Source organism: Thalassoglobus neptunius, assembly GCF_007859735.1.
Classification (GTDB): domain Bacteria; phylum Planctomycetota; class Planctomycetia; order Planctomycetales; family Planctomycetaceae; genus Thalassoglobus; species Thalassoglobus neptunius.
On sequence record NZ_SIHI01000001.1, the window covers coordinates 2,823,570 to 2,881,240 of the forward strand.

Consider the following 57,671-nt stretch of genomic DNA (forward strand, 5'->3'; position numbering starts at 1 on the left):
CGGACGAATTTTACATCGACTTATAGCTACAGTCAACAATCTTAATCCGACTCATAAAACATATCTTCGTAAAAAGCGGAATCCCGGTCGCCATCATACTGGTGTGGTGACCGAGGACAGACGCACTTGCTCTCCAAATTCTTGCACCCGTCACACTTACGATTAAACCTCTCCGACCCACTTGTGCAGAATTTACATATTCGGGACTTGTTTGGAGTGTCCCGCCCACAGAAATCACAGCAGTGTACCTGTTTTTTCATTGTGGCTCCGAATCAGAGTGCTGACAGAACTGCAATCCAAAGTGCCATCACCACAACTGCGACGGCGACCCAACCCGAACGACCGGCCCGAAACTTCTTCCTGCGAACGACTCGCACTCGCGGCGGAATCTTTCCAGTGTCGGTCATCAGCATGTGTCTCGTTTCCATGATCGGAACCCCGAAGTCCCGCATCGCCCGGAAGGTCATCGCACGATGCGTCTCCTCATCCGACTTCGCTTGAGCCACGTTTTCCATCGATCCAGGCGGAAGAAGAATCATCTGAGGAATCCCCAGACTCGCAGTGATCCCGTTGATGACGTAGCCATGCATCTCCTCACGACTGGTCTTCGAGTTCAGCATCTCTTTGGCGATCGGGGAGACTCCTCGCTTTGCTGGTTGCTCCTCTTCTCCGTCCTGTTCCCCGTCCCCGAAGACGTGCTCGACGACAACCTTCTCGATGTGTTCAGCCATCTTCCGCCCGAATTCCTGAGCACTCTCGATCGATCCGGACAGTTCCCTCGCGTTGAAGTACCCGCCTCCTTCGTATCTCTTCAGCAGCTCCTCACTCAGTCGCTCCGAGTTCCCTTCGAGTCCGTCCGCCGCTTTCTTCGCTGCCAGTTCTCCGGCCGTCTCCTCGGAATAGAAGGCATGCGTCGGTTCCGGGAAGATCTCACTCGCTTTCGGGTGACGCTTGCTCCTCGTCTGTTCTGACTCACTCTGCGAGCCCTCCATGAGCGTCTTCAAGACTTTCCGCTCCCACTCCAGTTGCTTTTGACCAAGGAACTCTCGCATCTCATTCACCCATTCCTGCCTTCTCTGTTCCCGTTCCTCTGGGCTTTTGCTGGGCTTGATGATGATTCCATACTCTCGATTCTCGGTCATGCCCGTTCTCCCTGCCGCATCGCGGCACCCCTTGGCCGCAGGCCAAACTAAACCGTACAAGTCAAAAAAAGTGAAAGACTGCGCGCACCCCTCCCCCCGGCCTTCCACCTGTTTTCCTTTTCTCTCACCGGTTTAGGACTTCTCTTAGGCTTGATTCACGTCCAGCGTTGCTTGCGCGCCAAACTTTCAAACTAAGTTGACCCGTTGTTAGCTTCGATCTTCTTAATCAACACACATGCGCGCGCAGAAAAGAGAATTTCGCCAAAAACGAATTGAAATTTTCCTAACCGTTTGAGCCGAATGAGGTTTCCAGTATGGTGCGAAGCCAAGGATTTATGACTCCGCAGGGCCACGGCGATTGTTGATTGAGGTTTCCTGACCCGTAGGCCCCCCAGACCAATCCGGGAACTTCCCCCGGTTGGTACTCAAACTCACCCGTGCCGCCTCGTTCTTGGCTTTCAACCGAGCAGAACCCACCACGGGAAGAGAACTGCGAACTATCAAGCAGGTTCAACCACTTGATGCTCCGGCCAGCTTGCGAAGACTGGATTGCGCATTCCGGAGAAGTGGTGCAATTGGCGGTGGGTTTCGCATTCGCACAGCAATGACTGATCAGTTTCGAATGCATGAAAGATCCCCAGCAGAACTCGGCGTCTGCACTGCCAAAACACGACGTTTCAATTATGGGTTCAACGTCGTGCGAATTTCAAGAGTCTTCGAGCCACAAAGCCAAACAGCGTAATTGAGATTCTTTCCGCCCCTGGGACGAAGCGATTTGGCCCCCATAATTCGGGGGAGAAGCCATTTGGCTCCCCATTTGGCTCCCCGTGCAGAACTCTTCGAAAACCTCGAAGAGTTGGAAAGTGTTCAAGAGTAACACTTTAGAAAGTCGGGATGACAGGATTTGAACCTGCGACCTCTTGACCCCCAGTCAAGCGCGCTACCAGGCTGCGCTACATCCCGATTCGAAGCTTTCGAACTTTGAGGAGTTTGGAAGCTTCGGTGGCGGATGATAGCGGGGAGTTTGTTCGGCTGTCAAACGGCTCTGGTTGATTGGTGGCATGTCTCGGATTTTGCGTTGAATCTCTCTTCGACTTGCGATTTGGCGGAGTCAGGAAGTTGTTGGATTTGCGTGGGTGACCAGGAGGCGAACCCTCTGGAGGACATCGACCGAGGAGTGTGAGATCGCTTGCCGGGGCCGAGCGAATTCTGTCTGACGGAGGCGATGGAGCGGAGGGTGGATCGCTGTGCAGAGTGGTGGCGGCGGCTGATGTTGCGCAACCTTGTCTGAGCACTTTGAATGCTTCTTTTTTGACACTTTCACGTTGCAGAGACTCAGCATGCCCATCGGTGAAATCACTTCAGTGACCGTTCCCCATCGCTCAACGGCAGGCCTCGCTGTTGACGGAGGCTTCATCGATCTTGAGATTGAGGGGTTTGATGAGGGGGTGGAGTGTGATCTCGGATCCGGATTCGGGAATCCGCTTCACGATGCCGACCTCTCCAATGCTTCGATCACGTTGCTCGTGACTTCAAGTGGTTACTCAACCGATGGGACGGCTGAGAACGTGTCGCGGACTTTGGTGGCGACACATGTTGCTCGGCGACCGTTTCCCAATCAGGCGGAGCAGGATCAGGCAGCGACTGCGTCGGGAGTGCGGATTCGCCTCTGGTTGGCGGCGAACATTTACGAAGGTGACACCGTCGTGGCCACCGTTCGGGCTGGGGCCTTTCGAAATCTGGCTGGCAACTCTGAAGACTCGCTGGGCGCCAGTGAAATTGCGGTCACGAACGAAGCGTCTCTCCCCTACCCTCGCGTGACGGCCAAGCTTGACGAATTCGCGGGAGTCGTTTCCGGAGATCGGGTCAATGATGATTTTCGGATTGCCGTCAACGCGGTTGCTGGCCACGGAATTTCTTCAGTGGTTGTTACTGCAACCGGGGGAACTTCTGGGCATCAGCAAACTGTGATCGTGACTTCGCCCACGGGCAGACAACGACCAGCATCTGGTCTTTCCGCAAGTGCCTATGAAGCTGCCGTTCCGATCAATGGGTTTCAGCAGGGTAAGTTGATCGATTGCGATTTCACTGTTTACCCGAAGGTGGGAGACGCGAACTCGATCGTCTCGACGGTTGGTCGCGCAATTTCGACTGACGAAATTCTGGGACGGAATCGTGTCACGCTTATTTGCGATAAGAACCGCCTGTTGGATGAGGTGCGCCACGTTCGTATCGGCGGAGACGATGGGAGTGGTGATGGTTCAGAAGCGGCCCCATTTGCGACGATCGGAAGAGCATTGCAGAGTGGCGCGAATGTCGTCGAACTTGGGGCGGGCGTTCATGCTCTTGGAAACCTCAATGCACGGATTGCGAGTCTCGAATGGGCCGTGATTCGCCCTGTTGATGGGGCTGACAAAGACTCGGTGATCGTGGAAATCAACGAGCTGAGGACCTACCGGCATCAACGGCTCCGGATTCAGGGGTGTCGAGTCACGCTGAAGAGTTCGTCAAGCTGGCTGGATGGCGAACATCAGGGCAACCACATTGAGTTTCGTGATTGTCACATGGACAGCCAATGGGGAGGACCTGTCTCGACGCCAACTGTTGGACCGGGATATCGATCGGACTCCTGTCGGTTCGTGAACTGCTCAGGTGACCTTGGTGCAGAGCATTGGGCGGTGCAGTCGTTTTCGTCATCGCGAATTGCCTACTCGTTTGATGGTTGCGAGTTGGTCGACTCGACGACTACACATTCGATGAACGCCTGGTTTCATGTTGTCGCTTGCAAAAGCATTGGCCAAAATTCATTCCGCGCTAACAGTGTGGCTTCTTTTGCGAGCAGCGTTCCGGAACAGGACGGTGTCTTCTTCGCATGGAACCAATTTACTGATTTCCGATCCTCCGGGCGAAAAATTCTAACTTTGGGAGAGACTGCAGGGCAGCCGAATCACAATGCGGCGATCGTTGGAAACGTCATTGAGAAGACTGCGGGAACCTCCCCTGCAATGGCGATTGCTGGAGACGGAACCGAAACGTCTTCGCAACCGACGAATGATATTAAGTTGATTGCAAACACCATTGCCGGTGAGCGGGTGAACCTCTCATACAATGATGGAGGACCGACGGGATGGGAGCGTTCGAACTGGTTTATGATTGGGAATTCCTTTCACCAGATGAACATTAAGGCGGACATGTTTAACGGGGGGAATGGTCAAAGAACGGGCGGATGGCCGCTTCTAAATGGAATTAACTGTCATCACAATCACTATCGTGACGGTGACCTCTTCGCGCAAGAAGGAAGAGGGCGGGATACCACTTACGGAACGCCGTCGAATCCATTGGAACCCGGATATGTTGACGATCGATCAGGTGTGGGCGGGGCAGGTGGCGGCGACTATACCCCGACAAATGATTCGATTCTCGTCGACCGGATTTTGCCCGGCGTTTTGAACTTCGGGATCGATCTCGCCGGAAGTCCGTATCAGCGGGACATCGGAGGATTGCAGCACAAGGTCTCTTCCGTTCCGAACGTCGAGAGCGTTTCAACGCTCAATCTTCGATTCCGCCCATAGCAAGTTGTCCGTGGTTTCTTAGCAATCGTCCCAGATCTTGAAGATCAGTTCGGCAAGAAATTGCGTACACACGTGAACCACGTCGTGTTGTTTGCAGCTTATCTCGGTAGTCGAGAATCTATCCACCAGTGATTGACTCCCGGCCTCGCTTCTCTTTGTTGACCTTCTGGAAAAGTGTTAATTATGTCGACTCACACAGGTACAGAGAAGATTGTCACATTTCGTACAGTGACAGCCTCCGACAATGTCCAGCTCAGCGAAGAGTTTGAGCCGAAGCGGGGGTGTCGGGTGATTAACAATTCTGCCAGCCCAGTTTCGTTAACTGTTTATGAGATCGACCCAGTCTCGAAAGCACGTGTGATTTGCGAAGACATTGGTGAGGTGACAATCAGTGCGCACGCATCGAAAGATTTGGGGTCTCAGGTCTTTGCGTGCTGGCGCATCGCGTTTCGTCAGTCGTCCGGAGTTGTGGACCTGGTGGTCGTCAGCGCGGAATAGCAGCTGATTGCCTCTTCGAGGTACTAATTCGTTCTGATGATCTCTAGAGTGTGGAGTCTGCCGACAACGGAACGTTCGGAATGGTGATTTCTTCACTTCCGCAGCTCGTCTCTTGAGAAAGAGGTGTAAAGCGGAGCTATGGAAGTTGCGTGCAGCCAAGGGCAGGAGGCGCGCCGTCGCAACATTTCCCAGCGGAGACTGGAACGCGATGGACTTTCCACTCCACCACGCACTTCTCGCATTCGTATTCGACTTTCTTCAGCTTTCGAACCATTTTGACGTCAGCACATCTGTTGCAGTAGCTGCCTCCATTGGCGGACATTGCATCACATTGGTCGCATTGGTCTTTTCGGAAGAAGTCGAACAGAGGGCATCTGACTCGAGGAACACAAATTGGTTCGCACTCGATCTCCCAACAGTGCTTCTTAACTTTCTCAGCTTTTGTTTCAGGGCAACAGACCAATTGACAAGGCGGACAGTTGACCGTCTCACAGCAACCCGTTGGCTTGCAAGCACCGAGGAAGTTTCCAGCAGTCGCTTGCGAAGATGCTGAAACGATTAATGCGAGTGCTAAGAACAGTTGTGTCTGGTTCATGTGTCTGCTCCAGTCGTGTGACGCGGGGGCATTCGTTGTAAGATGGTTGATGTGAATTCCGGAAGCCAATTGAAATTGTGGCGGATTGGCGTTTTCAGAATTCGAATTAATTATTCTCTGGGTTCTTCTCTACGGCTTCGAACTGGAACTCTTAGAATTCCACAGCGAATCGAGTTCCGAAGAAGAAGTAGTTGCCGGATGTGAATCCATCGACGGGACGATGGTTGTCGATTTCCCCATAGGACGCATCGAATTGAAGCTTCGAATACGGTGTCCAATGCCAGTTCAAGGCACTTGTCCAGGCCTCTCCCACACCTCCGAGAACGTTGTCGTCGGAAAGGTCGAGATAGTCATATCGAAGTGCGACGTTCCACGCTCCCCATCCAGTCCCGCAACCACCTGTACATTGATCAACCAGGAAGAAGTTCTCGAACGGTTTAACACGACCGATCGTTGAAGTCTTTCGATCGTACGGAATGTGTTCGCCGGTCAGGAAGTAGGAGATATAAGCATAAGCCCCGCCGAACTGAAGGTTCTCCTCTCCTTCTCGTTGGACCCAGTTGTGCTGGTACTCTGATACGAGTTGCAGTGGGCCGTAGTTGAAGATCGATTCGAGTCCGATGATTTCATAGTGATCCGCTGCGGCGATTCTCTCGGTATTTAACCACCGAGTGTCGGTTCGGGCTCCAACACGTGTTCGGAATCGGGCTTCGTTTTGATTCGTGTCGGAATCGTTGCGGTCACCATCCGTTCTGGCAGCCATCCCGGCGATGGCAAGATGCAGGTATCCGCGTCCGCCGGATGCTTCGTCATACCATGGTGCTGAGGAAAGGCGGCCATTCAAACTCATCTGGTTCGATTGGCCGATCACGCGACCGTCGGTGGCGATGTTTTCCAGGAAATAAGCTCCGTATCGCCAGGTGAAGAGTTCGTCGTCGGAGTATCCGTACATCGCGATACCGGGACGTCGGGCGTCTTCGTTGAATGCTTCGACAACAAAAGGTCGCTCCAGGAAGACGTTGTATCGGCTACTGTTGAGGTGGTCGAGACCCAACGGCCGTTTCTGGTTTCCGATCAAGAGTTGCTGGTTGAAAGGAAGCTCTTTGAACCCGAGATAGACGTCCTTCATCTCCGGAGTGCCTGGGTTATTGAAGTCGAGTTGGACTCGCCAGAGCATTGTTTCAAGGATGTCACCCTTCATTTCGAGACGAATTCGTCGGAAGAGAGCTCGGTCTTCCGGTGGGCGTCCATAGTTGTCGGACATGGGATCAGGATGCTCGAAATATCCGATCCCTTCTGAGTTGTGGACGAAGTCCCAGTAGTCGGCATGAATTCGACCGTTGATGCTCATCGTCGGCTTTTTGGCAGCGTCGAACTTTTTCTTCTGTTCCGCTTCGTGAAATTTCGTCCATGCGGAGTCGAGATCGTCCCAACCTTCTTCAAGCAGACTCAAGCGTTCTTCAAGTTCTGCGGGAATCGAGTCGGGGGCGTCTTCTCGGATTTCTTCGAAGGAGACCATTTCTCGGGCAACGCTGGGAATATCACGGAGTGAATCTTCCGCACCCGTTTCAGTAAACACTCCGTCGACCCCAATCGGAAGGCCAAGGTCATTCAAATCTTCAGTTGTCCCCTGAGCCTGGGGGAACGGTCGCGCCTTGGCCTGGGCCTCTTTGACCGTTTTCAACTCATTGGTGAGCGTTTGAATTTGCTTTTCGGCTGCTTCCAATCGCTCAAGCAGCAAGCGCACTTGAGGATCGAGTTTCACCTCGTCTTCGGCGAACGCTGCCGGTGCCAGAATGGCCCCGAAACAGAGAAATGCAAAGGTCCATCGATATTTTCTAAGCGTGGACATCCTTGTCCTCTTCTTGTGTCAAGAATGGAATCACCGATTGAGTAAGCTGCTCTTGCCTGTGCACTCGCTTGGGGTTCTCGAGAAGGATTTCATCCCGTGAGCACGTGCCAATCCGCCAGTTCACTTCGAAGAATGCTCTCGCGAGCGGAGAAAACGGCAGATTCGCTCCGCAGCCTTGTCATCGAATCAGGCGGTACGATGAGAACAACCGGAACAGGCAGAAATATCAAACGTCGGACAAACTGTGCCGGTTATTCCGGTTGCACTGACTGCAACGCCCGAGTGTTAAGAATGGGTTAGCAGAAGGTGGCGATGTCGTCGGACAGAAGTTTCGATCGGCAATCGAGCCGTTTTGAGCGATCCCCCGATCGAAGCGGGGGGAATTACATCGTCACACGCGGTTGAGCCAGCGGATTTGGTACGGGGAGAGCGAAATGTCTGCCGACGTATTCAACTCGCTGCCCTCGAGGACATCCTCAAAGAAGTGCCCAAATCCGGCAGTGCGGATCTGATTGCCGGAGATCTCCTGCGGTTCTTCGGAGAAGTTCGCGAGGACCACCATGCGGGCGCTGTCGTTCATTCGGACGTAGGCCAGCACGTGAGGATTGCGGAGATTGATCAACTCCATCTTCTGGCCTGCCAGAGCTGCCGACTCCTTTCTCATCGCAATCATACGTTTGACAGTCGTGAACAATCGTGTGCGAATCGATCCTCCGTTGCCGTTATGATGGTCGTCAAGTTCCTGAAGGTACTCCCACTTCATTCGCGGGCGATGCACCCAGCGAGTGTCTCCTGCTTTCGCGGGATCTTTCACGAAATCATAATCATTCAGTAAGCCCCACTCCTCACCCAGATACAGAAGTGGGATTCCGCCGACGCTGAGAATGATTCCCTGAAGCAAGGTGATGCGGCGAATCGCCAGTTCGATGAGGTCGCGGTCACCGGCGAGAAGTGCCTGCTCCAACCCTGCCAGAGAAGCAAGAGTCCCTGAAATTCTCATGTCACCCGTTTGAGGGTTGTGCTGAAAGGGAACTCCACGGGCAAACGAATTTGCGAACTGACCCGTATAAAATTCGTTCAGAAATTGTCGATGGTCATAGCCATTGATTCCGATCTCAGCCGCATCCTGATCGTCAAAAGTCCAGCCGATGTCATCGTGGCATCTCAGGTAATTGACCCATGATGTTCGCTGCGGCAATTGGTGACGATGAGTGAGAGATTTGAAGAGAAGCTTCGTCTCGCGAGTTGCCAGAGACTCCCACAACAAAGCCATCAGCGTCGGATTGTAGGAAATCTGGCACTGATCCGCCCCGATGTATTTCACAACATCATCGGGATGGACGATCGCTTCCGATTTGAAAACGAGACCCGGAGCAGCGATTCGAGCAAGTTCATTGTAAGCCCGAATAATTGTATGAGCTTGCGGCAAGTTCTCGCAGCTGGTCCCCATCTGTTTCCAGATGAACGCCACTGCGTCCAGCCTGAGAATGTCAACTCCCGTGTTTGCAATGAAGAGCATCTCTTCGAGCATCGAACGGAAGACCGACGGGTTCTGATAGTTCAAATCCCATTGAAAGCTGTTGAACGTCGTCCAGACCCACTGTTCCATTCCATCCTGCCAGGTGAAGTTTCCACGGCGGACGGTTGGGAAAATCTCTCGAAGCGTACGTTCGTATTGATCCGGAATCGTGCGGTCCGGAAAAATGTAATAGAACTGCTGGTACTCTTTGTTTCCAGACTGGGCTTGCTTGGCCCAAATGTGATCATCCGAGGTGTGATTGAAAACGAAGTCGAGAACGAGGCTGATGCCTGCCTCGCGCAAATCGTCTGCCAACCGGCAAAGGTCGTCAATCGTGCCGAGTCTCGGGTCAATCGACCGGTAGTTGCTGATCGCGTAACCCCCGTCGTTGTCACCGGGGCGGACGGCGAAAAGCGGCATCAGGTGAAGGTATGTCAGCCCAAGTTCTTTGAAGTAGCCGATATGTTCACGAAGCTTACCAAGGTTCTCGCTGAACAGATCGACATAAAGTGCTCCACCGACAACCCGCTCAGATTGAAACCAGTCGGGTTCGTGAATTCGTTGCTCGTCAAGATTTTTTAGGGGAGCAGAACGGTTTTTCCACGATCGCGCAGCGGTCTTGGCGATTTCTTCCAGGTGATAGAAGAAGTCGTATCGGTGTCCGTACAGTTCAAACAATAGACGGAAAAGAGTTGGCCAGTGCTGTTCGAGTCGGCGAACGAAACGTTGAACGTCGAGGTCGTGGACTTCATCCTCTGACCAGACGCTGAGAACTCTGGGAAGAATTCGTTTCAGGGACAGTTCCGCTTCGAAGCCGAGATCGGTGAACTGGAGGCTTTCATTCGGTTCGATCATTCGGAATTACTATGTGGTCCAGAAACTGGTAGTAGTTAATGCCTTCTAGGATGCCACGCGCGTGATTCGCTTCAGCAAAGTAGATTCGCGGGAGTCCGCGGAGTGACTCAAGTTCAGGGCTGTGGTTTCCGACGACGACGCCGAGAGTTCGTCCTTTCAACATTCCCTCATCGTTCCCGGAATCTCCGGCGACGAGGATATGTTCTGGCTGAAAACTCCATTTGTAGGCGACATGCCGCATCGTATTTCCGCTTCCCCCCCGAACGGGAATCACATCAAGATACATTTGATGTGAGAGGATCAGATTCGCACGAAGCTTGGCCTCGCGAATGAGCTTTCGCAACGATCCGAGCGTCGGAGCTTCTTTATCGTCGTAATTGTAGCTCAGTTTGAAGCGTGACTGATTGTCTTCTGGCTGTAAAAACAAACCGGGCTGGTCAGCGAGAAGTTCCTGAATTTTCCGTCGGTTCCAGTGATACCCGATTTCGCGTTCCCAGCTTGAATCGGAAGTGAGATTGCTGCCGTAGTGAAGTTCGGTCCCAACTCCCGATTCAATCAGATCCGGGAATGGCAGATTGAGTTCTTCAATGAGTTCACACGCACTACTGAGTGTTCGGCCGGTAGCGATTCCGAAACCGATGTGATCGTGCTCTTCAATCAGGCGGACAAATTCATCGAGCCCTTCTTGATCTCCTGTTAGGGTGTTATCCAGATCGGTGATAATGAGCCGATCAAACTCCGGGATTCGACGACGGGGAGTCTTCTTCGCCAGTGCCGGAGTCGCGGTCTGGGAGAGAATATCGTTCAGGTCCCGCAAGTAGCGTTCCCCATGATGCTTCCATGAGTAATGTTCGTGTGCTCCACTGACTCCCTGCTTCGACCATTGAGTCCACTCTTTCTCGTTGGTCAAAACGCGAAGCAAAGCTTGTTCAGTCAGTTCGATATCAAGTGGGTCGACCAGCAGTCCGTTGCGGCAATTGGAAACGATATCACGCGGTCCTCCATCGTTCGTCGCGACAATGGGCAAGCCACTGGCGGCAGCTTCCAGAAGCGTCAGTCCGAACGGTTCGGTCAAAGCCGGGTTGATGAAGACTCCGCGACTCTCTGCAGCGAGGCGAAACAATTCTGGCACATCGTCAGGAGTGTGTGTCTTGGGGTAGGCAATGTTTCCGTAAAGATCATGGACATCGATCAAGGTGAAAATTTGCTGGACGACCTTCCGTTGAGCCGGAGCAAGATCGCGCAAATCCTCTCGCGTTCCCATGACCAGAACGAGGTTGGCAAGACGTCGCAGTTCTTCGCTTTGACCGTAAGTTTCGACGAGCGTGTGCAGATTCTTGCGTTCGTCTGGCCTCGCCATTGTGAGGATCAGTGGCTTGTCCGGATCTTTGAGGAAGCGTGCGAGTTCGGACGCAATCGCAGGGCGTGAGTCATCGCCGGTCGGGGGGCGGAAGGAGGTCAGATTCACCCCGGGAGGAATCACTTCCATCCTGTCCGGGACATAATGTTCGTACATCGCATACTGAGACTCCACTTCTTGCGTCGTGCTCGTCACGACCATCGCAGCTGTCTCGAGTGCGTATTCCTCTGCTTCAATCCGACGAAAAATCTTGTACCGCTTCTCGATATCTTCCGGCTTCTTGTTGGCCGCAATCAGTCGTTCGCGCTTCACTCGACCGAGCGAATGCCCTGTGAAGACAAACGGGACATGCAAAAGCCTCGCAAGTTGAGCACCTGCGAAACCGGCGTCGGCATAGTGTCCGTGAATCACATCCGGCAGACCGGTTCGTTTGAAGTGAGCCAGTGTCTGGTCGATGAAGTCTTCAATGTGCGGCCACAACAGCTCTTTGCGAAGATATCTTTTCGGCCCAAACGGAATGCGAACAATCCTCGCGTTTTCAGAAATGGGCTCTTCCACTTGCGAATAGTCGTCGCTGACGCGTGGATCGAAAATCTGACGGGTGAGCAGTTCGACTTCACCGACATCAGGATGTTTTGCGAGTTCTGCAGCGAGTTCGAGAACGTACTTGACCTGCCCTCCGGTATCGACATCGCGACCGAGTTCGAGATCGGTCGCTCGAATCAAACCGTGCAGACTGATGAGGACGATTTTTTGTTGGGTTCGCTTTTTAAGGTTCATATGAGCAGAATACTTTGCCACGGTGGACGTCGACGAAACCCGAGTGCCCTCCCCTTGTTGGTGCGAAGGCGAGTAAGGTTGTCGACGGAACGTTTCATTTTCAGCGTAGCAGGTCGATATGAACAATCGAAGTCACGAGAGTGGAAAACAAATTCTCGCGACGGATCTCGACGGAACTCTCATTCCTCTCGATGGTCGAGCCGCCCACGTCGAAGATTTGCAAACTCTGGCAGAAGCACTTCGAGAGAATGGTGTTCCCATCTGTTTCGCGAGCGGTCGGCATTTCGAAATCATTCTGGATGCCATCGCAACGTATCGTCTTCCCACACCTGACTGGATTATCTGCGATGTCGGGACAACGATTCTCTCGCGTTCTGATGAACGCTATGCCGTCGAAGAAGCTTACCGACAGCATCTTCAGGACCTGATGGGAAACTCATCGTTTCATGACATACAGCAAAGCCTCAATGAATTGGGCGAACTGCGACTTCAGGAAGAAGAGAAACAGGGCGAGTTCAAGCTCAGCTTCTATACAGACGCAACTTCCCTTTCCGCGACAGTGGAAAAGGTTCGCGATCGACTCGGTGACACACCAGTCTCTCTGATTGATAGCGTCGATCCGTTCACCGGCGACGGACTGATCGACCTGCTGCCCGCAGGAACTTCGAAAGCTTACGCCCTCAATTGGTGGGCTGATGCTCAAGGAGTCGCTGCGGAAGAAATCGTTTATGCTGGCGACTCGGGAAATGACCTGGCAGCCTTTCAAGCGGGATTTCGCTCAATAGTCGTTCGCAACGCCCCAGACTGGCTTGCTGATGAGGTCGCCCGACACCACGCATCCAACAACTGGACCGACCGCTTCTATCGAGCAGAAAGCGACGCCACAAGCGGAGTCTTCGAAGGCTGCCGCCACTTTGGTTTGATTCGCCGATGACGCGCTCAAGGCTGTCGGTCAATCTTCAATACATCCGTATCGGCTCAGAACGCGTTGAGACGCAGGCGGACAAATTTTGGCAGACGCTCCGCCGCTCCTGAGGGGGGGCTGCCGTGCCTCTGACATTGACTATTGTTATGGGAGGTTCCTAATCTCGGTGCGAGTGGATCTTCAAGGACTTCCAACCGAGGGCTCAAACCGATGATGAATCGATTGCTGATTATCGCTTTCCTGATGAGTGTTTTCCCTGATGAGTGTTTTCCCTGATGAGTGTTTTCACTGATGAGTGTTTTCACTGATGAGTGTTTTCACTGATGAGTGTTTTCACTGATGAGTGTTTTCACTGATGAGTGTTTTCACTGATGAGTGTTTTCACTGATGAGTGTTTTCACTGATGAGTGTTTTCACTGATGAGTGTTTTCACTGATGAGTGTTTTCACTGATGAGTGTTTTCACTGATGAGTGTTTTCACTGACATAAGCACGTGTGTTGCCCAAGATACCGTTCCGGGAGCGATTTGGACGATGCGGTTCAACAATGTGGCAGGACCGAAACGAGTGGCGATCGGTGCCTTTCGGATCCAGTACGGACAGATGTTTCAGTCGCCGGTCGACGTCCACATGACTCCCCAGGACTTTGACGTCAATCAATTTACGAGACCTGTCGGCACAAGCGTCGAAAACAAGAAGACCCACAAGAACCGGTTCAACTTCAAAGATGCTGTCGTCTACAAGGCCGGCAAGCCACCATCCGCCGAGACGCAATTGCAATTCAGCGGCGTTGGATTCTCCTCGCTTGTGAAAATCGGACACTGGCGTGGCCGCTTCACCAACTCGGACGGAGTCAACTTTGAGTTCACCTGCAAACGAATCATCGAATAGCTGACGAATCGAAAGTGGCACTCTCTAAACCGGTTGAATCCAGAGCAATTCACTATTGCTCATAACGCAAGTTTCGGCGGTCTTTTGAAGTATCTTCAGATGATCGTGTTTTCTCCCGCAAGGCAATGGGGGTACCTGCCTTTGAACGGTTCGTTGATGCTTTGAGAACATGGTAATTAAGGCGTGGAAACAACAATCCTAACGTGGACTTTTACACCGAAGAACTTTCTGAGCGAGCGATTGATCTTCCCGAGTGAGGCATGTCAATTCATTATCCACGAAGGAAGAGTTACTGCAGAAATTGATTCGAGTGTCAGTTCTGACCAGTTGGTTCAATCAATTCATCTCAAATTGGAAGTTATTTTTCGGGCATTCGTTTTAGCCTCAGGGAAACTGGTTCGGTTGCACAATCCGACATTGTCCCGGATTGATGAAGATGGAAATCGAACCTATGAAATCACTCTGCATTGTTGAAAACATCTCTGGAGTCTGAGATGAGAATGCGCTAAAATCTGGTGATGAGTGATTCCCCACGAACGAATGTGTTGTTGGAAGTGGCAAAGCTGTCGCTTCGGATTGGACGCAAGTATGTCGAGCCGTATTCGCATGCGAAGAGAATCATTTCGATCATCTCCCACTGAAGGTCAGTCAGGTCACTTGGGTACGCTTTTCGAATCGCCTCGGACACCGTGCACTCCTTTGCGTTGATGAACCGCAAAGTGTGAACAAAACCAGACTTTCACAAAACCTCAGTTTCCGGATAGCCTCTTAGAGAGCAAAGGGTTGCCACGCTCCAAATTTGAGGGAGCCGTAGAAGTTGGCTCGGAGAGCATTTCCGTCAAATAGCCCGACTAGGATTTGAACCTAGACTAAAAGAATCAGAATCTTTCGTGCTACCGTTACACCATCGGGCTGTTGTTCGGAATGATAGAGACAATTGGAGACTGCGTCGAGTCAGATTTTTGGGCATAATTTGAAGCGGCAGCGATGCTCGGGCGAGAGATCTTCTGCTTCGCTTGATGAAGAGAAGATCGTTCGCCACGAGGTTCGCTGTTTGGCTCGCGAATTCGCCGGATTGGGAGCAATTGATTTGCTCCAGCCATCCGGCGACGTGAATCACCGTTTGGTTTGGTGATTATGACTTTGCGAGGTCTCGGAGGACTTTGTGAAGAATTCCGCCGTTTCGGTAGTACTCGACTTCCACAGGGGTGTCGATGCGGCAGGTGGTGATGAAGTGCACTTCGTCCCCGTTGGCTTTTCGGGCTGTGACTTCGATCGCCTGCTGCGGTTTCAGGGAATCGTCGAGAGCGATGTCGAAGGTTTCGGTTCCATCGAGATCGAAGGCTTCTCGGCTTTCACCTTCTCGGAACTGGAGAGGCAAGACGCCCATTCCGATCAGATTTGAGCGATGAATTCTCTCGAAGCTTTCTGCGATAACGGCGCGAATTCCGAGTTGCTGTGTTCCCTTGGCTGCCCAGTCGCGGGAGGAACCGGTTCCGTATTCTTTCCCTGCGAGGGCGATCAGCGGAGTTCCAGATTCCTGATACTTCATCGATGCATCAAAGATCGACATCTGCTCGCCGGTTGGAAGGTAGGTCGTCACGCCCCCTTCGGTGCCTGGGGCGAGTTGATTTCGCAAGCGAATATTGGCGAAAGTTCCACGCGTCATCACGCGGTCGTTGCCTCGTCGACTTCCGTAGCTGTTGAAGTCGGTCGGAGCGATTCCGTTTTCCTGAAGGAACCGGCCCGCTGGTGAATCAGCTTTGATTGCCCCAGCTGGGCTGATGTGGTCGGTCGTCGTCGAGTCTCCCACTGAGACCAGACACCGGGCTGACTCGATCGACTTGATGGCAGGCGCCTCTTCAGGCATGTCGACAAAGAATGGAGGTTCCTGAACGTAAGTGCTGCTGGGATCCCATTGATACAGATCGCCAAGGGCACCTTCGATCGATTGCCATTCTTTGGGGCCGTCACTCGCCTGCGAGTATTCACGTTGGAATGTCTCAGGAGAGATGGAAGCGGCGATGGTGTCCGCAATTTCCTTCTGTGTTGGCCAGATATCCTTGAGGTAGACGTCGTTGCCGTCCTGGTCCTGTCCGATCGGATCGGTGAGAAGATCGATGTCTGTCGTCCCTGCGATGGCGTAGGCGACGACGAGAGGCGGACTGGCGAGATAATTCGCTTTGACGTGAGGATTGACGCGACCTTCGAAATTTCGATTTCCGGAGAGGACGGAGCAGGCCACCAGATCTCCCGTTGTGATCGCTTCCGCGATGGGATCAGGCAGCGGTCCGCTGTTTCCAATGCAGGTCGTGCATCCGTAACCGACGAGATTGAATCCCATCGCATTAAGTGGTTCGTCGAGTTTTGCCTGCTCGAGATAATCGGTCACGACACGGCTTCCCGGAGCGAGGCTGGTTTTCACCCACGGTTGACTCTTCAGGCCTTTTTTCACCGCATTCCGAGCGAGCAATCCTGCTCCGATCATGACGGAAGGGTTGCTGGTATTGGTGCAACTTGTAATCGCAGCGATGACCACAGCCCCGTGCTTTAGCTCGAAGTTGTTTCCGTCATACTCAACGGGTACTCCGTTGAAGCCGGGATCTTCCGCGACAGCTACAGGGGCTCCACCTTCTGAAACCATTGTTTCCGGAGTGGAATTCGCGGCGGGTGTCAGCTTGCCGAACGTAGCACTGAGATCTTGTTCCCACTGGCTTTTCATTCCGGAAAGCAGGATGCGATCTTGAGGACGTTTCGGCCCAGCGAGAGAAGGTTCGATCGTTCCCATATCGAGACCGAGCGTCGTTGTGAATTCCGGGGACGGTGAATCGTCCGTGCGGAACATTCCCTGTGCTTTGTAGTACTTCTCGACGAGCTCCACCTGATCGTCTGATCGACCGGTGCGTTGGAGATAGCGAAGAGTTTCGTCGTCGACTGGGAAGAATCCCATCGTCGCTCCGTATTCCGGAGCCATGTTCGCGATGGTCGCTCGATCCGGAAGCGACATGCTCGTCAGTCCCGGCCCGAAGAACTCCACAAATTTTCCGACCACGCCGTGAGCGCGGAGCGTTTGGGTGACCGTCAACACGAGGTCTGTCGCTGTCGCTCCTTCGGGGAGTTTTCCGGAAAGTTCGAATCCGACCACTTCCGGGAGGAGCATGTAAATTGGCTGTCCAAGCATCACAGCTTCAGCTTCGATTCCACCGACGCCCCAACCGACAACTCCCAATCCGTTGATCATTGTGGTGTGCGAGTCCGTTCCGACCAGTGAGTCCGGATAGACAACGCCATTGCTATCGAGTGCAACGCCTGCGAGGTATTCGAGGTTCACCTGATGGACGATACCTGTCGCGGGAGGAATCACACGGAAGTTCTGAAACGCCTGCTGTCCCCACTTCAAGAATTGATAGCGTTCGTAATTGCGTTCGAATTCTTTGTCGACATTGAACTGGAGTGCCAGTTGCGTTGCGAATTTGTCGACTTGAACGCTGTGATCAATTACAAGGTCGCACTGCACAAGCGGATTGATCTTCTTGGGATCTCCACCCATGCGAACCATTGCCTCACGCAATGCCGCCAGGTCGACAACCGCCGGGACACCTGTGAAGTCCTGCAAGACAACACGGCCGGGATTGAAAGGAATTTCGAGGGGATTCGGGTTCTGCGGGCTCCAGGCAGCGATGTTCTTGACATCGTCTTCGGTCACGATGAAGCCGTCACAATTCCGAAGTGCTGCTTCGAGCAAAACTCGAATCGAGAACGGGAGACGATCGAGGTTGACCAGCCCCTGTTCGGCGAGAGTCTGAAGCTGGTAAAACTTGTAGTCGCCAGACTTCGTGGACAGGGTTGCTTCGGCGTTGAATGGATTCCCTGAACTCATCGCTTTTCTTCTCCCAGGCTATTCTTGAGCATCAGTCGAACGGATGTTCGCACTGGCAAACACTGCTTCGTGCCAGAGACAAACCGTTCGGTCGAGCACGTCAGAAAAGCGAATGACCCTTTCCTGAACCCTCGACACAAATTTTCAGTTCTGTCGTGAGAAGCAGATTTTGTCCGCAAACGTTCTCTCGACAGCGAGCACTCATGCATCTCAACTGTTCTGCAAAGCGTACCAAAGCCGGTTAGGGCCGAGAAGTATTGCGGCACGGTTCCCTGCGATAATCAGACTTTGCTGAAAGATTGACAATCAATCTCGCATCAGCAGAGCTTGATACCCTCCATCTGACGGCTGTCCCGGAAAGTGCTTTTGCTCTCGAATCAATTTCACGTCATCGCGTTGATCAACGACCGACTGGACCAGTTTTTCGTTTTCTTCGGGGTCGATGCTGCAGGTTGAATAGACAATTCTCCCGCCCGATTTCGTCTGATCGATCGCCTGCGTCAGGAGTCTTCGTTGAAGAGGAACAAGCGATTGAAAGTCACCCGGCAGCAATCTCCAGCGAGCTTCTGGACGCTTCCCAAGCACTCCCGTATTCGAACAGGGAACGTCCACCACAGCGGCGTCGACGGCATTCGCAGGGAAGGATGTTTCATTCTCATTGACGAGATGAGTTTCAATGCAGGTCAGTTGGAGTCGACGAGCATTTTCGTTGATCATCCGTAACCGATTCGCTCCGGTATCACACGCGATGATCCGTCCTCGGTTCTCCATCCTCTCCGCCATGTGGGTCGATTTTCCTCCGGGAGCTGCACAGAGATCGAGAACGGTTTCTCCCGGTTGTGGATCAAGCAGGTCCGTAACCGCCATTGCTGAGATGTCCTGAACGCTGAACCATCCTTCGTCGTACCCCGGCAAGTCGATAATCGCAACATGCCCGTCGATTTGAATGGACTCCGGAAGTTGTCCCGGTTGCGCCTTCACCTCCGCTGCCGCTAACACCTCGAGCGTTTTTTCGCGATCGGTTTGAAGGGGATTGACCCGCATCCACATCCTTCCGGGAGTCGTCAACCACAAGGCGAGTTGCAAGCGTTGCTCGTCGGACTCTGTCGGGAATCGTTGAATCAACCACTGAGGAAGACTCCCCACATCGCTGACGTAAGAGAGTGAATCAACAGTGGGCGACCAGAAGAGATTGCTGTCGAATTTCACCACCTCGTAGTTTGCCTCATCAGGCCGGGAACGCCTGATCGGAAGCTCCGATGCGCTCAGCTGCGCAAGATCGATCTCATCAACCGGTTTTCGACTGACGATGCTGCGCTCGATGGACCGCAGGACACCATTCAAAAATCCGGCAGCTCTTGGTCGATCGATTCGCCGACACAATTCCACAGTTTCGTGAACTGCTGCATGGGATGGGTAGTGAGGCAGAAAGACAAGCTGCAAACAACCTAGCTGTAAGAGAATCCATAAGTCGTCTTCGACTTCTTCTCGTCGGCGACTGACAAATGAAGTGAGAATGGTATCGAGCGTCTGCATGCGGCGGACTGCCTCACACGTCAGCTCGGTCGCCATTTTTCGATCACGCGAATCGATCCGTTCTTCTTTGAACTGATCGTTGAGAACTCGTGAAACGAAAACTTGACGTTCGTGAAATGCCTGAAGTGCGCGAAAGGCGAACCAGCGAGAATTCGGAGGAATGGATTTCCTCTTGTGCTGGGGATGTTTTCCAGACTGAGACGATCTGCGGTGCGGTGGACGGTTCATCGTGAGCCCTTACAAAGAGACTCAAGAGCTTCGAAGTACTCTGGATACGTCTTCGAAGTGCAATCCGGGTCCGCGATTCGAATTCCGGGTGCCTTCAATCCCAAGAGGGCGAAACTCATTGCCATGCGATGATCGTCGTATGTTTGAATCGTACAGGGTTGAGGGAGGCTCGGAGAAATTGTCATACCATCTTCATGTTCTTCTGCTGCGATCCCTGCTCGTTTCAATTCGTGAACAACAGCGGTGATCCGGTCGGTTTCCTTGAGTCGATTGTGGGCGATGTTCCTAATCCGCGTCGGTCCCGATGCGAAGGGAGCAACACAGGCTAACGTCTGGGCGGTATCGCTGATCTCGTTCATGTCGATGTCGATGCCGCGAAGCTCTCGGCCGGTGAGAGTGATTGAGTTCTCCCCCCATTCTGCTTCACAGCCCATTTGGACCAGAGCATCGACGAAACGAACGTCTCCCTGCAATGCGTTCCGATGCAATCCTTCCACGGTGACGGAACCGCCAGTAATCGCCGCTACAGCGAAGAAGTAACTCGCTGCCGAAGCATCCGGTTCAATGTCATAATCCTGACCGACATACCCGCCGGCCTGAATGTGAAACTCCGCAGGATTCGGCTCGTCAACGATTGCTCCGAAGGAACGCATGAGCGCGAGCGTCATATCAATGTAAGGACGCGAAACAAGTTCTCCAGTCACCGACAGAACGAGGTTCTTTTTCGCAGCCGGTGAAATCATCAAGAGGCCGCTGAGATACTGGCTCGACATCGACGCCGACACTTCGAGGCGATCGGTAGAAAGTCCCGATGTGCGAAGCATCACCGGAGGACAACCGTTTTCCAGTTCACATTTGGCATCGATCCCCGCCTGCACGAGGGAGTCGATCAGCGGTGCGATCGGACGTTCCCGCATCCGCTCGTTCCCGTCGAGACGATATTCCCCGTTCCCGATCGAGCAAAATGCCGTCAAAAAGCGAATGCTCGTTCCGCTGTTTTCACACCACAATTCCGCTGACTTCTCGGGGACATTTCCTCCCGCTCCGGAAACCTCGATCACTTTCTGTTCGAAATCAACGTTCGTTTCGATTCCGAGTTTCTGAAGTGCGGTCGCCATCACACGCGTGTCGACGCTGTCGAGCACACCGGTCAAACGACTCGACCCGGAAGCCAGAGCAGCGACGATCATGGCCCGATTCGACAGGCTCTTCGATCCAGGAGGTCGGATGGAACCCCGGACAGGACCGGAAACCGGGGTCACTTCAACGAATGATGACATACAGCAATGTTTACGAAAGTAGAGATTTAAGCGAGATCACGGAAAGACTGGTCACATTTGAACACAGCCCGCTCTGCACCACTTCATAGTGAGTTTACGAACCCAATACCACCCTCGCACGATTGAACAGCGATTTCGGGAAACGCATGAGTTCCGTTTGAAATGACGCTTTCGAACGGACACATCCGACAGTTCTGATTCGCAATGACTTGCCCGAACGAAGGCAGGCTCCAATCAATGGAACGTGTTCAGGCGATTTCAGAAAAACCATGTAAGCGGTCTAATCGTTAATGCCCATGGAAGCGTCCTCAGCCATCCACTTTCACGGAAGAGTTGCCCCGAACGGAAGTTCTCCCCCAGTTTCCCCAAAAACCCACCATCTCGTGAGTCGATAAGGACAACTGTCAGCTTCGATCAGCGGAACAATCGAAGTCTTGTCGTCGATAGAGCACTTTCAGATTTGGTTTGCACTCTCTCGCACGAGCAAACACAGCAGTTTACTTGACGAAACAGCACAAGCGAGTGCACAGGAAAGAGCAACTTGCTCTCGGTTACGGATCGGAATCATGGTGGAAGCATCTCAATCAGCCCTGCGAGTGGTCCTGTTGGTCACATTCTCGCTGCTTTTCGCCGGTTTGTGGGCGAATGACAGACCGCAGGAAATCATGGCGCAGAAGGAACCGATGCATTCGGGATCGACCCTCATCGGCGAGAATTCCACGATGACGTCGATGACCGAACTGGTGACGTCACTCCCTCCACTGGAAGACATTCCGAAAGTGGAAGCAGAAATCGTGCTCACGATTTCTGTCGAAACCGATGGCCTCACGCTTTCTCCTTCCGATGTGAGCAACCACATCAGGCAGTTGCCGATCGGAATGGCCAGCGGGGACTATATGATTGTCGATCCACACGGTGGAGTTGGCTGGCTGCGGATTCGCGGTCAAGTCTCGACAACAGTGGAATCGTCACTCCACAGCACCAACGTCGGCGACGTTTGCATGCGGTTTATCCGCGTCACGCCAGTGCAGGTTGTCAGTGAAGAAACGCCAACGGTCCGCTAGCATTCCAGCACAGGGTCAGCAAAATCCCTGCAATGATCCCGGCGACGATGTCATCCAGCATGACCCCCCACTCGCCGGGGAGTCGCTCAAAGACTCCAATTGGCCACGGCTTGACGATGTCAAAAGCTCGGAACATTACAAATCCGAGCACTGCTGTTTTCCAGTTCAGAGGAACAAAAGCAAACACGAACGGAAACGCAGCAATCTCGTCGAAGACGACATGCTTCGGGTCTTTGAATCCATAGTGGCGAATTCCGGCCGCACAGATGGGCAGGCCAATCAAAATCATCACTACCCCAGCCCCAATCATAAAGAGCGGGCTCTCGCTGATTGACTGAAGCCCCCAAACGAGGAAGGGTCCGAGAAGGCTGCCGACGGTTCCCGGAGCAATTGGAACGGCCCCCACTCCAAGACCGATCGACAACAGGAACAACACCTGTTCGAGGAAGGATTTGTCTTTCCGCGTCGATTGAGGTCTGTGAGAAACGCTCTCTCCAGAATTGTTGTCGTTCACGGAATTTCCACCAGTACAGAATCGCCTTCAACCTTAACGGGGAAGGTCGTGAGTCGAATTTGGGGATTTAAACAATGCTCGCCAGTGGTGATTTCGTATTGCCACCCGTGCCAGGGACAGGTCACGACACATCCGTTGAGTGCTCCCTCGGCGATGGGACCACCAGCATGAGCGCAAATCCCATCGATGGCATAGTAGCCATCTTCCGTAGAAAACAAGGCGATAATCCGACCGTCGACGACACACTCTTTACTGCTGCCGGTTGTGACTTCGTCTGTTTTGGCAATTGGAACCCATTGCCCCATTACGAAGCCCCTTTCGCAATCATCTCGGAATAAACGGCTTTGCCCCGTTCGAGAGCATCGACAATCTTCGTTGTGTCTTTTCCGCCAGCTTCTGCGAGATCCGGTCGACCTCCGCCGCCTCCGCCAACAACCTTGGCAGCCTCGCGAATGCAGTCACCTGCTTTGACGCCCTTCTTGACGAGATCCTTACTCACAGCTGCCAGCAGAGCAACTTTTCCGTCGATATCAGCACCAAGCAAAATCGCGACGGAGCCGGACTGTTTTCGCAGTTGATCGGCGTATTCGCGAAGTGTTTCCCGGTCGACACCTTGCAGCGTTTCGCAAATGACACGTGCATCCCCGACCTGTTCGGCGTTCTTCAACATGTCATCGACTGAGCCAGCCACAGAAGCTTTCGTGAACTGGTCGAGTTGCTGTTTGAGCGTCTTCAGTTCTTCTTGAAGCTGCGTGACCTTGCGAGGCAATTCCTGAAACTGCGGCGTCTTCAATTGCGTCGCCACTTCTTTCAGAAGTCCTTCCTGATTGCGAATTCGCTCAATCGCCTTTTTGCCAGTGGAAGCCACAATTCGACGCACTCCGGCAGCGACATTTTCTTCCGATTCGATCCGACAGAGTCCAACCTGACCGGTGTTGTCGAGGTGTGTCCCTCCGCACAATTCGCGGCTGAAGTCACCCATTTCAACAACACGAACTCGATCGGGGTACTTCTCCCCGAACAAGGCCATCGCTCCGAGCTTCTTGGCGTCTTTAAGATCCATGAAGTTGGTCGAAACAGGAACGCCTTCGGAGATACGTTCATTGACGATATCTTCGATTTTCAACAGTTCGTCCGGACTGACAGCAGCTCCGTGCGAGAAGTCGAAACGAAGATGATCATCCTCGACCTTTGATCCCCGCTGCGTTGCATGTTCACCGAGCACCTGATGCAAAGCGTGATGCAAGAGATGCGTCGCCGAGTGGGCGCGACGAATTCCTGCTCGTTTCACAGCATCAACTTCCGCTGTCACCGAGTCATTGAGATGCACTTCGCCCGACGTCAGTCGGCCTCGATGCACGATCAAACCAGCATGCTTTTGTGTGTCCAGAATCTCGATTTCACCGCGGCTGCTGCGAATCACACCGACATCGCCGACCTGTCCTCCGGACTCCGCGTAAAACGGACTCTGATTGAGGATGACATCTACCGGCAAATCGACATGATTGACTGACTCAACCGTTTCTCCATTTTGAATGAGCCCAACGACAACCGCTTCCGACGTCACGCCTTCATAGGCCAGAAACTTTGTTTCTCCCTGAGACTTCTGCAATTCATCGAGCGGACCGGCAGCCATCACTCCCCAGGAAATTCCCTTTCCGCTGTCGGTTTTATGTTTGGTTTCCGCAGCGCGGAATCCTTCCATATCGATCGAGAGTCCCTGATCGGCAGCGAGCGAGAAGGTCAGATCGAGAATGAATCCGTCCGTCTGATGCAGATCGAAAACCTCTTTGCCTGGCAGCGATTTTCGATTCGAGGACTTGGCGACTTCCACGAGTTTCTCGAACTTGCCGAGACCGCGTTCGATCGTCCCGAGGAAGTTCTCTTCCTCAGCCCGAATCGTATCTTGCACGTTGGCGAGTGTTTGCTTCAGTTCCGGATAGGGCTGCGACATCATGTCGACAATCGCGGGAACAACCTGATACACGAACGGCTGCTTTTGCCCGAGCAGATACCCTTCCAGGAACGCACGCCGGAGCAAAAGTCGAATGATGTACGATTCTTCTTTGCTCCCCGGTGACACTCCTTCATGAATGGCGAAGGTGCAGGCGCGGGCATGATCGGTGATTCGACGAATGGCGCGACCCGTTTTTCCGTCGAACTGATAGGAAGTCTCGAGGATCTCTCCAACATTCTCACACAGCGGCCGAAGAATATCGATCTCGTAGTTGCTCTCAACTCCCTGAAGGACCGCAGCGGTTCGCTCGAGCCCCATTCCGGTATCGATGTTCTTCTTGGGAAGCGGACGAAGATTGTCCGGAGGATCTCCAACTCGATTGAACTGGGTGAAGACAAGATTCCAGATTTCGACTTCTTTGCCTCCTCCGGGCGGGTGATAGTAGATCTCGCTGCAAGGGCCACAGACTCCATCGGGCCCTTTCGATGGAGCTTCCGCTGGCCAGAAGTTTTCGCGTTCATCTTCGCGCGTGATGCGATCGAGTGGCAACCCGATTTCGTTGTGCCAGATCCCGGCAGCCTCTTCATCATCGAGATAGACAGTGACCGTCAACCGCTCAGGTTTCAGCCCGAGCCAGTTGGAATCGGTCAGAAACTCCCACGCCCAGTGAATCGCTTCCCGTTTGAAATAGTCTCCGAACGAGAAGTTCCCCAGCATTTCAAAGAATGTGTGGTGATAAGCTGTGACGCCGACGTTCCCGATGTCTCCGGTTCGCAAACACTTTTGGCAAGTCGTTGCGCGCGTGAAGTCGAGCTGTCCAATCCCCAGAAACTGATTCTTGAACTGGTTCATCCCGGCAGGTGTAAAGAGAACCGTTGGATCATCCTGAGGGACGAGAACATCGCTCGGTCGGCGGACGCAATTCTTGGACTCGAAAAACTTCAGGTAGGCTTCGCGGAGTTCGTTCGTCTTCATAATTTCACAGCGCAATCGTTTCTCGGGTTTCGTCAACGCGACGAATTACCGAATCATTTCTATGTCAGGATTCAGACAGTGAATCTCCGCAGCTCATTGCTTACGTCGAACCCTGTCGGTATAGGGAGGATTGTCAAAGGTCGAACCGTCACCGATCACACGCGGGTCGCCGGTTTCACGCAACACTTTCATCAATCGATTAGAGAGTTGTTGCTTAATCTCTTGATCATCGTCATTTTCCGCGAGGTTGTGCATCTGAAACGGATCGTCTCGCAGATCGTACAATTCTTCTTCCGGCCGCAGCCCGTATGCGAAATCGAGAAACGGCTTCATTTCCGGTTCGTTCATGCGAACAGTCAACCACGCCTTCGACGGACTCGCATCAAGATCTCCAAATGCGATAGTTGTCTTGTTGGCGAGTTCATCATAAGTCGGCAATTCTACATCCGCGATTCCGTAACCGGGGCCGTCACCCATTGGCCAGCGATCAGGCTCGAAGTTGCGAATATAAAGGTAATCGCGCGTCCGAATCGCTCGGTGAGGATAAGGCAATGCGTTCTCACGAACGTTCGCTACATGCCGTTCTCGGCCGATAATTACCGAATCCCGCGTCGGATCAACTTGCCCTGATTCTTCGGACTTCAAAACGGGAACCAGGCTTCGGGCTGTCATGACTTCCGGAGGAGTGACCCCGGCAGCTTCCAGAAATGTTGGAGCGAGATCCGGCAGACAGACAAAATCATCCACAACTCGGTTCGCAGGCACTTCTTTACCCCAGCGAATCATGAGCGGAACATGCACTCCAAAATCATAGAGATTGCATTTTCCCCGAGGCATTCCGGGAAAACCGTGATCCCCGGAAACGACCACAATCGTGTTCTCAAGTTCCCCGCGTTTTTCGAGTTCATCAAGGAGCACTCCCAAGCCAGCATCGAAGGCCATCGCTTCCCCGAGATAATCCGCGACGTCTTCACGGATCACTGGAACGTCGGGCAGAAATGGAGGGATCTTCCCCTTCAAATCATCGGGATCAATTCCCCAGAGCTTCTTCCCCGAACCCTGAACCCACTTGCGATGGCAATTCGTCGGCCCGAACCAGTAGCAATAGGGCTCGTCCCCTTCCTGATCGCTTAGGAAATCGGTGAAGTTTCCACGGACCTCGTCGTAAAGCTCCTGTTTCGCAACGTCGACGTCATCTCGTTTTGAAACGTACTGAGAGAAGCCATTGAACTTGTTTCCGAGTTTATTGTATGCCGTGCGTTTCGCACCATACGGCGCGTTCGCCACTTTCCCCGGACTCCAAACCTTGTTGGAATGACCGATGTGATAGCCGTTCTTTTCCAGCAGAAGCGGATACGTCGGAATCGTCTCGTCCCAAATCGCTCCCGCCAGAATCGCGCCCATTCCAGTCCGCCAGAAGTACTGCCCGGACAACAGCGAACTTCGACAGGGAGTGCAGGAAGGAGCGTTCACGAAAGCATTCCGAAACAGCACACCTTCCTCTGCTACACGATCAATGTTCGGCGTCGTCACGACATCACTTAAACCACCCGGCTCAAGCTCCGCATAGACGCTGGCATACCTGCCCAGATCGTCGGCAAAAGCGAAGACGATATTCGGACGTTCGTCCGCGCATACGGAAACGCTCAGAACCATTCCGAGCACTATGGTGAAAAAAGTTGGCAAGCGCTGAATCATCATTCTTTCCCATCGACCGGTTTTGGAGGTGAAACAGGTTCGCCGAGGACAATTTCCTGCCCATCGGAAAGCACGAGTCTCATCTCACCTCGAGCGTCACGAACGATCTCTTTGAAATCTTCGGGAGTTTCTACCTGTTGCCCCCCCAACTTGACAACGAACTGGCCCACTTGCAATCCCGCTTCGGCAGCTGGAGTCTCCTCTTCGACACTCGTGACCACCACTCCGCGAGGGAATTGCGACAGGAAACGATCGGGAAGAAAACTCCTTCTGGCTGTGGGATAATCAATCTTCATTCCTCGCCAGACGGGGATGCGATCTTGAGTCGCCACAATCGGCAGAGAATTCAATGCAGGCCACTTTCCGAGAATCATATTGAGCGTCAGGATACCAATTCCGTTCGGTCGATAAACAATCAGCTCAGCTTGATTTCCCGCACCGACCAGTCCGACAAGCCGAACGAGATCATCGCCACTGGTGACTGGCTGTCCATTCACCTGCAGGACGACATCCTGAACATGTAAACCTCCGCGTTCAGCCGGAGATCCGGGCGAGACTCGATTAATAATGGCGGCCGTCTTGTTGGGAATCGAGGGCCCAAGATCACGCATCAGATTCTCAGTCGCATCTCCTGGATGAATTCCGAGGAAACCGTAATCGACTTCATAGCCTTCAAGGAGACTTTCAATAACACCCCGAAAGTCGCCAACCGGAATGACCATCGCCGACCGGTGATCCTTTTGTTGAGGAAGCGATTGCGACGTCACCAAACCAGCCAGTTCCCCGTCGAGACTGAAGAGCGGAGTGCCGCTCCACTGAAAACTCTTTCCGAGATTGACGTCAACCAGAGTGCCCAGATTATGAATCGACCGCTCGGAAATATCGGTTGAGACAACAGGGCTGAGCCGACCTCCCAGACTCTGACAAACAGTCAGCGACATCTTCGGACTCTCACCATCACGAACGCGGAGCGGATCGCCGATTGCCACACACACTGAACCGACTTTCAGAGACTTCCCCGCTGCAAGCGGAACTTGATCCGGGGCGCCGCCTTCAATCGTGCCGGTCACAATCGCCAAGTCGCTGCGCGGATCCGAGGCGACTACGCTCACATTGGAAATCTCACCCTCAGAAGAGAGCAGCGACAATCTGGTCGACGGGTGACGACGTTCAATAAACGGCTCCAGAAGATGAGCACAGGTCAAAACCGAAAGCTGCTGCCCATCGACAGTCAGTACCACTCCGATGCCGATCCGCGAGGGAATCGGTTGGAACTGAACCGCTCTCCCGGGAGAATCGAATGTCTCGCCTTCCGGCTTTTCCTGAGTCGTCCCGGACTGCACGATGACAGCAACGACAGCGGAGCGTTTGCTGGCGAAGACCTTCTGAACGGCATCTTCAAACTCAACCAAAGCAGACATGCTCGCCGCTTGAGCTGCCTTCTCATCAACCTGCGCTTGAGAATCATCGTCACCAGAAGCGCAAACCGGCAGGTATGACAGCAGGGCCAAATACAGAATCAGAGAGCAGGTTGAAACTCCAGCGGGACGGATCACGGCGGGCCTTGAATGATCGGATCAATAGGAAACGATTGCCTGATTGTTGCGATCGCTGAGAAAAAACCAAGACGAGTCGCGACAATCTCGTCAGTTCACAATCCAGAAGTATTCTCTTCTCTGTTTTTGCATCCAACACGCTGGATACGTTAAGCTGGGACACGATTCAGTCATCGCGAACGAGAATTGATCTTACTCAACATCTCAACCCATCAAAACAGAACGGCCTAGGAGACTCCATTCATGCCGCAGACTTCACGTCGAGATTTCCTGAAAACCACCACGCTCGCAGCTGCCGGAACATCGCTTCCATTCTGGTTTTCCACAAACACAGCGATGGCTCAAGCATCCAGCAGCCCCAATGAACGATTGACCGTGGGATGCATCGGAACCGGAAGCCGCTGGAACGCAGTCGGTCCTGCGGCATTCAAATTCGCGAACTGTGTCGCTGTCGCCGACGTCGACGCCAACCACGCTGAAGCTGGGAAGAAAAAAGTTCAGGACATCCACAAAAAAGACGGACGTCCGACACAAGTTGATGTCTACGAAGACTACCAGAAAATTCTGGATCGCGACGACATTGATATCGTGACCATCGTCACACCCGACCACTGGCATTCCAAAATCGCCATCGAAGCGATGCAGGCCGGTAAAGACGTCTATTGTGAGAAACCGCTGACGCTCACAATTCACGAAGGAAAACAGATTATCAAGGTACTCGAAGAGACCAACCGCGTTTTCCAGGTCGGAACACAACAGCGGACCGAAATGGGACAACGATTCCTGACCGCGATCGCCATGATCCGCGATGGACGTATCGGAGACGTCAAGAAAGTCACTTGCAACATCGGCGGTTCCAGCGACAGCGGAGCAATTCCAGTGGCTGATGTTCCTCAGGGTCTCAACTGGGAAAAATGGCTCGGACAGGCTCCTCTCGTCGACTTCCGCTTCAAGCCGGGCGGTCGATGGGGCAATTCTCGCTGCCACTACGAATTCCGTTGGTGGTACGAATACTCAGGCGGAAAGATGACCGACTGGGGCGCTCACCATGTCGACATTGCACAGTGGGCGATCGACCAGAACGGTCCCGGTCAAGGTCCAGTCAGCGTCGAGCCCATCATGAGCGTTCATCCTGTCCCATTCGTGGACGGAATGCCTCAGATGGATGACCGCTACAACGCCGCCACAGCATTCGACGTCAAGGTCATCTTCAAGAATGGCGTCGAGATGCACATCGTCAACAACTCACCCGACGGCAACGGAATTCTGTTCGAAGGCACGAAAGGTCGGTTCCACGTCTCAAGGTCCCGAATCAAAGGTAAGCCTTACGAAGATCTGGAAGAGAACCCACTTCCCGAAGATGCCATTGCACAGGTCTACGGCGGAAAACAACCGACAAGCCACATGCAGAACTTCTTCGATTGTGTGCAAAGCCGGGAAAAACCGATCTCGGACGTTTGGACACATCACAGCGCCATGACCACGTGTCACCTCGCGAATATCGCCATCCGACTCGACCAAACCCTCGAGTGGGACACGGAATCGCAAAACGTAACCAACAACTCAACCGCTCAGCAGATGCAACAGCGTGAGCAGCGAAAAGGTTACGAAATCAACGTGCCCGTATAAGTCACACGTGTCATTCACACGTTGATGCCATCGCTTGAAGTGGACATCGAGAACAATCGACGTCTTCACCTTGCGATCTGAAAACGTTCGAGCGTAAGACGACGACAGAAACAATCTCAGGCGCATGTATAGAATACGTATGAATGAGTTGGACCATCCTTCCTCAAGACCATCCCCGACACATCTGCCTCACATTGCGGCGTGAACCGGGATCATCCAGATGCCAATTTCCACTCAAGCCTGAGTGATGGGATCGACTTCCAACATGGCAAGATTTGCAATTCTGAGACACGACTGGCCGTTTCTCCACTGGGACTTTCTCATCGAATCCGAGAACGTTCTGTTGACCTGGAGATTGGCCACGGAACCATTCATTGGGGCGGAGATTGCGGCGGAACAGCTGGCTCCTCACCGGCTCATCTATCTCGACTACGAAGGCCCCGTCAGCGGAGGACGTGGAGAAGTCACCAATTGGGATCGCGGTGAACTCGTCGATTTCCGTAAAATCGGTCAGGACTACAACTTGAAGATCGCTGGATCAAAGATCTCCGGGCCCGTTGAGATCAGAAAAACTCCAGAGTCAGCTTCAGAATCCGAATTCGTCGTCGTATTCGGCAAGAACGGGAACCTGACTGAAGCAAAGAGATAACTCACTTATCAATAACAACTTAGACACACCAACGGTCGCCAAACGGCAATCTGAGTTCGCTGCATTCCGGAAATCGAAACGAACATATCTTTCTGGAATGAGGTAAGAAAAAAGAAAAGGTGAAAATGTTCTTCACCAATTCTGAACCAGAAGACGCTGTTTTGCTGCCGGGCAAAGTCGTCATTGCGGAGAGAGGGAAATGTTGCCGAAAATCAACAACATGGTGGTCTTAGCAGCGCTGGCTGGAGCGTTGTCCCTGCCCCGCATTTGTGCTGCAGACACCGAATTTTCAACGGGATCTTCGGACCCGCTGATCCAGTATATCAACGAACAGATTACACAAACCTGGGAAGACAACGAAGTTGAGCCCAGCGAAGTCGCCTCCGATGCAGAATGGTTGCGACGAGTTTATCTCGACATCATCGGCCGAATTCCTTCTGCCGAAGAAGTTGACGAGTTTCTCAATGACTCCTCCGAGACCAAACGCTCGGTGACAATTGATGAGCTTCTGGCTCATCCCGATTATGTCCGCAACTTCACCGAAGTCTGGACCAACCTGCTCATCGGAAGAAACACGCCTGACGGCACCAGTCGTCCCGGGATGCAGAAGTTCCTGCGAGAGAGTTTCGCACGGAACCGGCCGTGGAATGAAATCGTTTACGATCTCGTGACCGCCGAAGGACATTTCGAAGAAAACGGTGCGGTCAACTTCATTCTCGCACAACTGCAGGGAAACGCGAATAGCGAAGACTATCACGTCGAAGCGACCGCGAAGCTGACGCGTGTCCTTCTCGGAATGCAGGTGCAGTGTACTCAATGTCACGACCACCCGTTTAACGACTGGAAACAGAATCAGTTCTGGGAGTTCAACAGCTTCCTGCGACAGACACGCCGGATTGACCACGAACGCTACGACGCTGCTTCTGGACAAATGGTAGACGACTACTCCGAACTGTCGTATCGAGACTTTGACGGACCCGTTTATTACGAAATGCGAAATGGCCTCGTGCAGGTCGCGTTTCCTAACTATCTCGGTGAGTCCTTCGAGGAACGCGGAATCAATCGCCGCGAAAAACTCGGCAAAATGATGGCTTATGAGGATGAATCCCAAACCGTTGCCAGAGCGATGGTGAACCGGACCTGGGCTCACTTCATGGGATACGGGTTTACACGCCCTGTCGACGACATGGGGCCTCACAATACTCCGAGCCATCCCGAACTTCTGGATCGTCTCAGCGACGAATTCGTCAAAAGCGGATATGACGTCAAACAGTTGATCCGATGGATTTGCAACACGAACGCATACAACTTAACCAGCCAGTTTGGAGAGGCGAACGAATTCGACAATCCTGCTGCCGGTGAAGTTCCGTTGTTCAGCCATATGTATGTCAAGACAATGACGGCCGAACAGTTGTACGATTCGCTTCTCGTGGCCACAAATGCCCACGCCAGCGGAGCGGGGAACTACGAGCGTTCCGAACAACAACGGATGAGATGGATGCAGGATTACCTTCGAATTTTCGGAGGTAACGAGGACGACGAACCAACGCTCTTCAGCGGAAGTATTCCTCAGGCCCTTCTCATGATGAACGGTCCGTTGGTTCAAAAAGCCATCGATGCCGAGAAAGGCAGCTATCTGCATTCCGTTCTCAGCAACACCAGTTTTCGAAATGATTCCGCCAGAATTCAGGCCCTGTTCGTCTCGTCTCTGGGGCGTTTGCCAAGTCGAAACGAGATTACCCAAATCAAAAAACTCATGCAGCTCAGCCGCGATCCTTTGACTGCCTATCAGGATCTCTACTGGGCATTGCTGAACTCGAACGAGTTTATCGTCAACCACTAAGTCGTTTTCGAAGTGGTCGAGGCGAATCCCACGGATTCAAAGTTTGCGACCGCTTCGGGAGTCACTCCAAGATTTTCAGTGACACTGTCACTGAGAACCAGTGCTTCCCCAGCATTGAGGCCAGGCGGATCCAGCCTACGAGATTAAGAAACCGCACATTCGATCACGCTTCCTTGTGTTTCGTGATCACTGAAGTGACAGCCACTGAAACCTCCTCAGCACGAGGACGTGTGACCAGAATTCCTCAACCCGAGGACGAATAACAAGGGTGACAAAATGAGCCAACAGACACGCAAAGATCGAACGACTCACGCCGGGATGACCCGTCGACACTTCATGAACCACCTCGCACTGGGTGGAGCCAGCACGCTGGGGGCGGCTCACTTCCTCTCCACGCTGGAAGCCAATGCCGCTCAAGTCCAGAAGAATCAGAAATCCTGTATTCTTGTCTGGCTGCAGGGGGGAGCTCCGACCATCGATATGTGGGATCTCAAACCGGGGTCAAAGAACGGTGGAGAATTCCAACCGATTTCGACTCGCGGTGATTTCGAGATCTGCGAGCACCTGCCTGAGATTGCGAAAGAGATGGACAGCATGAGCGTTGTCCGTTCGCTGAGCACTCGCGAAGCGGATCATGAACGCGGACGCTACTACATGCACACCTCGTTCGTTCCAAACCCAACGGTTGTCCATCCAACATTCGGTTCGGTGGTCAGCTACGAACTGGGCAGCAAGCGAAAAGAACTCGAAATCCCCTCGTTTGTTTCCATCGGTGGTGGAAGCATGAGCCCGGGATTTCTCGGAATGACTCACGCTCCATTCGTCGTCGATCGTCGAGGACAAATCCAGAACGCGGGCATGGATGGAATGGATCAACAGCGGCTCCGCCAGCGTCTCCAAATGCTGGGCACAATCGAAGACGGATTCATTCGCTCCGAGCGGGGAGACATCGGTCAAGCACACAAAGACGTCTACACCAAGGCAGTCAATCTCATGACTTCCGAGCAGATGCGTGCCTTCAAGGCGGACGATGAGCCCGCTGAAGTCCGAGAGATGTACGGAAGCCATGAATTCGGCAACACACTGATCATGGCCCGTCGACTCGTTCAAACGGGTGTTCCATTCGTCGAAGTGCAGTTCCCCGGTGGTTGGGACCTTCATAACGATGTCTTCAACACACTTCGAACACAGCGACTCCCAATGCTCGACACCGGACTCGCCGGACTTGTCCGCGATCTGAAACAGCGGGGAATGCTCGACGACACCTGTATTGTCGTCATGGGTGAATTTGGACGAACTCCACGAATCAACCAGAACGTCGGTCGCGATCACTGGGCAACCAGCTGGTCTGCCCTGATCGGTGGTGGTGGACTCGCAGGCGGACGTGCGATTGGAGAAACCGACGCCGACGGACTTCGCGTCATTAGCGAGAGCTATCTCCCGGGAGATCTTTGGGCGACTGTTGCCCACGCTCTGCGAATTCCACTCGACACAGTTCACACCTCAAAGCGAGGTCGACCAATGAAGATTGTGAACGGAGGACAACCGATTCAGGGTCTGATCGGGTAATCGTCTCCTAGCCATCACCGGGGCCGCGGTGACAGAACGGGGGGGCCGGTTTCGGCCCCCTCAATCTTGAATATGACAACCAGACCTGACGCATCTCTGTCGAATCCCGATTTTCCTGGTGAAGAGTTCATTCAACTTTTCACGCAGGCGCAGCGGCCATTGTATTTGTCGATTCTCTCTCAGCTTGGGAGAATTCAGGCTGCGGAAGAGGTCCTTCAGGAAACCAACCTGATCATCTGGGCCAAGTCGTCTCAGTTCGAAACCGGGACGAACTTTCTCGCCTGGGCGCGTCAGATTGCTCACTTTGAAGTGATGAAGTGGCGACAGCGAAAGAGTCGAGAAAAACTGATGTTCTCGGATGAGTTCATCAATACCGTCGCCCAACAGGTTTCGAGCACATCGGAAGAGTTTGCGATGCGTCAGCGCGCATTGGAAGATTGCCTGAACAAGCTGTCCGATCAGGATCGCGAATTGATTGAACTGCGATACCAGCCCGGAAACTCTGGGAAAGAACTTGCAGAAGCTCTCGGAAGACCTGCAAATTCGGTTTACCAATCATTGGGAAGAATACGCAAAGCCCTTCTCGAATGCGTTCAGCGAAAGGTTGCTGCTGAAGTCACCACATGAGAACTCACACCCGACACGAACTGCTCAAGCTGACTGAGGCGGTCATTGAAGACTACGCCACTCAGGAAGATTATGCGCGGCTTGAAGCAATCGTTCTCAGCGACCCGGAGTGTCTGGAGTTCTACCTGAAGCATCTTGAACTGCATGGCAATCTCTACTGGGATGCAGCTGGACGCGGACACTCCCTCTCGATTCCAGAATCAGACGGAATGGAGACCGAATCGTCCCCGAAAGCTGTCTTTCCCCAGAAAGACCGTCGCCGAGCATGGGCTCCGCGTCGAATTTCGACCATCGCAGCGTCAGTGCTGACTCTGCTTGCTGTGACAGGAATCTGGCTCCGCATCTCAGACAATCGACTCGCGGATCCTCCCGTTCTTGTTGAGACGGACGATCCTCGTCTGGAAGAGACCACATCCAACGGAAACGACTCATCGGAAGATTCGATCGTCGAAGTCCATCTGCCTGAGCGGTCGCCATCACAGCCTCAAGATGAAACGCTGGTCAACAACTCGCATCAGCCACAGGACCAGCCACAAGCTGAGGTGAACTTCACCGACGATCAGGCTGTAGTGGAATTCATTAACCATCAACTGGCATCCACCTGGAATGATCTGGGGATTGATCCAGCTCCTCAAGCTTCGGACGAAGACTGGGTTCGGCGTATTTTTGTCGATCTCGCTGGCCGAATCCCGACGCCCGCTGAGGTAAAATCGTTTCTTTCAAATTCGAGTCCTGACAAGCGGACAGACCTCGTCGACTCGCTGCTCGCCAGCCGAGAGTTTTCGTACAACTTCGCTTCCGTCTGGACGAATCTCCTCGTCGGCCGCTCTCGTGAACGAGAGATTGACCGCGAAGAGTTGTTTGCCTATCTCGAACGTCAGTTTGGAGAGAATCGGGCCTGGACTCAAACTGTTCATGAATTGCTGACTGCGACCGGCTCCGCGGAAGAATCTGGACCGGCCAACTATTTGCTGGCCCATCTCAACAACGAAGCAGTCCCAGCTACGGCAATCACAGCCAGAATTTTTCTCTGTGAGCAACTGCAATGCACGCAGTGTCACCGTCATCCCATCGTTTCCGAATGGGGGCAGAACCGATTCTGGGAGATCAACGCCTTCTTCCAGCAAACGGAAGTTCGAAACACTCTCATCACCGATCAGAAAAGTGGTGAGAAAATTCGAAAACGCGTTTTGACTGATGAGATTTCGCCAGAGGTTGAACCGGCTTATTACGAGTCACTGCAGGGCGTGATGCAAGTCGCCTATCCCCGATTTGCGGGTGAGGACGTGACTCCTGAAGAATCGGTTTCGCTCCGGGCTCGCTTCGCCAATCTGTTTGCGAGTGAGCAGAATCCGCAGCTGGCGGTCGCTTTCGTGAATCGAACCTGGCAGCAATTGTTCGGTTTCGCATTCACTCAGGAAGTCGATGACATGGGCCCCCACAGCGATGTCAGTCACCCCGAATTGCTCTCCGGCCTGAGACAGGCTTTCGAGGAAACCGGTTACGACGTGCGGCGTCTGATGCGCTGGATTTGTCTCTCTGACGCCTATCAACTTTCTTCCACTGCAAGCGAAGACAGCAATCTCGATGAGCCGGAAGCTGGCGGGATTCCCTACTTCAGTCGCATGTACACGAAGCCGTTTAGTGCGGAGCAGCTCTTTAATTCTCTGATGATTGCAGCAGGTGTTCCATCGGAAGAATTAACAAGCCGTGGCGATGCGTTCGAAAAGCGGGAGAACTGGCTGCAGCAGTTCTTTATTGCGATGGACAACGAAGAGAACAGCGAGTCGACGACCTTTGACGGGTCGATCACTCACACGCTCATGATGATCAACGGAGACCTCGTCCAGCAGGCGACCGACTTGAATCAGAGCCGAGTTTTGCGAGACATTGTCGTCGATCCGAAAAAGTCCGAGACCGACCGAATCAATGAACTGTGCCTCGCAGCACTCTCTCGTTACCCGACTGAACCGGAACTCGAAGCGATTCGCAAGACGCTGCGAAATCAGATTCGTTTGCGAACATCTCAAAACATCCCCGCCAAAGTCGCGGTCGGGGAGAGTCTTCGAGATCTCTACTGGGCTTTTCTCAACTCGAGCGAATTCTCCGTGAACCGATAGACCATTCTTATGGTTTCTCAATCCAAGTCTGCGTGCGGACTTCGAGTTCACTATGAAAAGCTGACCTCACGGCAGGCGAGTTCGTTGAGCACTCCCTGAGCAACATTCGCCGGGCAGGACCACACGAGGAAGAACATCGCCTCTCGAATTGCCAGTTCCACCGGATGCCCTTTCACATAGCCGGCCCCTTTGGTCATGGTCAGGGCTGCTTGCGTCATTCGAAGAATGAGTGAGTTACATCGTTGTCGAATTTCCGCCGTTGCGTCAGCCGGTTGTTCCTTGCCAGTTGAACTCGCGAGGGCGAACAAATCTTTCTTAAGCGTGTTGTATTCGTTTGTCAGCAAATCGACGGTCGGAACAAGCTCTTCACGACGGGAGCTTTGATCTTCAATCACGTCGACCATTCGTGAGATCACACCGAGTGCAAGTGTCGAAGTGGTGACCGACCCCGCTCCTCCCGCTCCTGACGAAAGAACAGCTTCCGCCGGACCGGCAATGAGAAGTGCTTTGGGGACAGTGACGTTCTCCAACTTGACGGAAGTCGTTTCGGATGCTGTGAGAGCCATGAGCTGCACGAACGGCTGAATCTCGACGCCCGGATGTTCCGTCGGCACGGCCACGAGAACCTGTCGACCGTCGCTGCAAGTTCCCCCGGTGACGACCCAGTCCGCCGCAGAAGCTCCAGTCACCCACGGAATTTGTCCGTTCAGGGTCACTCCTTCTTCAGACAGCTCGACTTGAACCGGAGGAGTCTTCAGATACTGCCGGGACGTTGTTAAATGCGAAATTCCAACGGTCGCGAACTGCTGACCTTTCGCGAGTGAGGGGAGCAGAGCTTCACGAACTTCCTCAAATGGAGAACTGGCGATCCGCTGGCACGCTCCGTTTCTCTGAGTGAGGATGAAGCAGGTCGTCAAACACGCTTTCGCCAAGTCGTGATACTCGTGCGTCAACTCTTGTGTATCGAGTCGATTTCCCCCGTATTGTTCGGGAATGACCGACTTCATCACTCCTGCTTCGCTCAGCCATGCGATTTGATCATCGGGCCATGTTCCACGGCGATCGACATCGACCGCGGATTTGGCAAGACGTTCGAGTAAGTCTGTCTTGGTCATGATTCATCTTCTGAAATTCTCAGCCCTGATCGCTCAGACCGTTCTTCATGGTTGCTCCGCACTCGCTCGTCAACCGTTGGTTGTCGCACTTTCCGTCTGTTGTTTGTCTCTGAGACAGGCGGAAGCGTATCCGACGAGATCCCCCTGCTCGCGACGTGTTTCTTTCAAGACATCGAAACGGTTCGCATCAACGCACAGTTCGTCGAACGAAATGCTGACTTCCTCGTTAAGCTGTGCAAGATACTTAGCTGACACACTGACAGCTTCGTCGAGTTCCCCGCTGCGGATCAGCAGATCAACAAGAACGTACGCCAGAATGGGACGGTCCTGCTCATCGGGTTCCGCTTCGAGTTTGTCACGAAAATACTGAAGCCCTTCTTGACGGTTTCGGTCCAGAAGAACGTTGAAGAAGTGCTGATGGGCGGGATAGAAGTCTTCGAAGGGTGGCTCTCCTCCATATTGCAGCGACGGTTCCAGCTTTGATCCGTAAAGAGCCAGTTCATCTGCAAGTTTGAGTTCTTCAGCAGGAGCTTCAATCGACCGCGCAAACCGGACGACGGCATTCAAGTGCGACACATCAATGTGGTAGTTCCCGCCCTCCAGAATCCAGTCGCGCCCGACGAGCAGGGACTTGAGAGACTCGCCGGGGGGAAGCATCGGGACTTTTTGTTGAACATGATTCCGAACGGACTCCGTCAGATCGGAGTAAAGGCTTTTCACCAAAACCTTTGCGCACTCTTGCCGATGTTCCTGTGAAAGCGTCTGCATCCCCTGTTCGAGAGCGGTAATCGTGCTGCAGGTTCCCTGTCCGTTCAGCATAATTTTGACAGCCTTGGGAGGGTTGACTCCTTCGTACAGGCCGATGCGGACGATCTCTTCCTGTTTGTCGTAGTCCTCAATCTGATCGGGCAACTCTTCAATCGCCTGGGCGACGGGGTCCTGTTCTCGGATGACCTGAAAGTACATCCAGGCTGATCCAATCTCCCCTTTCTCCAGAAACGCTTGCCCGACTTCCCGGGCCGACTCGACGTAAGTCTCTTCGACCTCTTTCCTCAGCGGCTCCGGAACATCTTGAAGAGAGGTCGGTCGGGAGAGAGGCAACCCCAGCGAAAACTTCTTCCTCAACATCTTGACATCAAAGACCTTGTGGAGATCACCACTCTCTCGAACGAGTTCTTCGAGCCGCTCCAGATAGTGTTCGCTGTCGGAAGTCGGATTCAGGAGATCAAGCTGGTCAAATGGGGAGTTTTGCATGGATTGGAGCAGTTTTTCTCGTGTTCGGAATTGAATCGGCCGAATGCATCAGAAAGGCCGTGCACGATGCAGTCAATTCGAGTTCGGGCGGGGGTGTCGGGACTTCAGCCTAAGTCTTAGGCTCCATTCAGATTATTGCAAATCGTGCTGGCGTCGATAGCTATTCTTATGATAAGCTCCTCGATTCGCAATTTTCAGCGGTGTTTCCGTTTCGAGATAAAACGCAGTAGTTTTGTCGCGGTCACTGCTCAGTTGGACACTTGATAGCGATTCAATCTGTGTTGGATTCGAGTCGCGGCGAGCTGTCGCCCTTTCAAAACCCTTAGAACAACAAGATGCGTGGCTTCTCCACTGGGCTGTCTGGTCGGGTGGGTTCTGTGTGTGTCTTGTTCGCGGTTTGCAGGATCCCAGGTTAAAGTATGGTCGATCGTAACCTCATTCGTGAATTTCAAGTAGATGATGCAGAGCTGGATGCAGCTCTTGGTGGTGAGCTCGGGGAGTGGCTCATCGAAGAAGACGAGAAGATGGACCGGATCTATGATAAGACTTCGAGTCCATTCGACGTCAACGAGATCGTCCATGGTAAAGTTCTGAGTGTGGAAGGTGACGAGGTTCTCGTCGATATTGGATACAAGAGCGAGGGTATGGTTCCGCTCTATGAATGGGCGGAAGACGAAGACAAGCCGAACGTCGGCGACACGATTGAAGTTCTGCTGGAAGAGATCGAAGACGATTTCGGGCTCGTCCTTCTCTCGAAACGAAAAGCCGATCGCCAGAAAGACTGGGACTGGGTCGTTTCCCGCTACTCAGAAGGCGACACGATCATCGGAATGGTTGTCCGAAAGATCAAAGGTGGTCTGCTGGTAAACATCGGCGAAACACTCTCAGCCACCGGTGCTCGCGGTGTGAACGTGTTCCTGCCAGCCAGTCAGGTCGACATTCGACGTCCTCAAGACATTGGCGAATTCGTCGGCAACGAAATTGAGTGCATGATCCTCAAGGTCGACGATGCTCGCAAAAACATCGTTGTCTCACGTCGTCGCCTGATCGAAGAGCAACGCGCCGAAATGAAGCGCAAACTGCTCGCCGAAATCGAAGATGGCCAGATCCGCAAAGGGGTTGTCAAGAACATCGCCGACTTTGGTGCGTTCGTGGACCTCGGAGGCATCGACGGCCTGCTCCACATTACTGACATGAGCTGGGGCCGAATCAACCATCCGACCGAGATGGTTCAGATCGACGACGAAATCGAAGTCATGATCCTCAATGTCGATCGTGAAAAAGAAAAGATTGCTCTCGGCCTGAAGCAAAAGTTCCCAAGCCCATGGGAAAACGTCGAAACCAAGTACCCAGTTGGCTCACGCGTCAACGGCGAAGTTGTCAACGTGATGACTTACGGTGCCTTCGTCAAACTCGAAGACGGCATCGAAGGACTTGTTCACATCAGTGAAATGTCCTGGACGAAGCGACTCAACCATCCAAACGAAATGGTCAGCATTGGCCAGGAAGTCGAAGTGGTTGTGCTCGGTATCAACACCGACAAACAGGAAATCTCGCTGGGCATGAAACAGACCCAGCCGAACCCCTGGGACAACGTCACCGAGAAATACCCCGAAGGGAAATCGGTCAACGGTGTGGTTCGCAACCTCACCAACTACGGAGCGTTCATCGAACTCGAAGAAGGAGTCGACGGACTTCTGCACGTCAGCGACATGTCCTGGACTCGCAAGATTTCGCACGCCAGCGAAATGCTCAAGAAGGGCGACGAGATCGAGTGTATTGTTGTCTCGGTTGACGAAGAACGAAAACGAATCGCTCTCGGCCTGAAGCAGATGAGCGACGATCCTTGGGAAGCTCGAATTCCCGATCAATACCAGCCGGGATCGATCGTCAAAGGATCCGTCACGAAGATCACGAACTTCGGAGTGTTCGTGGAACTCGAAGAAGAACTCGAAGGTCTTCTGCACGTTTCTGAAGTGACCGGCGGAGATGAAGAGAAGACTGTCGAAGATGTTGTCAAAGTCGGCGACGAAATCGAAGTCAAGATTCTGCGAGTCGATACCGGAGATCGAAAAATCGGCCTGAGTATGAAACTCGATGCCGAAATCGAACCGGAAGAAGGAACTGCTTCCGCCACCGCAGGTGAGCCAGGAACGAAAGAGCTTAAGGGTGGAATGGGAGACTCTTCAGGTCCTCTCTTCTCACTCAAATCTGCTCAAGAAGAAGAGGCAGCAGAGCAAAGCTCAGAAGAAGAATCTTCAACACCAGAGGAATAATCGGAACATCCACCCCAGGTGGACCAATTGATTCGTGAAACGCGCGAAGTTGCTACAGACGGCCTTCCAGTCATAACTGGGAGGCCGTTATTTTTGCGCCAAACGATGAGCTTCCCCCTTCCTTATGTCATTTGTCGGAAGGCAGTATGGAGCGGCAGTACTCGCCGATCCGATGTTCGATTAGAACTCCTGTCCAAGCTGTTGTTTCCCAGTTGCCGATTCGTCGGCAGGCGACTCGCAGGGATTGCATTCGAGTCGAACACGATGGCAGGAAACAGTTCTGATCGTCCAGGACGGATGCGATGACGAGTTGGGACTGAGGAAGGATTCCACAAAGTCCCTCAGTTCCCCGGTGTCTTTTGACCTGTAGTTGACCAATGCAAAAAATCTCTCGCCGTCGAACTTCCAATGTCCAAAATCCCCTGGAAACGTACCTTCGCGAGATCAACGAAACAGCCCTGTTGACCGCAAACGAAGAAAAAGAGTTGAGCTATCGGATCTCGAATGGAGATATGCTCGCTCGCGATCGAATGGTCCGTGCGAACCTTCGACTTGTCGTGAACATCGCACGTGGGTATTCGGGCAAGGGCCTTCCTCTGCAGGATTTGATCGAAGAAGGAAACCTCGGGCTGCTGCGGGCAGTGGAAGGTTTCGATCCGGATATGAACACTCGCTTCAGCACCTATGCGAGTTACTGGATCAAACAGTCGATCAAGCGGGCGCTCATCAACTCCGCGAAGACAATTCGCATCCCTGCGTACATGGTTGAGTTGCTATCCAAATGGCGCAGAGCGTCGGCGAAGCTTCAGGACCAGCTCGGACGAACTCCGACTCCGGAGGAAGTTGCTCGGGAACTGGAACTGCCTCCGAAGAAGCTTAAGATCGTCAAGAAAGCGATTCAGCTTTATAACTCAACTCCGCAGAGCGACGATGGAGACGGAAACGTTTCCATGGGCGATCTCATTCCGGATGAGCGTTTTCTTGGCCCGGAAGACGAGTTGATCGGGGACGACAATCTCAAACATGTCTTTCAAATGCTGGACGATATGGATGACCGCGAGTCAACCATCCTGAAGCTTCGTTTCGGACTCGAGGACGGGGAACCTCGGACGCTCAAAGAAATCGGAGAAGCTTTGGGGCTGACTCGCGAACGTGTCCGCCAAATCGAGTCGGAAGCACTTCGACGATTGAACAAAGGGCTGCTCGGCGAGTAATTCGTCGACCGCCGAATTCGCTCTTGTCGAAGATGATAGCTTCACTCGTCTGCTTTGCGTTCGAGCACGATCGTTCCAATCAGGCTGTTCTCTTGAAATTCGAGTCGCGCGGAGACACTCTCGAGTGATCCGTAAAACTCGGAGAACGGCGTTTCCTCCGGCATCACCAACGGCTGTCGGGCCCCCTGTCGATTTCCATAAACCGACGAGAAGATCTGATCGCGTGTCTCATCGAATCGGTATTCTCCTCCACCCGGACAGAAGTATGTAACGCCGTACTTCGAATCGGCCAGCGAGTTGACTTCGTCGATGGGAACGTCGTAGAGCTTCACAAGAAGATAGATGGGCATTACGTTCCGGTAAGCGGCCTGTCGCAGCTTCTCATTCCAGTACAATTGCAGGTCCGTTTCCATCTGATCCATGGCCGCGAAATTGATTCGCAGCTCTGCATGCCCGGGGCTCTCTTCGGATTCGGCTGGCGCACTGATGGCGTCAATTGATTGCTGCAATCCATCCAAAGTCGTCGCTGCGATCAGCTGATTGTTTGACAGTGACACATAAAGGCGAACTTTCAAAGCGTAGAGTTGATAGGACAAAACATAAACGTGATGCCCGTCGTAATCAGGAAGTTGATACGCATCGAACTCCGTGGGAAGTCCAGAAATCGGTTCGCCCTTCAACACAATCTCTGATCCCAGCTGATCGAGAAGTCGCTCCGCTTTATCGATGTCTTCCACATCAATGACGACTGCGACTGGAAGACTGGTCGCCGCGAGAACAGCTGAGATCGCCGTCTGTTCCGGCACACCGACTCCAAAGAGCTGGTCGGTCCGCTTCAGCTTGAACGGGTCAACTTCGAAGATCATATTGTCATCAAAATAGTGAATGGCAACACGATCCCCGAGCCAGCTCAGGTCCGTCAATGTTGGATCAGATTCGAGGACCTCTTGAACTCCCGGAACAACTTGCAACATCTGACCGAGCCGTTTACGCCCCGGCAACAACTGCATCGATCCAATCGCGTAGTCCGAGAACTGTCCCGTTTCCATCATTTGCGGTGAAGCTTCCATCATCGATTGCAGCTGCCCGTACAACGAGCTGTTTGCAAACGGCAGAATCAAAGTTTCCACTTGAACCTTGCGATCTGTCATCGAAAACCGCATGGCGATTGGATCGAACACGTCACGCCAGAGTGCTTCATACCGCGACTTGTATCGTTCGTACTCCTGTCTCTCCTTGTTTGAGACTTGAAGCACATCGAGTTCAACAATCGGTGTGAGATATTTGATTCGATTGAAGACAGAACTGGTTGCGGTATCGCGGTTGGAATCCCAGTCATAAGCTCCACCAACCGGGTCAACAACTTTCTGGGGATCATAGAAGTTCCCTTGAGAGAGTTCGCTGAGAGACTCTGGCGACCGTCCCGATTCCATTCGATAGAGCAAAGACGCGTTGTTCAGCATCACCAGATTATTAAACGCCTGAAGTCTGCGTTTCTGTGCAACTTTAAACTTTGGGCCCACCAGGTATTTGAGAAGTGATTCGGACAGGAACAGGTAAGCATCCTGATCTCCAGAGCCTGGAGGCAGAAGCGTCGTGCAGTATCGATAGTCAGCCGCATCCTTGAGACTTGGCACCTCACCTAACAGTGTGTCGATGATCTTTCGCATCACGACCGGGCTGTTGGAAATGATCGCCACATCATCTTTCATCAACACGAACGAACTCACGGCGCGGTCCGGTGTGTATCGAGCGGAAATCCGATGGCCCCGGTAGTTCACATCTCGAACCTGCAGGTCTGGATAACTCTCCTTCGCTTCCGTTAACCAGGTTTCCGTCGCTGCTTCGAAGACTTCGGGATTGAGAACGCGAACCAATACAGACAGGTCGGTTCCCTCAGCAAAGAAAAAATCGGAGCCGGTGAATGCCACATCTCCGATGACTTTGTCAGCAAAGAGTGCAGGGAATGCGTCTCGCTTCAAACAAAGTTGTCGCTCGTATTTCTCTCGCAGATGATGATCCCGTGCAGTGACCGTCAGCATCTGCAGCAAGCTATCGCCCCATTCGACGCTCAAATCAATCAAACGATTCGCTGCTTCCATCGTTGGAAACTGGATGAAATACTGATCCTCAGGGACAGCATGGGCCAGCGAATGAATATTAGGCTCTTCACCGGCCTCCGCTTTCTCCTTCAACAGTTGTTTGTAATTCAGAGACTGCAATGTCGGCGGCTGTAGCTGTTGGATATGAATGTTGAGATCGCCGGGAGTCGTTTCCCCGCGCAAAACTTCCCACTGCATGGACTGCTGAAGACCAAGCCCCCCGCTGAAGGTGTGGTACAGCCCCGTTTCAACTTGAGATGTCCGATTCCGCTGTGAATTTGGAATGGGTGGAGGATCGACGCCGTAGCGGTCTTTGGACTGCAACAGGACATACTCGAAGAACGATGTCTCGGGGTAGTATCGAAGCAGCTCCGCGAAGTGCCGATTTTGCATTCGGGCCCACTCCGGATAGATCGACGGATTTCCGCCCTCACTTGTCGGAACGGGAATTTCGATCTCGGTTGTTCGCACATCTAGTTTCGGTTGGCCAGCAAGGTCTTCAGTGATGACCTCATACGAAAGCTGCAACCGTGCGACTCCTTCTCCCTGCAGACGGCCATAAAACTCCGCATGCTTCTGCGTGAACTTCGCTTCTTTCGGATAGACGAGATCCGCGTTGTCATTCAGCGGTTCCAATCGCAGCGTATTACTCTTCTCGAACTGATCGGCAAGGAAAGGTTGTTCCAACCGAAGCACGAAGGCCTGAATCTCTCCATCTTCTGATTGAAACGTTTCAGCTTTTGCGTCGAATGGGAGAGGCTGCGCCGATGCTGACCGAAGTATTCCGGTGAGCAGGACAAATGACAGTACGAAAATGAAATGACGACTCATGCGGAGCACTCCGAGTAAGGTAGAAGATTCAGTTTCGTACAAATCCGTAGAACGAACGATCGTTGAGGCTTCGAAGAGGTTCATTCGATCACAGCCTGTCTCTGGACCATTGCTATGGATTCTCCACACGCGCCGGAACCGGTTCACATCGATGAACGCAACGTTCGCTCGTGCGACTCGTTGCTCATTCCCAACGAACCCCAACTCGATCGACAGACACGTTCTACGTTGGTAGGCGAAGAGGAATCGAATCACTCACGCGGATTCTACGACATTTCCGGAAGAAATGACGATTCTCGAAAGAAAGGCCCTTTGCCGCATCACGAACGGCAGCCATTCAACATGACCAAGTCGTGACGAACGATTCGAATCCGTGCCGTGAACAGAGCAGACGGACCCTCAAGAACCGCGTCGTTCTTATTCTTCTGCCGAGGACTCTTGCTTGCCTCGAAGGACCCATTTCCCCAGCGGTTCGATCAACAGAGTATCAAGAAACAGCTGCGAGACATGAAACATGAGAATCGGAAACGCTGCGAATGGAAGATTCCGCTGCGAAAGCAAATCCATTGCGATGTAAATTCCGATCGCGAGAGTTTTCTGGCTTCCCGAGAACACAGTTGCGACGACATCAGCTCGATCGAATCGAGCAGCCCGCCCTCCGATGAACACGACCACCAGGCTGACGCAATGCAGCACAATGCAGGACAGCCAGGCGACAGCAACGGCTCCGACGCCAAGCTGTGACGATTCACTTCCTTGAAGACGAGACCCGCCCTGAATTGATGACCAGAAAATCAGAACCAGAATCAGCGATTGGGCAATCACGCTGATCGGGGATTTCCATCGATCCACCGTCATTCGTATCGATTGTCGACTGCGAATCAGCTGCCCGACTGCAATCGGAATCACTGCCGTCACAAACAACCGTTCGATCATATCTCGAACATCAAGAGAAATCGTGTCCCCGAGGGTCTGTGCCAGCCAGAACGGCGTCGCCAGAAAACAGAGGCCATTGGTCAGAATTGTCACGAGCAACGAGACAGCGTCGTTCCCGTTCGCCTTTCGTGTCCAGACAGATGCCGAAGCCATCGTGCTGGGGACACTCGCAGCGATGAGCAAACCGACGGCGAAATCTTCTGTCCACTGAAACCATGCCAGAGGAATGGCGCACAGCGGAAGAAAACCGTAGTTCACAAGGGAGGCCCAAATCGTCGGCCCCGGCGATCGCAGCGCCGCGGTCAACTTTCGAGTATCGAGAGTGACGGACATCAAGAACAGTACGACCGCCACCAGCACTCGGCTGAGAACTCCCGCAACACTCTTTGAGAATCCATCGAGAGTCGCGGCCGGAATACCGAGTCCCAGACCAATTCCCAATGGAATCGAAAGAGTGAGCGCGACGAGGAACCATCGTTGCTTGAAGTACGATTTCATTCCTGATCGACCGAACCGGAGTCACTCTTTTCGGCCAATTGTTTCCAGCGACGCTCCAGAAAAGCATCTCGAAGCGGACTTGCGGTGTCGGGCTTCGAACTGAGAACATTCGCTGCTTCCGCGAAGTCCTTCATTTCAACGAACAGATAAGCCTTCCAGTCCGTAGCTGTCTGATCCAGAACATCCAGAAGAATCGCAGGGGATTGAGGTGAGCGAATCGTTGTTGCGAACCGGTCGAATGTATTGCGGGCGGCGGTAAAGTTTTTCGTTTCCGTCTGAGCAATTCCCGTCCACATCGCAGCGAAGGCGATGGCGTCGTCATTCTCGGGTGTGGAATTCGTGCGGTAGGAAGTCAGAATTCTTCCGATGTGTTGCAGGGCTGGTCCATATTCCCCATCGAGGAGTTCCAGGCGAACAACGTGCAGCGGATACTCGAGCGGTTTCAGAATTGGAGTGGGAGAATTGTGACTCGCCATCATCACCTGCGGACCCGCGAAGACTTCGAGAATCTTGGAGTACGGAGAGTTCTCATCTCGCTGAGCTTCAGAAACCGCGATCAGTTGCTCTGTGGGTGCGTTCCAGATTTCAATCTGATCTTCAGTCCAGTGACCATCTTTTTCTCCCGCAGCAACGATCCGCTCAAAAGCGCCGGGTTCGCGAAGCCGGTTTGACCCAAGTCCATCGTACAGATCAACGATCGAATCAGCGGGAAGCGCCCATTGAAGTTCGGCCATTCTCTGCGACCACAAGATCGGGCTGCCGATCACCTTGATTCGAACATCTTTCAAATCCGCTGACACGAGTGGATAGGATTGATCGCCGGAATCGAGTTGCCGGAGCAGCGAGTCGTCTTCCTGAACTTGTGCAAGAGTTGCCGCCGATGTGGGAAACGGCTTCGATTTCGAATCATTCGGCCCAGGAATCGGGAGTCCGAGACGAGGGTCGAACAATTGAAGACCCTTTTGAGGAACTAAGACGCCCACCAACCACTGATCCGACTTTGCTTCATCTGCAGGAACGATGACAACGGAATCGAGTCGCAGTTGCTGTAATAGCGCCGAGAACGTCCAGGCCCTGCCTTCTGCATTCGAATAACCAATCAGAAGCGATTCGTACGGAGTTGACGGAAAATCGATCGAGGACTGCAAGTCCTCGGGAATCAGACTCACATAACGCGTCACGAACTCAAGCAGCACAAGAGCTCTCTCAGAATCTGTGGTCGCATTGCGACAAACGTGATCTGTGATTTTCTTGAGCAGCATCGCCAACCGGATGTGATCGATATCGATGGGGAGATACCGGTCCGATTCGGCGATTTCGAATCCCTCTTCAGACATCAATTTCTTTTGAAGTTCTGCATCCTCAGTCAAAACGAGGTCTTCGGAAATTCCGCATGTTTGAAACCATCGATTGAGTTCAGCTGCCAGATCCTGAGACGTCATCGTGACCGAGCGTCGTCCGGGTTGCAGTGCAGACAGAATTCGCGACAGCTCTTTATCGCATCGGCTGTCGGCGTTTTCTTCGACGACGTCAACCGGGTCAACTTCGCCAGGAAGTTTTCCGTTTCCGCCGTCGCCGTTATCGTTAGGTTTCAGCATGAGAGCAGCAACCACTCCGATCGCTGCGAGACTACCGACAATTCGTACCGGGAGACTGCTGAAAACCGACCTGTTGGAGTCAACCATTTGACGAATCCTGAATGATCCGGAATTCCGAGAAGAGGGAGAATGAACGAGAATTATAGAGGCGTTCCGAGAAAATCTCTTGTGCTTCGGCAAGAATCATCGGTGAAAGATCGAATTCACGACCTCTCATCGGACTCATCGACCGATTCATCGTGATGAGTAAGGTTGCAGCGATTCGCGCGAGCCAACCCTTCATCCGACGAAATCCGAGAAGCTCAGACGCTCGCGAGAAAGGCAAAAGAATGGCCTAAACCGAGGAAACATGGCTCAAGAGTTGGAATCCCATCTTCCAGTGCCAAAGCAGGCTTTGATCGTTTCCGAGCAAGAACGTGCTCAGCAGCGTTCGGTCACCGCGATCTTTTAGCCTGGAAACCGTGGCATCCAGAAGGCAACTGGACAGCCCCAGTCGCTGACGTTTCGAAGCCACGAAAATCCACGTCAAATGTGGAAATCCCCAATTCGTTTCCGCCGCATCCGAAGGGACCGACGCTCGCCAGTCGGGATGATCGAAGCGTTCTAAATCCTCAGACGGCAACAGCGTGATCAAGCTCGCACCGAGAATGATTCCGGAAGCCCGCTCGCGAAGCACATGCGAGGAAGCGCGATGCAGCGGACCATCTAATCCCGAGAATGTTCTTTCCAGCAGTTGATGGACAGACCGCCGACGTTCCGATTCGCTCAGTTGACAGAAAGGAACTGTTCGGGCGAAAGCCTGGAGAAACGAATCATGTAAGTCGTCGCAGTTCGTTTCACCGAGTGATTCGACAACGACCTCATTGCAAATGGAGTCGGACGTTTGGGGTTCCCACGATTCAAGATTGAACCGTGCATGATAGTACCGCGGACGAGGACTGACACGACACCGCTCCGAAAGGTATTCGTACCGAAACGCTGGATGGCGCGGGAGCTTCTGAAACGTCGCCCAGGAAATCTCAAATTCGACATCCTGAAACCAGTCGTTGAGCATCGTCACTTCTTCGCAAAACTTATTTCATTGGGGAGGAACCATTTGATGCAATGGATGTGTCCGGAGCAACGATAAAGATTTCGACGCGGCGATTTTGTTGTCGACCGGACTCGTCCGAGTTCGGAGCGGTTGGCTGATACATGCTGTATCCGGCAATCGACATTCTTGGCTCAGACAATCCACTCTTGGCAAGCGTCTTGACGACTGCTGTCGCTCGGTGGGCAGACAGTTCCCAGTTCGTTTCGTGGCGGGATCGAGTCGAAGGCTTGCTGACAGGTTGATCATCCGTGTGTCCGACAACCACGATATTGAAGTCTCGGGTATCCGAAGAATTCATGATCGCTGCAAATTCGTTGAGCACTTTCGATCCTCCCGATTGAACCTGGTCGCTGCCAGTTGCAAACAACAGGTCTCCGGTAAATCGGCTGATGCCCGTCGCGGGGTCGAATTCAAACTCCGAGTACCGTTCGGCAAGCTCCTGAAGGCGGCGACTTGCTGCTCCACTGAGAGGGCTTTCCTCTGGCAGATTCGTGAGCAGTGTCGTGTATTGCTCCTGCAGGCGAGATCGTTCCATCGCGAGATTGTCGATCCGCTGGTTCGCAGCTGCAAGACTTTGCTCCAGCTGCTGCTTTTCCATTGCCATCTGCCCGAGAGATTGCTGCGCTCCGGCAAGCTCGGTGGCGAGGTGCTGGCGGGCGTGATACATCTCGTAGGTGCGTAACTGAGCTTGTCGCACCTGCCATGCTGGGGCATATCCGTGACAGCCAACAAAGCTGAACAGACTGAAGATGAGACACAGTTTTCGAATGTCTTGCGACATCGAACGACTCCTGTCTTGGGATGTCAATGAGGCAACCGGTGCCCCGTTTCGGCAGTCATTGCCGAATCGGCGGAGAGGATGCTCGTGAGGTCAATTGGAGGGAATTTCGGACAGGCGAATGCTGCCGTTGGAGGTCTGCGTTGTACGAGGAAAATCTCAAAGCGAGAAGTCCTTTTCCTTCAAGTCTTCAAACCAAATCGCCGACAGCCCCAGCCAGCAAGAACAAGAAGAAACTTACAACTCCTTACCAAGAAACCACTTACGGAACACTAATCACACACCAACACGGGGCCCTGTAAGGCTTGCAACGATCGGCAGGATACGCCGGATTCCTGCGGATCTTGCCGATCAGCGACTTCTTTCCGACTTTGACTTCAGTCCGAAGCAGATGCTTCAATCAAGATTCACGGTTGAAGCGACCACGCTCGAGGAAGTGAACGGTTTGCTCGAAGGCCGCCTGTCGGAAAATCAGTGCTGAATGAGGGCCGGGCAACGAAATGAAATCACTTTCGTCTTCGAGATGGAGTGCCTCGTCCCTGACGACAAAATCCGGATCAGCACCAATGATGCCCGTGGGAACGGTCATTTTCAGCGACCTTTGATTGACGGAACTGTCCTCCCGATCGGCGATATCGTCGATCACCGGCACCAATCGACGCACCCACGGCCCAATCCGGGACGCAACATGCGAACCTCGGTTCGGAGGCGCCAGCATCACGACTCGCCGCAGCCTCTCGAATCTGTTCGTCAAACAAATCGTACGACTGAGAACCCCTCCCAAGCTGTGACCAACCAGATCGAAGCTCACTCCGTCCGGAAGTGACTCCTGAAATCGATTGCACATGACGGCAACATCACGCGTGATCGAATCGAGATCTTTCCCGAAAGACTGATAGTCGCAGATTTCAGCATGATATCCGGACTCCAGAAATCTCTGCCGAAATGGTCGCATCACCCAGGTTGGAACCAAAACTCCGGGAAGCAGCAACACCGCACCAGCGGCTCCAGGGAGCTCTCGATTTTCAGATTCCGTCTTTTCAGCAGTCGTTGGAAGCATTGCCGTCAAATCCTGAACCATCCCCTCAGAAGCGGTTTGCTCTTCTCGAAGAACTCGCGAATCCGGGAAGGCCGTTTCGAAAAGTATCCCAATGAGGAAGTTTCCACTCGATCCGAACCGTCAATCACTTGCGACGCTGTAAACCGTTTCCGAACAGGAATCAGCTGGTCGGAGGCGTTTTCTTTCGGTCCGCGAGATGCTTTTGACGGCCAGCTGCGTACTCCGTCGAATCAACATCGTCGTCAGCAACGCCTTCCTGAAAGTTGTTGAAATGGCGTTTCAGGTAGGCCACGCACCATCCGCAACCTGTCCCAGCCCCACCGCATTCGCTGAGCTGACTGGCGCGGCGGGGTTTGGCGATTCTCATGTAATTCAGAATCTTGCGTTTCGAAACATGGAAACACAGACAAATCGGGTCATCAAGCTTCACATTTCCCCCTTTGTGGACCAACCGAAACAACTCTCGCCTGCCGCGACAGTCTGAAGTTCGATTGTGTCCGGAGCAGTTATTTATAGACGGTCCAGCGCATCGAGCCACTGAGCCATTAAATCGACCACATCGAACGAGAACATTTCCGGTTCGGTATTCTCAATGAGAGCGGTGGGGAACTCACGTTCGCGAAGAATCTCGACCGACTTCGTGATCTGCTCACGACTGCGAGATTCCGGGCCAACGACAAATCCGATCAAGAGACGTGACTCTGGATTGCTGTCGGGAGGCGGAAACCGGAGTGGCGCATCGATCGCCAGAAGACCACGGAAGAGTTCGCGGTACTTGAAGGCAAGCTGGGTCGCAAATGGTCCCGAGTCTTCCGCCCCCATCACTGCCACTCGGGCCGGATCGATCGCGTAATTTTGAGTGACCCATTCAACAACGTCTTTCGCGTATTCCTCGTCGGTCTGAGAAAATCCGCTCACATCTTCGGCACGCACACCAACCAGAATGAGCCCCCGCTCACTGGCGAGATCTCGCCAGGAACGCACAATTTCTGCTTCCATGGTGTCGCCAGCGGGATGAGTCCACAAAAGCAATCCATGCTGTTGTTCGGGATGATAATCCTGAGGGACAAGGACCCAGAACTGGCGATCATCTCCCGGAAGTTTCTGATTGAAGCGTCCCACTTCAATCTCTTCCGTTCGATTTCCGGCGGTCAAAACCGGAGGGGGAATGTTGGGAAGGTTGTCGCCATCCGGGAATTCCTCCAGCGTGATTGGCAACTTCAGTGAATCAGAATCACGAACGACTTCTAATTCGATCGTGTCCCCAATTTCAAACTTGGACAGAAGCGATGAAATGTCGCTTGTCGTCTCGACCGGTTCCGACTGAAAACTGGTGATGATATCGCCAGCTTGAAGCCCGGCTTTTGCTGCAGAACTTTCCGGGAAGACAAATCGAAGACCCACGCCAGCTTGCGTTCGGTTCGTCGATCGGGAAGGAAGTATTCCGAGTGACGGAAATTGATACGCGACAAGCTCGTCAGTGAGAGTGACCATCGTCTGAATGGATTCATCAGCTCTGCGGATAGTCACATTCACCGTCTCTCCGGCATACCGATTTCCGAGGACCTGCTTCAAATCGTTGACTCGTCGAATTGGAACGCCGTCGATTTCTGTAACGACATCACCTTTGACCAGTCCGGCCGAATCGGCGGGCGAACGCGGACGCACACGCACGATTTCTGCCTCTCCAGAAACAGGACCTTCTGCCTCGAATCCGATTCCCAGCAATCCCGCATGCAAGTCTTCGCCATCAATCATCTGATCGACGACGCGTTCAATGTCGGCAAGAGGAATCGCGAAACCAATTCCACTGTCGTAGAGTTCCACTCCAGCGGTTTCCTCATCTCGCTGGCTCGACAACGGAACAATGATCCCGAGACATTCGCCCTTCAGATTGATCAGCGCCCCTCCATAATTGACCGGAGACGTCTTCGCATCGGTCTGCAATGCTTTGCCTCGAATCCTCTTCAGCGCACTGATGATTCCGACGGAAACATTCGGGAACTCAGGATCAAAAGTTCTCCCCAACGCGATCGCACGTTGCCCCACGTGCATGTCATCAACCGGAACAGATTGCAGCGGTTGAAGATCGTCTCGCTCGATTTTCAGCAGCGTGAGCATCTTAGAGAAATCGGTCGCGACAACTTCCGCAGCATAACGTTCTCCGTCAGCAGTCGTGACGAGAACGGATGCGGGATCCGCAACAAAGTTGAATCGGCTGGTGATGATGTATCCATCTTCACGAACGACGACTCCACTCGTCGGACCTGTTCCCACGAGCAGATCGCCCACGAGATCGACTCCGCCGACCGTTTCGATTCGGACGATCGACGGATTCACATACGCCATCGCCTGTTGAATCGCCAGTTGTTCTTCTCTTGCCACACCCTGACCAAAAGTCACGGCACCAGGAACGAACAACAGCACAGCCAAGATCATAAGATGCAAAGCAGACAGGTGCTTTCGGCTGCGGCTGACGGAACATTGTTTCGAATTCAACATCATTGCTTTCGGGGAACTTCGAAGGTGAAAGTCACAAGTTCATTATTGCGTCGAACAATCAGCTGCAAATCGTCGCCAGGCAACAATCGTTGAAAGACTCCCTGCAATGTCTGAATTGAATGAACCAATTCGCCGTTGGCAAAGACGATGAGGTCATCAGGTTGCAGCCCCAATTTTGCGGCTTCCGTCTCTTCAATGACCGAATCGACATAGGCAGGTGTTCGAGCGACAACATCCGGAACGAGGAGAAATCCGAAGTCAATCGACTGGAAGCCTGACGATTCTGTTTCATCCGCAACTGCCAGAAGATCATCTGTGCGACTGAATCGACCGGCGACGATATCGTTGATTGATTTCTCCAGCACGGAAAACGGAATCGCGTAATTGAGCCAGGTGTTGTTTGTCCCCTTCAACTCCCGACCGAGCATTCCCAGCAGCTTCCCATCTGCGGTCGTCAATACTCCTCCCGCAGCCCCGGGGTTATTGGTGACTGCGTCCACGAGATAGACGTCTCCATCGTAAGACGCTCGATAGCGTCCACGTCGCGCAGCCAGTTTTGTCTTGGCGGAAACCACCCCCTGCATCACCGAGACCGGTTCATCTCCAGTGGCAACTTTAAACACATTGCTGAACGCCAGAATCAGCGCGCCCGGGCCAACTTCTGCGGTGTCTGAGATATTGAAAAACGGAAGATCCTCAGCTTCGATTTTGATAATGGCGAGATCGACCTTCGAATCCGTTCCGACCACTTTCCCGAAGAACCGTCGACCATCATGAAGAACCACCGTCACGACATCCGAGTCGAGCAAATGGTTCCAGACGGTCGCAATGTGCCCATCCGGGCTGACGAGAACTCCGGTCCCGTAGTTCGCGAGATTCTTGAGTCCCCCCGCACCGAAAAGCTTGACGACTTTCGGCTGAACCTGATCGACAGCGTTCGAAAAAGACTCCGCTTGACTGGCTGCCCCGGTTGTCAGAGTCATCGCCAGTGAAACGATAGAACAGATCAAGAAACGCCGAGAAACAGTCATTGCCCCACTCCCGCTTCTGGTGCGATCGCTTCAAAGGTCTGTAATTCGATTGTTCCCCACTCGCTTCGAGCATGGCGAACATGGAACTTCTCGGGGAAAGGTCGCCCGTCGATTTCAGTCATCTCTCCAAACCGGATTTCGCACGGCTGATGCTCTTCGTCGATGGACGTATCGAACCCCACCAGACGCAGATCATCCCGGTCGAAATACCAGCGAGACGTCACCAGACCTTTCGTTGAAATCAAAACGTCAACCCGATCGCCTGTTCCGTCGAGCGGCTCGCTTCCCACATAGTAAAACTCAGTGAAGTAGTCGTCGGGGGCTTGCAGAAGCTTTTTAAACTGATGCAGCGCTGTCAGAAGTCCTCCCGTCGACTCGGGAACTGGTTGAGGATCTTCATCGAGATTCTGCACAGCGAACTCCGCTCCCAACTTGGCTGCGATAACATCCGTCAGCAAGCGGAATTGAACGGGAGTCTCTTCGTTGACAGTTCCCGCCCACATCCAATTCAGTTGTTGTCGTGAAGAGTCTCCGAACTGTTCTTCGAGCGCACCGAGTAGCTGATCGGTCCGAACTCGATTGAAGTAGTAGTTCGCGTAGCCCGGTTTGTCTTCGTAAAGATCCTTGTATTCGTCCGGGATCTCGGGAGCTTTCGGCTCCATCGAATGTGGCAATGGGATCGGGATCGGAGGTTGATCGTCCGGTTCGTCGGGCCCCGGTTCAACCGGCCCACCCGGGACGAGTTCAGCCCGTCGATGAAGCCCCGCCAGCCGTACGACGATATCCGTCCTCTTCCCGTCTCGCTGATAGGACAACGGAACCTGCCATCCTTTCGGATAGATTCCGAGAATGTTCTTGAATTGATTGACGCTTCGGACCGGTCTGCCTGCGAAGGAAATCAACTCATCGTCCCGTCGAAGCCCGCTGAGATAGGCATCGGAAGTTTCGAGAATATTGGAAACGACCACCGAACCGTCGGACAAACTGGTGACCGTGGCTCCCAATGTGGCATGGTCGACGATCCGACCGCTCTTGAGATGATCCAGAAAATTCATGACCTGGTTGATCGAGATCGCATAGCCCGCCCCGACATTGACGCGGCCTCTTTTCTCAACGGAAATTCGCCCATTGATTCCGATGAGTTCTCCATCTGCGTTGAAAAGTGGACCTCCGGAGTTTCCCGGGTTGATCGAAGCATCGACCTGAATGCAGTCGGTGTACTCCAGGAAAGTGCCGGCCGGATATTGATAGCGATGAACCCCGCTGACCATTCCGTATGTGACCGTTGGCTGAAAGTCGTCGGCGAGCAGAAACGGGTTCCCGAGCGCGAGCGTCCAGTCTCCCATCTTCACCTTGTCGCTGTCCCCGATCTCCGCATGAGGAAAGTCGTCTCGGCCCAAAAGCTGAATCATCGCGACATCGCCGGTCGGATCGATTCCGACAAGCACCGCATCGTAGACGTTTCCATCGTTCAGACCGCACTTCATGAATCCGCCGAGCCCCTGGACGACGTGGAAGTTCGTGATCGCAAAGCCTGCTTCGTCAATCAGAACGCCAGAGCCTCCGCCCTGCCCACTCGGATCGAAAATGGCCACAACAGCCGGAACAATTCGGGAGATGGTGTCAATCCGCTGCTGCTCCGCTTGAAGCACGGATTCAGAAACGGTCAATCCCGCCCCGGAACTGACCTTTGCAGCCAACAAAGTGCTCACGCCGAAGACGATGAGACATCCGAGAATCTTTGATCTGATTTGAGGAGTACAGCAAACTCTCACTTGATCACCTGTGCGTCACCGAGGGCAAAGTGTTCGAGGATTCCCTGAGCGGACCCGTTGGACTCAACGCGAATGACAAGTTCACGAACGCCTTCAAGATCGACCCGAATTTTCTCAGGCGGATCATCCCAGGTGAAGGCATGCTCATAGAGTTGGCTTCCGTCCCCTTCAATGACAAGCTTCACTTTGGGATCGAACCGAGGCATATTGCCAGCATGGTTCAAATCGAATCCGGCAGTTGTTCGCAGTTCACTGAATTGACGATTGAGACGAAATCGCACGACCGCCCCGGAGTGCATCCACAGGCCACGAGAGAACCGTTCCTCTCCAATCAACAGCGGGCGTCTTCCTCCTGAGCCAGCCGGGAAATTCTTCGCTGTGAACCAGACAACAGGAAATTCCGAGTCGGGACTTTGAGAAGCAGACTCATCGAACGGGAGATCTGCCAGAAATCGAATTCTCCCGCCAGCGTAGTCGATCTCTTCGACCGATCCG

General features: G+C 53.1%; 40 protein-coding genes and 2 tRNA genes (1 of these 42 only partly in view). 14 read left to right on the forward strand and 28 right to left on the reverse strand.

What is annotated here, in order from left to right; translation table 11 throughout:
* Positions 1–272: 272 nt before the first annotated feature.
* Both KOR42_RS11340 and KOR42_RS11345 read right to left on the reverse strand, forming a co-directional pair.
* Complete coding sequence (locus tag KOR42_RS11340; protein WP_146509783.1) at positions 273–1,142, reverse strand: hypothetical protein; 870 nt, start codon at positions 1,140–1,142, stop codon at positions 273–275.
* An 889-nt stretch (positions 1,143–2,031) separates the two neighbouring features.
* Positions 2,032–2,105, reverse strand: a tRNA-Pro gene (locus KOR42_RS11345).
* 377 nt (positions 2,106–2,482) lie between these two features.
* Here KOR42_RS11345 and KOR42_RS11350 point away from each other — a divergent pair.
* Together KOR42_RS11350 and KOR42_RS11355 are read left to right on the forward strand one after the other, a co-directional pair.
* Complete coding sequence (locus KOR42_RS11350) at positions 2,483–4,714, forward strand: hypothetical protein (protein ID WP_146509785.1); 2,232 nt, start codon at positions 2,483–2,485, stop codon at positions 4,712–4,714.
* Between the two features lie 183 nt (positions 4,715–4,897).
* The gene (locus KOR42_RS11355) at positions 4,898–5,212 is read left to right on the forward strand and encodes a hypothetical protein (RefSeq protein ID WP_146509787.1); all 315 of its coding nucleotides are present in this window, start codon (positions 4,898–4,900) and stop codon (positions 5,210–5,212) included.
* A gap of 746 nt (positions 5,213–5,958) precedes the next feature.
* On the opposite strand, the gene KOR42_RS11360 is transcribed toward KOR42_RS11355, so the two are convergent.
* The 3 genes from KOR42_RS11360 to KOR42_RS11370 all read right to left on the reverse strand — a co-directional run bounded on the left by KOR42_RS11360 (position 5,959) and on the right by KOR42_RS11370 (position 12,173).
* Entirely contained in the window at positions 5,959–7,659 is a 1,701-nt protein-coding gene (locus KOR42_RS11360) for an OprO/OprP family phosphate-selective porin (RefSeq protein ID WP_197441070.1), read from the reverse strand.
* Positions 7,660–8,050: 391 nt separating this feature from the next.
* On the reverse strand, positions 8,051–10,033 hold the full coding sequence (locus KOR42_RS11365) for an alpha-amylase family glycosyl hydrolase (protein WP_146509789.1): 1,983 nt from the start codon (positions 10,031–10,033) through the stop codon (positions 8,051–8,053).
* Positions 10,017–12,173, reverse strand: coding sequence for an HAD-IIB family hydrolase (locus KOR42_RS11370; protein ID WP_146510081.1), 2,157 nt, complete (start codon positions 12,171–12,173; stop codon positions 10,017–10,019). The genes KOR42_RS11365 and KOR42_RS11370 overlap by 17 nt, the downstream gene beginning before the upstream one ends.
* 118 nt (positions 12,174–12,291) lie before the next feature.
* Between KOR42_RS11370 and KOR42_RS11375 the strand changes: the two genes are divergently transcribed.
* On the forward strand, positions 12,292–13,107 hold the full coding sequence (locus KOR42_RS11375) for an HAD-IIB family hydrolase (protein ID WP_146509791.1): 816 nt from the start codon (positions 12,292–12,294) through the stop codon (positions 13,105–13,107).
* A 458-nt stretch (positions 13,108–13,565) separates the two neighbouring features.
* A complete protein-coding gene (locus tag KOR42_RS11380) occupies positions 13,566–13,988 on the forward strand; it encodes a hypothetical protein (RefSeq protein WP_146509793.1) in 423 nt (140 codons plus the stop codon).
* 505 nt (positions 13,989–14,493) lie between these two features.
* On the opposite strand, the gene KOR42_RS11385 is transcribed toward KOR42_RS11380, so the two are convergent.
* The 5 genes from KOR42_RS11385 to aroA all read right to left on the reverse strand — a co-directional run bounded on the left by KOR42_RS11385 (position 14,494) and on the right by aroA (position 20,912).
* On the reverse strand, positions 14,494–14,676 hold the full coding sequence (locus tag KOR42_RS11385) for a hypothetical protein (protein WP_146506649.1): 183 nt from the start codon (positions 14,674–14,676) through the stop codon (positions 14,494–14,496).
* Positions 14,677–14,831: 155 nt separating this feature from the next.
* Positions 14,832–14,902 (reverse strand) — tRNA-Gln (locus KOR42_RS11390).
* 221 nt (positions 14,903–15,123) lie between these two features.
* Positions 15,124–17,868: an aconitate hydratase AcnA gene (acnA, locus tag KOR42_RS11395; RefSeq protein WP_146509795.1), complete on the reverse strand. Its 2,745-nt coding sequence runs from the start codon at positions 17,866–17,868 to the stop codon at positions 15,124–15,126.
* Positions 17,869–18,174: 306 nt separating this feature from the next.
* Entirely contained in the window at positions 18,175–19,632 is a 1,458-nt protein-coding gene (locus KOR42_RS11400) for a transcription antitermination factor NusB (protein WP_146509797.1), read from the reverse strand.
* A complete protein-coding gene (aroA, locus tag KOR42_RS11405; RefSeq protein WP_146509799.1) occupies positions 19,629–20,912 on the reverse strand; it encodes a 3-phosphoshikimate 1-carboxyvinyltransferase in 1,284 nt (427 codons plus the stop codon). Before aroA ends, KOR42_RS11400 begins: the two co-directional genes overlap by 4 nt.
* A 566-nt stretch (positions 20,913–21,478) precedes the next feature.
* On the opposite strand from aroA, the gene KOR42_RS11410 reads away from it, so the two are divergent.
* Positions 21,479–21,976 carry a hypothetical protein gene (locus KOR42_RS11410; RefSeq protein WP_146509801.1) on the forward strand — a complete coding sequence of 166 codons (498 nt, stop codon included), beginning with the start codon at positions 21,479–21,481 and terminating at the stop codon, positions 21,974–21,976.
* Here KOR42_RS11410 and KOR42_RS11415 read toward each other — a convergent pair.
* The 5 genes from KOR42_RS11415 to KOR42_RS11435 form a co-directional block, all read right to left on the reverse strand.
* A complete protein-coding gene (locus KOR42_RS11415; protein ID WP_146509802.1) occupies positions 21,948–22,490 on the reverse strand; it encodes a phosphatidylglycerophosphatase A family protein in 543 nt (180 codons plus the stop codon). The two genes, KOR42_RS11410 and KOR42_RS11415, sit on opposite strands and share 29 nt — an antisense overlap.
* The gene (locus tag KOR42_RS11420; protein ID WP_146509804.1) at positions 22,487–22,795 is read right to left on the reverse strand and encodes a Rieske (2Fe-2S) protein; all 309 of its coding nucleotides are present in this window, start codon (positions 22,793–22,795) and stop codon (positions 22,487–22,489) included. Before KOR42_RS11420 ends, KOR42_RS11415 begins: the two co-directional genes overlap by 4 nt.
* Positions 22,795–25,422, reverse strand: coding sequence for an alanine--tRNA ligase (gene alaS / locus KOR42_RS11425; protein ID WP_146509806.1), 2,628 nt, complete (start codon positions 25,420–25,422; stop codon positions 22,795–22,797). The genes KOR42_RS11420 and alaS overlap by 1 nt, the downstream gene beginning before the upstream one ends.
* Positions 25,423–25,515: 93 nt before the next feature.
* Positions 25,516–27,078, reverse strand: a complete 1,563-nt coding sequence (locus KOR42_RS11430; RefSeq protein WP_231740857.1) for a sulfatase family protein — start codon at positions 27,076–27,078, stop codon at positions 25,516–25,518.
* 41 nt (positions 27,079–27,119) lie between these two features.
* On the reverse strand, positions 27,120–28,631 hold the full coding sequence (locus KOR42_RS11435) for a S1C family serine protease (RefSeq protein ID WP_231740858.1): 1,512 nt from the start codon (positions 28,629–28,631) through the stop codon (positions 27,120–27,122).
* A gap of 288 nt (positions 28,632–28,919) precedes the next feature.
* On the opposite strand from KOR42_RS11435, the gene KOR42_RS11440 reads away from it, so the two are divergent.
* The 6 genes from KOR42_RS11440 to KOR42_RS11465 all read left to right on the forward strand — a co-directional run bounded on the left by KOR42_RS11440 (position 28,920) and on the right by KOR42_RS11465 (position 37,113).
* Positions 28,920–30,305 carry a Gfo/Idh/MocA family oxidoreductase gene (locus KOR42_RS11440; protein WP_146509812.1) on the forward strand — a complete coding sequence of 462 codons (1,386 nt, stop codon included), beginning with the start codon at positions 28,920–28,922 and terminating at the stop codon, positions 30,303–30,305.
* A 265-nt stretch (positions 30,306–30,570) separates the two neighbouring features.
* Positions 30,571–30,954: a DNA polymerase ligase N-terminal domain-containing protein gene (locus KOR42_RS11445; protein ID WP_197441071.1), complete on the forward strand. Its 384-nt coding sequence runs from the start codon at positions 30,571–30,573 to the stop codon at positions 30,952–30,954.
* 199 nt (positions 30,955–31,153) lie between these two features.
* Complete coding sequence (locus KOR42_RS11450; protein ID WP_146509814.1) at positions 31,154–32,797, forward strand: DUF1549 and DUF1553 domain-containing protein; 1,644 nt, start codon at positions 31,154–31,156, stop codon at positions 32,795–32,797.
* 276 nt (positions 32,798–33,073) lie between these two features.
* Positions 33,074–34,366: a DUF1501 domain-containing protein gene (locus KOR42_RS11455; RefSeq protein WP_197441072.1), complete on the forward strand. Its 1,293-nt coding sequence runs from the start codon at positions 33,074–33,076 to the stop codon at positions 34,364–34,366.
* Between the two features lie 72 nt (positions 34,367–34,438).
* Positions 34,439–34,993 (forward strand): sigma-70 family RNA polymerase sigma factor, encoded by a 555-nt coding sequence (locus tag KOR42_RS11460; protein ID WP_146509815.1) that lies wholly within the window; start codon positions 34,439–34,441, stop codon positions 34,991–34,993.
* Entirely contained in the window at positions 34,990–37,113 is a 2,124-nt protein-coding gene (locus KOR42_RS11465) for a DUF1553 domain-containing protein (RefSeq protein WP_146509816.1), read from the forward strand. The genes KOR42_RS11460 and KOR42_RS11465 overlap by 4 nt, the downstream gene beginning before the upstream one ends.
* 50 nt (positions 37,114–37,163) lie before the next feature.
* Here KOR42_RS11465 and KOR42_RS11470 read toward each other — a convergent pair whose 3' ends face one another.
* Both KOR42_RS11470 and KOR42_RS11475 read right to left on the reverse strand, forming a co-directional pair.
* The gene (locus KOR42_RS11470; protein ID WP_146509817.1) at positions 37,164–38,228 is read right to left on the reverse strand and encodes an acyl-CoA dehydrogenase family protein; all 1,065 of its coding nucleotides are present in this window, start codon (positions 38,226–38,228) and stop codon (positions 37,164–37,166) included.
* Between the two features lie 69 nt (positions 38,229–38,297).
* A complete protein-coding gene (locus tag KOR42_RS11475; protein WP_146509818.1) occupies positions 38,298–39,482 on the reverse strand; it encodes a hypothetical protein in 1,185 nt (394 codons plus the stop codon).
* 419 nt (positions 39,483–39,901) lie between these two features.
* On the opposite strand from KOR42_RS11475, the gene KOR42_RS11480 reads away from it, so the two are divergent.
* Positions 39,902–41,758 carry a 30S ribosomal protein S1 gene (locus tag KOR42_RS11480; protein ID WP_146509819.1) on the forward strand — a complete coding sequence of 619 codons (1,857 nt, stop codon included), beginning with the start codon at positions 39,902–39,904 and terminating at the stop codon, positions 41,756–41,758.
* A gap of 377 nt (positions 41,759–42,135) precedes the next feature.
* Complete coding sequence (locus KOR42_RS11485) at positions 42,136–42,972, forward strand: sigma-70 family RNA polymerase sigma factor (protein WP_146509820.1); 837 nt, start codon at positions 42,136–42,138, stop codon at positions 42,970–42,972.
* A gap of 41 nt (positions 42,973–43,013) precedes the next feature.
* Here KOR42_RS11485 and KOR42_RS11490 read toward each other — a convergent pair whose 3' ends face one another.
* Positions 43,014–45,905 carry a hypothetical protein gene (locus KOR42_RS11490; RefSeq protein ID WP_146509821.1) on the reverse strand — a complete coding sequence of 964 codons (2,892 nt, stop codon included), beginning with the start codon at positions 45,903–45,905 and terminating at the stop codon, positions 43,014–43,016.
* A gap of 114 nt (positions 45,906–46,019) precedes the next feature.
* On the opposite strand from KOR42_RS11490, the gene KOR42_RS11495 reads away from it, so the two are divergent.
* Positions 46,020–46,262, forward strand: coding sequence for a hypothetical protein (locus KOR42_RS11495; RefSeq protein ID WP_146509822.1), 243 nt, complete (start codon positions 46,020–46,022; stop codon positions 46,260–46,262).
* A gap of 60 nt (positions 46,263–46,322) precedes the next feature.
* Here KOR42_RS11495 and KOR42_RS11500 read toward each other — a convergent pair whose 3' ends face one another.
* The 10 genes from KOR42_RS11500 to KOR42_RS11545 form a co-directional block, all read right to left on the reverse strand.
* Positions 46,323–47,339, reverse strand: coding sequence for a bile acid:sodium symporter family protein (locus tag KOR42_RS11500; RefSeq protein WP_146509823.1), 1,017 nt, complete (start codon positions 47,337–47,339; stop codon positions 46,323–46,325).
* On the reverse strand, positions 47,336–49,024 hold the full coding sequence (locus KOR42_RS11505) for a hypothetical protein (RefSeq protein WP_146509824.1): 1,689 nt from the start codon (positions 49,022–49,024) through the stop codon (positions 47,336–47,338). The genes KOR42_RS11500 and KOR42_RS11505 overlap by 4 nt, the downstream gene beginning before the upstream one ends.
* A gap of 247 nt (positions 49,025–49,271) precedes the next feature.
* Complete coding sequence (locus KOR42_RS11510; RefSeq protein WP_146509825.1) at positions 49,272–49,991, reverse strand: GNAT family N-acetyltransferase; 720 nt, start codon at positions 49,989–49,991, stop codon at positions 49,272–49,274.
* A 19-nt stretch (positions 49,992–50,010) separates the two neighbouring features.
* Complete coding sequence (locus KOR42_RS11515) at positions 50,011–50,811, reverse strand: OmpA/MotB family protein (RefSeq protein WP_146509826.1); 801 nt, start codon at positions 50,809–50,811, stop codon at positions 50,011–50,013.
* A 397-nt stretch (positions 50,812–51,208) separates the two neighbouring features.
* Positions 51,209–51,868 carry an esterase/lipase family protein gene (locus tag KOR42_RS11520; protein WP_197441073.1) on the reverse strand — a complete coding sequence of 220 codons (660 nt, stop codon included), beginning with the start codon at positions 51,866–51,868 and terminating at the stop codon, positions 51,209–51,211.
* Between the two features lie 160 nt (positions 51,869–52,028).
* Positions 52,029–52,298 (reverse strand): (2Fe-2S)-binding protein, encoded by a 270-nt coding sequence (locus tag KOR42_RS11525; protein WP_146510083.1) that lies wholly within the window; start codon positions 52,296–52,298, stop codon positions 52,029–52,031.
* An 80-nt stretch (positions 52,299–52,378) separates the two neighbouring features.
* Complete coding sequence (locus KOR42_RS11530) at positions 52,379–54,295, reverse strand: PDZ domain-containing protein (RefSeq protein ID WP_197441074.1); 1,917 nt, start codon at positions 54,293–54,295, stop codon at positions 52,379–52,381.
* 74 nt (positions 54,296–54,369) lie between these two features.
* A complete protein-coding gene (locus KOR42_RS11535) occupies positions 54,370–55,401 on the reverse strand; it encodes a S1C family serine protease (RefSeq protein ID WP_146509829.1) in 1,032 nt (343 codons plus the stop codon).
* Entirely contained in the window at positions 55,398–57,101 is a 1,704-nt protein-coding gene (locus tag KOR42_RS11540; protein WP_197441075.1) for a S1C family serine protease, read from the reverse strand. Before KOR42_RS11540 ends, KOR42_RS11535 begins: the two co-directional genes overlap by 4 nt.
* 71 nt (positions 57,102–57,172) lie before the next feature.
* Positions 57,173–57,671, reverse strand: the 3' end of a protein-coding gene (locus KOR42_RS11545) for an NPCBM/NEW2 domain-containing protein (protein WP_146509831.1). It continues 698 nt past the right edge of the window; only the last 499 of its 1,197 coding nucleotides appear in the window; its start codon lies beyond the right edge, outside the window; its stop codon occupies positions 57,173–57,175.

Bases quoted from the DNA above. Each gene is read 5' to 3' on its own strand.
- KOR42_RS11340 (WP_146509783.1), bottom strand. From the start codon at position 1,142: ATGACCGAGAATCGAGAGTATGGAATCATCATCAAGCCCAGCAAAAGC.
- KOR42_RS11350 (WP_146509785.1), top strand. From the start codon at position 2,483: ATGCCCATCGGTGAAATCACTTCAGTGACCGTTCCCCATCGCTCAACG.
- KOR42_RS11355 (WP_146509787.1), top strand. From the start codon at position 4,898: ATGTCGACTCACACAGGTACAGAGAAGATTGTCACATTTCGTACAGTG.
- KOR42_RS11360 (WP_197441070.1), bottom strand. From the start codon at position 7,659: ATGTCCACGCTTAGAAAATATCGATGGACCTTTGCATTTCTCTGTTTC.
- KOR42_RS11365 (WP_146509789.1), bottom strand. From the start codon at position 10,033: ATGATCGAACCGAATGAAAGCCTCCAGTTCACCGATCTCGGCTTCGAA.
- KOR42_RS11370 (WP_146510081.1), bottom strand. From the start codon at position 12,173: ATGAACCTTAAAAAGCGAACCCAACAAAAAATCGTCCTCATCAGTCTG.
- KOR42_RS11375 (WP_146509791.1), top strand. From the start codon at position 12,292: ATGAACAATCGAAGTCACGAGAGTGGAAAACAAATTCTCGCGACGGAT.
- KOR42_RS11380 (WP_146509793.1), top strand. From the start codon at position 13,566: ATGAGTGTTTTCACTGACATAAGCACGTGTGTTGCCCAAGATACCGTT.
- acnA (WP_146509795.1), bottom strand. From the start codon at position 17,868: ATGAGTTCAGGGAATCCATTCAACGCCGAAGCAACCCTGTCCACGAAG.
- KOR42_RS11400 (WP_146509797.1), bottom strand. From the start codon at position 19,632: ATGAACCGTCCACCGCACCGCAGATCGTCTCAGTCTGGAAAACATCCC.
- aroA (WP_146509799.1), bottom strand. From the start codon at position 20,912: ATGTCATCATTCGTTGAAGTGACCCCGGTTTCCGGTCCTGTCCGGGGT.
- KOR42_RS11410 (WP_146509801.1), top strand. From the start codon at position 21,479: ATGGTGGAAGCATCTCAATCAGCCCTGCGAGTGGTCCTGTTGGTCACA.
- KOR42_RS11420 (WP_146509804.1), bottom strand. From the start codon at position 22,795: ATGGGGCAATGGGTTCCAATTGCCAAAACAGACGAAGTCACAACCGGC.
- alaS (WP_146509806.1), bottom strand. From the start codon at position 25,422: ATGAAGACGAACGAACTCCGCGAAGCCTACCTGAAGTTTTTCGAGTCC.
- KOR42_RS11430 (WP_231740857.1), bottom strand. From the start codon at position 27,078: ATGGTTCTGAGCGTTTCCGTATGCGCGGACGAACGTCCGAATATCGTC.
- KOR42_RS11440 (WP_146509812.1), top strand. From the start codon at position 28,920: ATGCCGCAGACTTCACGTCGAGATTTCCTGAAAACCACCACGCTCGCA.
- KOR42_RS11445 (WP_197441071.1), top strand. From the start codon at position 30,571: ATGGCAAGATTTGCAATTCTGAGACACGACTGGCCGTTTCTCCACTGG.
- KOR42_RS11450 (WP_146509814.1), top strand. From the start codon at position 31,154: ATGTTGCCGAAAATCAACAACATGGTGGTCTTAGCAGCGCTGGCTGGA.
- KOR42_RS11455 (WP_197441072.1), top strand. From the start codon at position 33,074: ATGAGCCAACAGACACGCAAAGATCGAACGACTCACGCCGGGATGACC.
- KOR42_RS11460 (WP_146509815.1), top strand. From the start codon at position 34,439: ATGACAACCAGACCTGACGCATCTCTGTCGAATCCCGATTTTCCTGGT.
- KOR42_RS11465 (WP_146509816.1), top strand. From the start codon at position 34,990: ATGAGAACTCACACCCGACACGAACTGCTCAAGCTGACTGAGGCGGTC.
- KOR42_RS11470 (WP_146509817.1), bottom strand. From the start codon at position 38,228: ATGACCAAGACAGACTTACTCGAACGTCTTGCCAAATCCGCGGTCGAT.
- KOR42_RS11475 (WP_146509818.1), bottom strand. From the start codon at position 39,482: ATGCAAAACTCCCCATTTGACCAGCTTGATCTCCTGAATCCGACTTCC.
- KOR42_RS11480 (WP_146509819.1), top strand. From the start codon at position 39,902: ATGGTCGATCGTAACCTCATTCGTGAATTTCAAGTAGATGATGCAGAG.
- KOR42_RS11485 (WP_146509820.1), top strand. From the start codon at position 42,136: ATGCAAAAAATCTCTCGCCGTCGAACTTCCAATGTCCAAAATCCCCTG.
- KOR42_RS11490 (WP_146509821.1), bottom strand. From the start codon at position 45,905: ATGAGTCGTCATTTCATTTTCGTACTGTCATTTGTCCTGCTCACCGGA.
- KOR42_RS11495 (WP_146509822.1), top strand. From the start codon at position 46,020: ATGGATTCTCCACACGCGCCGGAACCGGTTCACATCGATGAACGCAAC.
- KOR42_RS11500 (WP_146509823.1), bottom strand. From the start codon at position 47,339: ATGAAATCGTACTTCAAGCAACGATGGTTCCTCGTCGCGCTCACTCTT.
- KOR42_RS11505 (WP_146509824.1), bottom strand. From the start codon at position 49,024: ATGGTTGACTCCAACAGGTCGGTTTTCAGCAGTCTCCCGGTACGAATT.
- KOR42_RS11510 (WP_146509825.1), bottom strand. From the start codon at position 49,991: ATGCTCAACGACTGGTTTCAGGATGTCGAATTTGAGATTTCCTGGGCG.
- KOR42_RS11515 (WP_146509826.1), bottom strand. From the start codon at position 50,811: ATGTCGCAAGACATTCGAAAACTGTGTCTCATCTTCAGTCTGTTCAGC.
- KOR42_RS11520 (WP_197441073.1), bottom strand. From the start codon at position 51,868: ATGCTTCCAACGACTGCTGAAAAGACGGAATCTGAAAATCGAGAGCTC.
- KOR42_RS11535 (WP_146509829.1), bottom strand. From the start codon at position 55,401: ATGACTGTTTCTCGGCGTTTCTTGATCTGTTCTATCGTTTCACTGGCG.